The 57,671-nt window shown below is 61.4% G+C and carries 46 protein-coding genes (2 of these 46 running past the window's edge); 17 read left to right on the top strand and 29 right to left on the bottom strand.

The window, feature by feature from the left end:
• The 9 genes from J4G32_RS11155 to J4G32_RS11115 all read right to left on the bottom strand — a co-directional run.
• A protein-coding gene (locus J4G32_RS11155) for an aminotransferase (RefSeq protein ID WP_210490897.1) crosses the window boundary here: on the bottom strand, positions 1 to 154 show its 5' portion. 1,256 nt of this gene lie to the left of the window's left edge; the window shows 154 of its 1,410 coding nt (coding positions 1-154); the start codon lies at positions 152 to 154; its stop codon lies off the left edge, out of view.
• Positions 155 to 258: 104 nt separating this feature from the next.
• Positions 259 to 1,515, bottom strand: coding sequence for a TRAP transporter large permease (locus J4G32_RS11150; protein ID WP_210490896.1), 1,257 nt, complete (start codon positions 1,513 to 1,515; stop codon positions 259 to 261).
• A 23-nt stretch (positions 1,516 to 1,538) separates the two neighbouring features.
• A complete protein-coding gene (locus J4G32_RS11145; protein WP_210490895.1) occupies positions 1,539 to 2,057 on the bottom strand; it encodes a TRAP transporter small permease in 519 nt (172 codons plus the stop codon).
• 10 nt (positions 2,058 to 2,067) lie between these two features.
• Positions 2,068 to 3,042, bottom strand: a complete 975-nt coding sequence (locus J4G32_RS11140) for a TRAP transporter substrate-binding protein (RefSeq protein ID WP_210490894.1) — start codon at positions 3,040 to 3,042, stop codon at positions 2,068 to 2,070.
• A 208-nt stretch (positions 3,043 to 3,250) separates the two neighbouring features.
• Positions 3,251 to 3,709 carry a nuclear transport factor 2 family protein gene (locus J4G32_RS11135; protein ID WP_210490893.1) on the bottom strand — a complete coding sequence of 153 codons (459 nt, stop codon included), beginning with the start codon at positions 3,707 to 3,709 and terminating at the stop codon, positions 3,251 to 3,253.
• A 466-nt stretch (positions 3,710 to 4,175) separates the two neighbouring features.
• Positions 4,176 to 4,862, bottom strand: a complete 687-nt coding sequence (locus tag J4G32_RS11130; RefSeq protein WP_210490892.1) for a GntR family transcriptional regulator — start codon at positions 4,860 to 4,862, stop codon at positions 4,176 to 4,178.
• Positions 4,863 to 4,915: 53 nt separating this feature from the next.
• On the bottom strand, positions 4,916 to 5,773 hold the full coding sequence (locus tag J4G32_RS11125; protein ID WP_210490891.1) for an ABC transporter permease: 858 nt from the start codon (positions 5,771 to 5,773) through the stop codon (positions 4,916 to 4,918).
• On the bottom strand, positions 5,770 to 6,579 hold the full coding sequence (locus J4G32_RS11120; RefSeq protein ID WP_210490890.1) for an ABC transporter ATP-binding protein: 810 nt from the start codon (positions 6,577 to 6,579) through the stop codon (positions 5,770 to 5,772). The genes J4G32_RS11125 and J4G32_RS11120 overlap by 4 nt, the downstream gene beginning before the upstream one ends.
• Complete coding sequence (locus J4G32_RS11115; protein ID WP_210490889.1) at positions 6,576 to 7,499, bottom strand: ABC transporter substrate-binding protein; 924 nt, start codon at positions 7,497 to 7,499, stop codon at positions 6,576 to 6,578. The genes J4G32_RS11120 and J4G32_RS11115 overlap by 4 nt, the downstream gene beginning before the upstream one ends.
• A 266-nt stretch (positions 7,500 to 7,765) precedes the next feature.
• Between J4G32_RS11115 and J4G32_RS11110 the strand changes: the two genes are divergently transcribed.
• Entirely contained in the window at positions 7,766 to 8,476 is a 711-nt protein-coding gene (locus J4G32_RS11110) for a fumarylacetoacetate hydrolase family protein (RefSeq protein WP_210490888.1), read from the top strand.
• A 131-nt stretch (positions 8,477 to 8,607) separates the two neighbouring features.
• On the opposite strand, the gene J4G32_RS11105 is transcribed toward J4G32_RS11110, so the two are convergent.
• Positions 8,608 to 9,519 carry a LysR family transcriptional regulator gene (locus tag J4G32_RS11105; RefSeq protein ID WP_210490887.1) on the bottom strand — a complete coding sequence of 304 codons (912 nt, stop codon included), beginning with the start codon at positions 9,517 to 9,519 and terminating at the stop codon, positions 8,608 to 8,610.
• Positions 9,520 to 9,615: 96 nt separating this feature from the next.
• Here J4G32_RS11105 and ilvD point away from each other — a divergent pair, with 96 nt between their 5' ends.
• Positions 9,616 to 11,463: a dihydroxy-acid dehydratase gene (gene ilvD / locus J4G32_RS11100; RefSeq protein WP_210490886.1), complete on the top strand. Its 1,848-nt coding sequence runs from the start codon at positions 9,616 to 9,618 to the stop codon at positions 11,461 to 11,463.
• 314 nt (positions 11,464 to 11,777) lie between these two features.
• On the opposite strand, the gene J4G32_RS11095 is transcribed toward ilvD, so the two are convergent.
• Positions 11,778 to 12,551 carry an IclR family transcriptional regulator gene (locus tag J4G32_RS11095; protein ID WP_210490885.1) on the bottom strand — a complete coding sequence of 258 codons (774 nt, stop codon included), beginning with the start codon at positions 12,549 to 12,551 and terminating at the stop codon, positions 11,778 to 11,780.
• Between the two features lie 44 nt (positions 12,552 to 12,595).
• Between J4G32_RS11095 and J4G32_RS11090 the strand changes: the two genes are divergently transcribed.
• From J4G32_RS11090 to J4G32_RS11040, 11 genes are read left to right on the top strand one after another with little or no spacing between them, the layout of a single operon-like run.
• Complete coding sequence (locus J4G32_RS11090) at positions 12,596 to 14,443, top strand: hydantoinase B/oxoprolinase family protein (protein WP_210490884.1); 1,848 nt, start codon at positions 12,596 to 12,598, stop codon at positions 14,441 to 14,443.
• Between the two features lie 2 nt (positions 14,444 to 14,445).
• Positions 14,446 to 15,498, top strand: a complete 1,053-nt coding sequence (locus tag J4G32_RS11085; protein WP_210490883.1) for a dipeptidase — start codon at positions 14,446 to 14,448, stop codon at positions 15,496 to 15,498.
• Between the two features lie 2 nt (positions 15,499 to 15,500).
• On the top strand, positions 15,501 to 17,147 hold the full coding sequence (locus J4G32_RS11080) for a hydantoinase B/oxoprolinase family protein (protein WP_210490882.1): 1,647 nt from the start codon (positions 15,501 to 15,503) through the stop codon (positions 17,145 to 17,147).
• Between the two features lie 5 nt (positions 17,148 to 17,152).
• Positions 17,153 to 19,300 carry a hydantoinase/oxoprolinase family protein gene (locus J4G32_RS11075; protein ID WP_210490881.1) on the top strand — a complete coding sequence of 716 codons (2,148 nt, stop codon included), beginning with the start codon at positions 17,153 to 17,155 and terminating at the stop codon, positions 19,298 to 19,300.
• A complete protein-coding gene (locus tag J4G32_RS11070; RefSeq protein ID WP_210490880.1) occupies positions 19,278 to 20,966 on the top strand; it encodes a hydantoinase B/oxoprolinase family protein in 1,689 nt (562 codons plus the stop codon). Before J4G32_RS11075 ends, J4G32_RS11070 begins: the two co-directional genes overlap by 23 nt.
• Positions 20,967 to 20,970: 4 nt before the next feature.
• The gene (locus J4G32_RS11065; protein WP_210490879.1) at positions 20,971 to 22,620 is read left to right on the top strand and encodes an N-acyl-D-amino-acid deacylase family protein; all 1,650 of its coding nucleotides are present in this window, start codon (positions 20,971 to 20,973) and stop codon (positions 22,618 to 22,620) included.
• A gap of 11 nt (positions 22,621 to 22,631) precedes the next feature.
• The gene (locus J4G32_RS11060) at positions 22,632 to 23,642 is read left to right on the top strand and encodes a succinylglutamate desuccinylase/aspartoacylase family protein (protein ID WP_210490878.1); all 1,011 of its coding nucleotides are present in this window, start codon (positions 22,632 to 22,634) and stop codon (positions 23,640 to 23,642) included.
• Positions 23,643 to 23,679: 37 nt separating this feature from the next.
• Positions 23,680 to 25,245, top strand: a complete 1,566-nt coding sequence (locus J4G32_RS11055; RefSeq protein WP_210490877.1) for an ABC transporter substrate-binding protein — start codon at positions 23,680 to 23,682, stop codon at positions 25,243 to 25,245.
• A gap of 17 nt (positions 25,246 to 25,262) precedes the next feature.
• Positions 25,263 to 26,228: an ABC transporter permease gene (locus J4G32_RS11050; protein WP_210490876.1), complete on the top strand. Its 966-nt coding sequence runs from the start codon at positions 25,263 to 25,265 to the stop codon at positions 26,226 to 26,228.
• Position 26,229: 1 nt separating this feature from the next.
• Positions 26,230 to 28,137 (top strand): dipeptide/oligopeptide/nickel ABC transporter permease/ATP-binding protein, encoded by a 1,908-nt coding sequence (locus J4G32_RS11045; protein WP_210490875.1) that lies wholly within the window; start codon positions 26,230 to 26,232, stop codon positions 28,135 to 28,137.
• Positions 28,137 to 29,156, top strand: a complete 1,020-nt coding sequence (locus J4G32_RS11040) for an ABC transporter ATP-binding protein (protein ID WP_210490874.1) — start codon at positions 28,137 to 28,139, stop codon at positions 29,154 to 29,156. Before J4G32_RS11045 ends, J4G32_RS11040 begins: the two co-directional genes overlap by 1 nt.
• Positions 29,157 to 29,238: 82 nt before the next feature.
• Here J4G32_RS11040 and J4G32_RS11035 read toward each other — a convergent pair whose 3' ends face one another.
• From J4G32_RS11035 to J4G32_RS10985, 11 genes are all read right to left on the bottom strand, one after another.
• Complete coding sequence (locus J4G32_RS11035; protein WP_210490873.1) at positions 29,239 to 30,093, bottom strand: carbohydrate ABC transporter permease; 855 nt, start codon at positions 30,091 to 30,093, stop codon at positions 29,239 to 29,241.
• A 1-nt stretch (position 30,094) separates the two neighbouring features.
• Positions 30,095 to 30,961 (bottom strand): carbohydrate ABC transporter permease, encoded by an 867-nt coding sequence (locus tag J4G32_RS11030; protein WP_210490872.1) that lies wholly within the window; start codon positions 30,959 to 30,961, stop codon positions 30,095 to 30,097.
• Between the two features lie 102 nt (positions 30,962 to 31,063).
• Positions 31,064 to 32,329: an ABC transporter substrate-binding protein gene (locus J4G32_RS11025; RefSeq protein ID WP_210490871.1), complete on the bottom strand. Its 1,266-nt coding sequence runs from the start codon at positions 32,327 to 32,329 to the stop codon at positions 31,064 to 31,066.
• Between the two features lie 37 nt (positions 32,330 to 32,366).
• A complete protein-coding gene (locus J4G32_RS11020; protein ID WP_210490870.1) occupies positions 32,367 to 33,302 on the bottom strand; it encodes a nucleoside hydrolase in 936 nt (311 codons plus the stop codon).
• A gap of 1 nt (position 33,303) precedes the next feature.
• Positions 33,304 to 34,332 carry a nucleoside hydrolase gene (locus tag J4G32_RS11015; RefSeq protein WP_210490869.1) on the bottom strand — a complete coding sequence of 343 codons (1,029 nt, stop codon included), beginning with the start codon at positions 34,330 to 34,332 and terminating at the stop codon, positions 33,304 to 33,306.
• A gap of 157 nt (positions 34,333 to 34,489) precedes the next feature.
• On the bottom strand, positions 34,490 to 35,074 hold the full coding sequence (locus J4G32_RS11010; RefSeq protein WP_210490868.1) for an amino acid synthesis family protein: 585 nt from the start codon (positions 35,072 to 35,074) through the stop codon (positions 34,490 to 34,492).
• Positions 35,071 to 35,655: an amino acid synthesis family protein gene (locus tag J4G32_RS11005; protein ID WP_210490867.1), complete on the bottom strand. Its 585-nt coding sequence runs from the start codon at positions 35,653 to 35,655 to the stop codon at positions 35,071 to 35,073. The genes J4G32_RS11010 and J4G32_RS11005 overlap by 4 nt, the downstream gene beginning before the upstream one ends.
• Positions 35,656 to 35,676: 21 nt before the next feature.
• Entirely contained in the window at positions 35,677 to 37,437 is a 1,761-nt protein-coding gene (locus J4G32_RS11000; protein ID WP_210490866.1) for a hydantoinase B/oxoprolinase family protein, read from the bottom strand.
• Complete coding sequence (locus J4G32_RS10995) at positions 37,434 to 39,512, bottom strand: hydantoinase/oxoprolinase family protein (protein ID WP_210490865.1); 2,079 nt, start codon at positions 39,510 to 39,512, stop codon at positions 37,434 to 37,436. Before J4G32_RS10995 ends, J4G32_RS11000 begins: the two co-directional genes overlap by 4 nt.
• Before the next feature lie 93 nt (positions 39,513 to 39,605).
• Positions 39,606 to 40,448, bottom strand: coding sequence for an NAD-dependent epimerase/dehydratase family protein (locus J4G32_RS10990; RefSeq protein ID WP_210490864.1), 843 nt, complete (start codon positions 40,446 to 40,448; stop codon positions 39,606 to 39,608).
• Positions 40,445 to 41,545: an ABC transporter ATP-binding protein gene (locus J4G32_RS10985; RefSeq protein ID WP_210490863.1), complete on the bottom strand. Its 1,101-nt coding sequence runs from the start codon at positions 41,543 to 41,545 to the stop codon at positions 40,445 to 40,447. Before J4G32_RS10985 ends, J4G32_RS10990 begins: the two co-directional genes overlap by 4 nt.
• 286 nt (positions 41,546 to 41,831) lie before the next feature.
• Between J4G32_RS10985 and J4G32_RS10980 the strand changes: the two genes are divergently transcribed.
• From J4G32_RS10980 to J4G32_RS10970, 3 genes are all read left to right on the top strand, one after another.
• On the top strand, positions 41,832 to 42,362 hold the full coding sequence (locus J4G32_RS10980) for a MarR family winged helix-turn-helix transcriptional regulator (RefSeq protein WP_210490862.1): 531 nt from the start codon (positions 41,832 to 41,834) through the stop codon (positions 42,360 to 42,362).
• Positions 42,363 to 42,430: 68 nt separating this feature from the next.
• Positions 42,431 to 43,357, top strand: coding sequence for a ribokinase (locus tag J4G32_RS10975; RefSeq protein WP_210490861.1), 927 nt, complete (start codon positions 42,431 to 42,433; stop codon positions 43,355 to 43,357).
• A 216-nt stretch (positions 43,358 to 43,573) separates the two neighbouring features.
• On the top strand, positions 43,574 to 45,457 hold the full coding sequence (locus tag J4G32_RS10970; RefSeq protein WP_210490860.1) for a calcium-binding protein: 1,884 nt from the start codon (positions 43,574 to 43,576) through the stop codon (positions 45,455 to 45,457).
• Positions 45,458 to 45,738: 281 nt separating this feature from the next.
• On the opposite strand, the gene J4G32_RS10965 is transcribed toward J4G32_RS10970, so the two are convergent.
• The 5 genes from J4G32_RS10965 to J4G32_RS10945 all read right to left on the bottom strand — a co-directional run bounded on the left by J4G32_RS10965 (position 45,739) and on the right by J4G32_RS10945 (position 55,025).
• Positions 45,739 to 49,038, bottom strand: coding sequence for an autotransporter outer membrane beta-barrel domain-containing protein (locus J4G32_RS10965; RefSeq protein ID WP_210490859.1), 3,300 nt, complete (start codon positions 49,036 to 49,038; stop codon positions 45,739 to 45,741).
• Complete coding sequence (locus tag J4G32_RS10960) at positions 49,035 to 51,920, bottom strand: hypothetical protein (protein ID WP_210490858.1); 2,886 nt, start codon at positions 51,918 to 51,920, stop codon at positions 49,035 to 49,037. The genes J4G32_RS10965 and J4G32_RS10960 overlap by 4 nt, the downstream gene beginning before the upstream one ends.
• Positions 51,921 to 52,138: 218 nt before the next feature.
• Positions 52,139 to 53,236, bottom strand: a complete 1,098-nt coding sequence (locus tag J4G32_RS10955; RefSeq protein WP_210490857.1) for a DMT family transporter — start codon at positions 53,234 to 53,236, stop codon at positions 52,139 to 52,141.
• Positions 53,237 to 53,413: 177 nt separating this feature from the next.
• The gene (locus J4G32_RS10950; RefSeq protein ID WP_210490856.1) at positions 53,414 to 54,055 is read right to left on the bottom strand and encodes an SOS response-associated peptidase; all 642 of its coding nucleotides are present in this window, start codon (positions 54,053 to 54,055) and stop codon (positions 53,414 to 53,416) included.
• 118 nt (positions 54,056 to 54,173) lie between these two features.
• Positions 54,174 to 55,025: a transporter substrate-binding domain-containing protein gene (locus tag J4G32_RS10945; protein WP_246504950.1), complete on the bottom strand. Its 852-nt coding sequence runs from the start codon at positions 55,023 to 55,025 to the stop codon at positions 54,174 to 54,176.
• Between the two features lie 209 nt (positions 55,026 to 55,234).
• Between J4G32_RS10945 and J4G32_RS10940 the strand changes: the two genes are divergently transcribed.
• Positions 55,235 to 56,158: a polysaccharide deacetylase family protein gene (locus tag J4G32_RS10940; protein WP_210490855.1), complete on the top strand. Its 924-nt coding sequence runs from the start codon at positions 55,235 to 55,237 to the stop codon at positions 56,156 to 56,158.
• 271 nt (positions 56,159 to 56,429) lie between these two features.
• Here the strand turns inward: J4G32_RS10940 and mmsB are convergent, their stop codons facing one another.
• Both mmsB and mmsA read right to left on the bottom strand, forming a co-directional pair.
• Positions 56,430 to 57,575 carry a multiple monosaccharide ABC transporter permease gene (gene mmsB / locus J4G32_RS10935; protein ID WP_425515510.1) on the bottom strand — a complete coding sequence of 382 codons (1,146 nt, stop codon included), beginning with the start codon at positions 57,573 to 57,575 and terminating at the stop codon, positions 56,430 to 56,432.
• A 55-nt stretch (positions 57,576 to 57,630) separates the two neighbouring features.
• A protein-coding gene (gene mmsA, locus J4G32_RS10930) for a multiple monosaccharide ABC transporter ATP-binding protein (protein WP_210490853.1) crosses the window boundary here: on the bottom strand, positions 57,631 to 57,671 show its 3' portion. The gene runs 1,489 nt beyond the window's last position; the window shows 41 of its 1,530 coding nt (coding positions 1,490-1,530); its start codon lies beyond the right edge, outside the window — the gene reads right to left on this strand; it ends in the stop codon at positions 57,631 to 57,633.

Raw genomic sequence — 57,671 nt, 5'->3', positions numbered from 1 at the left:
GGCCATGGCTGTCGGTCAGCCTGATACCCTTTCCCTCGACAATCACTCTTGGCGGGCCACTTTTTTCGTGGTCTTTCAGAACTGTGAAGGGGTGAAAGAGATACTGGCGATCGGTTTCTTCAAGACTGGCGTCGAGCCGCGGCACGCTTGTCATGGATGCTCCTCTTAAGTTGGGCGGGTTCTGCCGAGACATAGTTCGCAGCGAACACTTTGACGATATGAGCCTCTGCTCGAGGCTCGTGTTCTTCGGACTGTTGCCTATTTCAGAAAGCCCGCAGCGCGCGGAAGGAAAAGCACAAGTTCCGGAATGTAGGTGACGAGCAGCAAGACGATCGTCATGACGCCCCAAGGGCGATAAATGTGGCGCGTGACCGCCGATATGGGTCTCTTGGCCACAATCGCTGCCACGAACAGCGTCCCGCCAAAGGGCGGCGTAATCATGCCGATCACGCTATTGAACACGAAGACGATCGCAAGGTGCACTGGTTCGAGGCCGTATGCCACACCTGCCTGAATGACGACCGGGCTGAGGAGGAGCACCATTGCGATGCTCTCCATCGGCATCCCGAAGAGCATCAGGAAGATGTTGACTATCAGCAGAAAAGTCCATGGGCTGCTGACGGTAGCCTGCAACCAACTGGCAACGAGATCCGGGAGGCCCTCAATGGCCATGAGCCAATTGAAGACGGTTGCCCCTCCCACGAGCACCATGATGCCTGCGGTGAATCCGCCAGCCTTCAGAATGATGCCAGGGATGACCTTCAGGTCGAGTTCGCGATAGACAAACTTCCCGATCAATATCGTATACACGACCGCGACGGCGGCTGCCTCTGTCGGCGTGAACGCACCACTGAAGATCCCGCCGCTGACAATCACACCGAGTCCAAGCGCGGGTAACGCATAGAAAAAGGTCGTCCAAAGCCGCTGGAGCTGAAACGGCTCTGTCACGCGGTATTGAGGCCCGCCGTTTCTGGCGTGCCACCAGGCGAGAAAGAGCAGCCCCGGGACGACGAGAAGGCCAGGAATAATGCCAGCCAGAAAGAGCGCGCTGATCGAGATGTTGTTCAGTACGCCGATCAGAACCAGCATCATGCTTGGTGGAATGATCTGTGCGAGCGTGCCCGCCGTCGCGATGAGTGCTGCCGAGAAATCGACGTCATACTTCCTGCGCTTGAGTTCGGGCTGCATGACAGCGGAGACGACCGCAGTATCGGCGCTGCCAGATCCAGACATCGCCGCGATTGCTGTCGATGCGACGACGGAAACCATGAGCAAGCTACCCGTCGCCCAGCCGACGAGAGCGGATGCAAAGTCGATGATCCGTCGCGACAATCCGCCCTGATCCATCAGCATCCCGGCAAGCAGGAAGAAGGGAATGGCCATCAGGGTGAAGTCATTGAGACCAGAATAGAACCGATGCGCAATCACCACTAGCGGAAGATCCGCCGCCCACACCGAGATAAGCGCCGATATGCCGAAGACAAACGCGATTGGTACGCCGATCAGCAGGAACACGAAGAACCCGACCCCGAGGGCGATCAAAGCAGATCCTCCTGGATGCCGGCGAAGGGAGCGTGCCAGTTCTCGATTACGTGCATGACGATTTCAATGCCCAGCAATGTCATGCCGATCGGAATGGAGATGAAAATTGTCCACATGGGGATCATCAACACTGGCGATGTCTGCCGAATGCCCTGCTCGGTCAGCAGGATTCCGCCGTAGATCATGACCCCGACGAAGATCATGTTGATTGCCGCGATCAAGATACTGAAAAATCTCGCGGGTGTCAGACTGAGGTGGCGGGTCAAGGTATCGACAGCGAAAATGGCGCCGTGGCGAAGCGCAACGCTTGCTCCAACAGCCGTTAGCCAGATCTGAGCGTAGGTCGCCGTTTCAACGGCGTTACCGATGTGGAAGTTGAGCACATAGCGGCCGGCCACCTGAACCACGACGGCGATCACCATGTAGGAGTACAGAAGGATCACCGCCACATCGACAGTGTTGCGAACCGCCGATATCGCCCTGCTGCCGAATTTTCCGCTCGCTAGCGCTGACATGGGATGGAGATCAACCTGCCAGGATGTCGGCGAGAATCTGCTTCTCCTTGTCCGTCTTCAGGAACTGATCGTAGATCGCCTTCGACTGCTCGCGGAATGGTGCCGGATCCGGATTGGTGATGTTGACACCCTTGGCTTTCAACTGATCGAGGATCTTTGCATCGCTATCGGCCCAGAGCTTGAGATGTTCGATTCCTGCCTCGCGGCCTACCGCCATCAAGGCCTTCTGACGCTCAGGTGGAAGGCGCTGGAATTTGGCTTCTGACATGATAATGCCATTGGAATAGTACAGCCATCCAATCTGCGCCCAGTTGTTGGCGACTTCATAGAATTTCTGCGTATAGTAATTTGTATTAGCAGCGTCCGCGCCATCAACGACGCCCGTCTGGAGCGCTGAATAGACTTCGTTGTAGGCGATGGCAGTGGCGTTCGCGCCGAAGGCGTTAAACGTTGCGACGTGAACCGGGTTCTGCACGGTTCGGATCTTGCGGCCTTTCAGATCAGCAATCGAATTGACCGGCTGGCGGGTCATGATGTGGCGTACGCCGGACGTCATGAAGCCGAGGAAGCGAATGTTTTTCGCAGCGGCTGCCGTTACAATTTGGTCGTAAAGCGAGCCGTTTAGAACCCGGGTGTAGTGGTCCCAGTCGCGGAACGCGAACGGCATGTTGAGCACGTTCATCTCCGGAACCCAGTTCGCCAACACCGCGCAGGATGGCGGCGCCAGGTCGATCGTGCCGAGCAGGATACCCTCTACGACATCGACCTCCCCTCCGAGCTGTGAATTCGGAATGATCGTGACGTCAAACTCCCCGCCTGTCGCATTCTTCAGTTTGTCGGCGAACGAGAGCGCGGTGACGTGGTTCGGGTCGTCTGTCACTGAAAAGTGGGCGAACCGAAGACGAGTGGCGGCCCGAGCGTTGCCCGGAATGGTGGATGCCGCAGCCAGTGCTGCTGCGCTAGCCAGAAAAGTCCTGCGTTCCATAGCTGATCCCCCACGTGCATCTTTTCGCACATTTGTCCGGTATGCGAATAAAACCTCTGGCAAAGGGGGTTGTCAAGTCGGACGCCCAGCAGCGCAAGGCAATATTTTGAGGGCAGTCGTCGGAGAACAGGCTGAGCCGAGACGGACGCTCGTGCGCTCTGTGAACAAGAATGCTAGGCGACTGAGGTCTGAGCAGGTTGCTTTGGGCCTAGGCGACGGGGATGATCTGATGAACGAAACGCGCCTCGGTTGAAATGCGGCGCCTCGTGAACATCCATTGGCCGTCGACGCGTCGATACGCGTCTTCGTAGCGGATCAGGAAATTGTGACTCAGGTCGAACGGGAACCGTCCGTTCTGGTGAAAATCCTCGTAGATATGGTAGGCCGTGCAATAGACCTCGCCCAATGCCGTGTCGCCGCTCAGGGTGATCACCTGTGTGGTCACGGAGTGTAACGTCTTCTTGTAGCGCTTCAGTTGGTCGACGGGGATCCTCATGATCTCGCTATAACCGCGAGGTTTTGAGTTTCCGCTCTCGATCACTGCATCGGCTGTGAATAACGCCGCCCAGGCCACTTGATCATTTCTGTCAAGCGCCTGCGCGTAACGGTGAGACAGTTTACAGATGGCGAACTCGTCCAGCATCGGCGCGACGGAATCTGTGCTCATGATAAATTGTCCTGAAGAGGGAGGTTCCAGCTTAGCGACGATTTCACTCGCTGCAATCCTGAACGTTTCTCACGTAAACAATCGCTCGTTGCAAAGAAATATCGCGCGCAGAGCAACATGATGATTTTCTGTTGCCATGATGCGATCCCTTGACTGAATTGCATGTCCAGACTCTCTACGCTGGATCACGTATCGACGTCGGACCCTGTCAGATTTCTGTCAAGGGGCATGATGGCAAATGACTGCGCGCATGCGTTCAGAATAAAACGCTCGGGCGACCCGCCGTCGGCGGCAAACCACCTGCCCACCCTGCTGGCCGGGCAAAATTGCTGTACTGGCGCATATCTGTGGGTCGGCGCTGAACGAGGTGGCGCGCCGGCTCGGCCGCCTTTCGCAGCACCAAGGATGCGATGACTCGTGCCTGACGGTCCCGACCGCTCGTTGGCGTGACCCTGCCTCACCGTCGCTATCCAGTGATCTGAGCTTCAATCTTGTTGAGCGTCCGGTGGTAGTGTTCCACCAGCATCTCCGTTGCCGAGAGGATCTCTCCCCCCAGAATCACGTCCATCAGAGCCCGGTGCTCTTCGAGGCCGTTGCGCCTTGGATAGGCATAAGAATCGGACACGAAGATGTATCGCTGCGCATGGTCCATCAGGACTTCGCAGAACTCCAGCATCCATGTCGATTGGCAGTTGGCAATCAGGGCGAGGTGGAAGGCACGGTGGGGAACCTCCCATTCGCTGCGCTTTGCGGGGTCCAATTCCTCTTTGGAAGCCTGGACGCGGGACAGGCGATAGAACGACAGGACGATGCCCTCCTCCCACTCCGTCGTGCGGTTCCGCATCGATTCTTCCAGCGCCTTGGTCTCCAGCCAGCAGCGCGTCTTCACGAGTTCGCGCCAGTTCTCGATGCTGATCGCAGGAACGAAGAAACCGCGTTGCTCATGACGGTCGACCAGGCGTTCAGCCGACAGGCGGTTCAACGCCTCGCGCACGGGGTTCGTCCCCGTCCCGTAACGCTCAGCAATAACATCGATCGCAAGTTTCTGGCCGGGCTCCAGGACGCCCCGGAGAATATCCTGCCTCAGCTTCCGATAGACGATGGTCGCGGCAGTGGTCTTCTCACTGATCTTGGTCACGTGCTGCGCCTTCATCTTGGTTTGGCCGAGGACCGGCGATCATTCTCACTGCCGGCGAACATATCTTATCAGTCCTGAGTGGTACTGTTCCGGTGCCAGAATACGAAACGTCGCTGAACCCAGACAACGAATCCGAACATCACCAGTCCCAATAGACTGAGGTAGATGATCAGGGAAAAGACCCGCGGCGTGTCAAGCTGGGAGGCCGCGACGCGGATCAGCTCGCCAAATCCCCGTCCCCCGCCCAGAAACTCGCCTGCGATCGCGCCCGCGACGACACTGATGGAGGCGATCTTCACACCGGTGAAGAATTGCGGAAGCCCTGTGGGAATCTTCAGCTTGATGAGGGTCTGCCAACGGCTTGCGCCGATGCTCTTGAACAGCATGCGCGCGTTGGTATCCGCAGCATGAAGACCGGCTGCCGTTCCGACGACCACGGGGAAAATCGAAATGAACGCTGCCAGTGCGACCTTGGATGAGATCCCAAATCCCATCCAGGCTACGAAAAGCGGCGCGAACGCCAGCTTCGGCATGGTGTCGATCGCCACGATATAAGGCATGACTGCACGTTCGCCGAAGGCTGTCTCCCCCACCAGGACCCCGAGTGCAACGCCGATCCCAACCGCGATGATAAAGCCAAGAACGACTTCCTGCGCGGTGACCCAGAACGCGGCCAGCATGTAATTGCCCGACAGGAGGCTTTGCCCGACGAAAACCAGCTCCTGCGCAGTGCGCCAAGGGCCCGGCAGGATGATCGGAGAGACCAAGCCAAGGCCGGTCACCAACTGCCACAAGCCCAGGAAAGCGACCAGCAATCCGATCATAGAGACCGGACGCGGCAGCGCATCGAACCAGGAGAGCTTTTCTTCCCAAACTGTATCTGCTGGCAGGATCTCTCCGGCGACGGTCGGTTGGATGCCCGTCATATGAAGGCCCCTTTGTCGAGAAGTCCGCGAATGGTCTTGGTGTAGTCACCGAAGAGCGGTGTGCTGAGCATGTCGAGAGTTCGCGGGCGAGGAAGGTCGATCTCAACCGCCCTGACAAAGCGTCCCGGACGTGGCGACATCACGTAGACGACATCGGAAAGAATGACGGCTTCGGGAATCGAATGCGTCACCAGAAATGCGGTCGCATTTCGCTCCAGACATATCCGCTGCAGTTCCATGTTCATGAAATCCCGGCTGATTTCATCAAGGGCACTGAAGGGCTCGTCCAGCAGCAGGACGTCCGGCTCGGCAATCAGCATTCGGCACATGGCCGCACGCTGTGCCATCCCGCCAGACAATTCACTGGGAAAGACCTTGTCGAAGCCATTGAGTCCGACCAGGTCGAGAAGGGCATGCGCGCGATCATGAACGGCGAGGGCGGCCTTCTTGCCATCCTGGATCTCGATCGGCAGAACGATGTTCTCAAGAGTCGTCCGCCACGGAAAAAGTGTGGCTTGCTGAAACATCATGCCGATATCCCGGCGTGGCCCAAGCACCGGCTTGCCGGACAGCATGACACTTCCCGAAGACGGCGGCGTGAGGCCTGCCATGATCTTCAGCAATGTCGACTTTCCACAGCCGCTCGCGCCGATGACCGAGGCAAACTGCCCTTCCAAAAGTGTGAGATCCACCTTGTCGAGCGCCTGCACGTTGCGGCGAGCGAAAGACTTGCTGACTCCCCGCAACTGAAAGACCGGCCGGGCGATGTGCCCGCCCGGCGCAAGCAAGTCGGGCGCCTCGATCATTGAGCGATCCCTGCATTCCAGTCCTTGACGAACTGGTTGGTATAGGCGTTCTCCAGGTCAGGCAGAGGCGCCTTCAACGCGCCACTTGCCAGGAGCGCGGCGTGCCACAGCTTCCATTGCTCGGGATGGTGATAACCCCAACCGTTCGAGAGATCGGCAGGTGTCACTCGTCCCTTCATGGCCTCGAACAGCGCGCCCGAGAACGCTTTATCCTCGCCTTCCTGCGGGTTGCCGATCTTGGCGTGCTCGAGAACCTTGGCTTTGTTGGCGGGATCGGCTGCAAATACGGATGCCTTCGCCAGCGCTCGTCCAAACCCCTTCAGGGCCTCAGGGTCCTTCTTGATGAAATCGCGGGTCGTCACGTATCCATTGCCGAAATAGGCGAGGAACTTATCAGGGGTGATCTCGCGCAACGGAACACCGCGCAGGCGCAGGATTGCGGCATCTCGCGTGCCCGACGCATAGGCATCGATGTCGCCCCGCATGAATGCTGCCGTCGCCATGCCGCCGTCACCGACCGTCAGAAATTCGTAGTCGGTGCCTTCCTTCATTTTCAGATCGTCGAGGATCGCGCGAACGAAAGCGACCTCTGCGCCGTCAGCGGTGCCCACGCCAATCTTCTTGCCCTTGAGCTGGTCAGGGATCTTGAAGGCAGAATCGTCTTTGACAACAAGGCCGAATTGGCTTTTGGCAAAGTTGTTATAGAGGAAGACCATGTCCAGGCCGGCTGCCCGCGCGGCCAGCAGAGGACCAGGACCAGGGTGGCCGATCTGTGCTTGACCTGCGGCCAGCATCTGGAGGACCTGTCCTGATCCGTTGACGCTCTCCGGCCGAACGCGCAGACCCTCCTTGTCGAAGTAGCCCTCACCAATCGCCACGTAGAACGGATAGTAGCCGACACCGCCGGGGCTGGGAAACACGACTGTGATGTCTTTGGCGGGCTGAGCCGCGGCTGGATTTGTCCAAGCAAATCCACAGGCAACGAGCGTCGCGCAGACGCCTAAAAATCCTCGACGATTTGTCATGCTTTGTCCCTCTCTCGATTGTTCTGTCTCTTGCCGAAAAGAATGCATTATTGGTTCGAGCTGTCAAAAAATATTTTTTTTGACCTTTCGCCGTGTTTATGCATTTTTCGTGGAGGGTTCTACGGGGTTGTTAAACCCTGCCAAAAATAGGGCGAGCACTTATGTCAGACAGTCTGGAATTCGTCGTGGAGGCACCCAGGACAGTGTCGCTTCCCGTAGCGGGAAGTGATCAGCGCTTCCCAGTTCGGCGCATCTACTGCATCGGCCGAAACTACGTCGCGCATGTGCGCGAGATGGGGGGAGACGAACGCCGTGATCCTCCGATCGTTTTCCAGAAGCCCACCGACAGTGTCGTGCAAAGCGGATCTATCGTTCCGTATCCGCCCATGACCGACAACTATCACTTCGAACTCGAACTGCTGGTCGCCATGAAATCTGGTGGCTACGACATTCCCGTCTCGCAAGCGCTCGACCACATCTACGGCTATGGGATCTGCCTCGACATGACCCGTCGCAGCGTCACCGAGGCGCCAGATTCTCCGCGCCTGCCTTGGGAACTCAAGAAGTCCTTCGACCAGTCTGCCCCTTGCAGCGCCATCTATCCCGTTGAGCAAGTGGGCCATGTGGCCTCTGGTGCCATTCGCCTCGACGTCGACGGTGTGCCGCACCAGAACTCCGATCTCAGTCTGATGATATGGAAGACGCCGGAGATCATCGCGACCCTCTCCCGCTACTTCTCGCTTCAGCCGGGCGACATCATCATGACCGGAACGCCAGATGGCGTTGGCCCGGTACTGCCAGGCAATGTGATGGTTGGGCATATCGAGGGGCTTGGAGATCTTACGATTACGGTGGGCGAGAGGCAAAGCTAAGCTCTCGCCCAGCGTCGTCATCCAGGTCCTTGGTGGGTCCATGCCGCGTTGGCGGTCCGATCTGACGCGTGATCCGGTTGCCATCAGGGGTCACGGGCACCGCAACCCGGTGGGTTCCGCTTGAGTGACCCTCACGCGGGCTGCGGCGTCTCTAGTGCGACCTGCAGAAATCGCTCCAGGGTCGGAGTGACGTCGCCACGTCGCCAGACGATCCCACTTTCCAGGGTCGGCCCTCCGCCGGCAAGCTCGACATAGCGAACGCCGGTGCGCGCCAGATGCCGCAGGGAATCGGGCACCATCGCAATACCCATGCCGGCCGAGACGAGGCTGATGATCGTCTGCATCTGGATCGCCTCCTGGACGATTCGGGCATTTCGCCCATGTGCGGTGAAATAGCCGGTCACCAGATCGTAAAAGGCCGGCGCCGACCGTCTGGGGAAAATGATCAGCGGCACGTCGATCAATGTCTCGGGCGCAAGCTGTCCGCCAGAGAGAGGGAGGCGCTCCTCGGCGATCCAGCTTTCGGGCACGGCAGCCACCAGAGGCTCGGACACGAGCCTGCGATAACTCAACGGCTCGGGCAGCGGCCCCCCTATTGGCGGAATGATGATGCCCACATGACCCTTCCCGGCCAGCAAGTCGGCGATTTGCAGGTCGCTCGTCGCCTCGGTCAGACAGATCTCGACCGCAGGGTACAAAGCAGCGAAGCGCCGAACAAGGACCGGCAGGATGTTGTAGTCCGCCGTGCTGACGAAAGAGAGGTCGAGACGACCGGCCTTTCCGTCGCGCAGTCGCTGGGCGGCTTCCGGCAGGGCGTCCAGCGCGGCAAGTGCCGCCTTCACATGGACGAGCCATTGCTCGCCGAAGGGTGTCAGCGCGACACTCCTCTTGCTTCTGCGGAAGAGTGCAGCTCCAAGCTCACGCTCCAGCGCCATGATCGACTGGCTGAGCGGCGGCTGGGTCATGCCGAGCTTGCTTGCCGCGCGTCCGAAATGCAGGGTTTCGGCTACGGCTGTAAAATGTCTAAGCTGTCGCGAGACCATCACTGATATCCCACAGAACCTAATAGGCTCATATTAATATACTTTGCGGCTGTCGTTCGATTTGCTATCGACGTCAATCGCAAACTGGAGCTCGACATGCCCGCCTATCGTTCCCGCACGTCTACACACGGTCGCAATATGGCAGGAGCTCGCGGTCTCTGGCGGGCGACAGGCATGAAGGATGGCGATTTCGGCAAGCCGATCATCGCAGTGGTGAATTCGTTCACCCAGTTCGTCCCTGGCCACGTCCATCTCAAGGATCTGGGTCAATTGGTGGCCCGTGAAATCGAGCGCGCCGGGGGCGTGGCCAAGGAGTTCAACACCATCGCGGTCGATGACGGGATCGCCATGGGCCACGACGGCATGCTCTACAGCCTGCCCTCCCGCGAGCTGATCGCCGATAGCGTCGAATACATGGTCAATGCCCATTGCGCCGACGCGATGGTGTGTATCTCCAATTGCGACAAGATCACGCCCGGCATGCTGATGGCCTCCCTTCGCCTGAACATCCCGACGGTGTTCGTCTCCGGCGGCCCCATGGAAGCCGGCAAGGTCGTCCTGAAGGGCAAGACGGTCGCCCTCGATCTGGTCGATGCCATGGTCGCGGCGGCGGACGACAAGATGAGCGACGAAGACGTCAAGACAATCGAACGCTCTGCCTGCCCGACCTGTGGCTCGTGCTCCGGCATGTTCACGGCCAATTCGATGAATTGCCTCACCGAGGCGCTCGGTCTGTCGCTGCCTGGCAACGGATCGACTTTGGCGACACACGTCGACCGGGAGCGCCTGTTTCTCGAAGCCGGCCACCTCATCGTCGACATCACCCGTCGGCATTACGAGCAGGACGACAACAGCGTGCTGCCCCGTTCCGTCGCCAGTTTCAAGGCGTTCGAGAACGCCATGAGCCTGGATATCGCCATGGGCGGCTCGACCAACACGATTTTGCACCTGCTGGCGGCAGCCCATGAGGGCGAGGTGCCCTTCACCATGGACGACATCGACCGCCTTTCCCGGCGGGTGCCTTGCCTGTGCAAGGTCGCCCCGGCTAAGGCCGACGTCCACATGGAAGACGTCCATCGCGCTGGCGGCGTGATGGCGATCCTGGGCCAGCTTGATCGCGCCGGGCTGATCCATGCGGATGAGCCCACGGTCCACAGTGCCACTCTGGGAGACGCCCTCAACCGTTGGGACATTTCACGCAGCAAGAGCGAGGCCGTGCACACGTTCTTCCGCGCCGCGCCCGGCGGCGTGCCAACGCAGGTGGCGTTCAGTCAGGGGCAACGCTGGGAGGACCTCGATCTCGATCGGGAAGCTGGCGTCATTCGCTCTGCAGAGTACGCCTTTTCCAAGGATGGCGGCCTTGCGGTGTTGAGCGGCAACCTGGCCCTCGATGGCTGCGTCGTGAAAACGGCCGGCGTCGATGAGGGCTCGCTTGTCTTTGCCGGCCCGGCGCGTGTGTACGAGAGCCAGGAGGCGGCGGTTAGCGGAATCCTCACGGGCAAGGTCTTGGCGGGCGATGTCGTCGTGATCCGCTACGAGGGTCCGCGCGGCGGCCCAGGCATGCAGGAAATGCTCTATCCGACCAGCTATCTGAAATCGAAGGGATTGGGAAAACTCTGCGCCCTGATAACCGATGGCCGCTTCTCCGGTGGCACCTCAGGACTCTCGATCGGACACGTCTCGCCGGAGGCCGCGGAAGGCGGCCTGATCGCACTGGTCGAGACCGGTGACAGGATCGAGATCGATATCCCCAGCCGGACCATTCACCTCAAGGTGTCGGACGCTGTACTGGCTGATCGACGCACGTCGATGTTGGCACGGGGCGCCGACGCCTGGACAGCGATGGGTCGCCCGCGAAAGATCTCGAAGGCCTTGCGCGCCTATGCGGCCTTCACCACGAGCGCGGCGCGCGGCGCCGTTCGGGACGTCGACCAACTGCGTTGAGGTCGCGTCCCGCTGGATAGCGCGGGTTCGTCTTCGCGCTTTTCCGGCCGTTGGGATTGCGCCAACAATCTTGTCTCAGCTCGCTGTCATGCGAGCATTTCCCGGCGGACGCTCACGGGTGTCCGCCGGCGCAGACGCGACACCAGGCAGCCACACCTTTGACCAAAGGTCCGGATGATCGACGCAAGCCGTCGTTCGCAGCCCGCGGCCAGCCCGTCAATCTGCCACCCGGCGAGCCCCCCTACGCGGTGCGCGGCATTGGAGACCTTGCCGGTGATGATCAGTGATGTGCGGGTGCGTAATGCGTCTCTGTTTCAGGACGAACCCACCAGGTTGGCAATGGCGCTTGCGGAATGGCGCATCTCGCGCAGAATACTGTCGCGCCTGTCGCCGCTGAGACGATCCCGCGAGCTGACAATGCTCAGGGACAGGATCGGAACGAGCTTGGGAGTGTGCACCGCGATGCCGATCCCGGCCACGCCATCCGTGAGCACGCCGTCGGCAAACGCGTAGCCATTCCGGCGTGCAATCTGCAGGCGGTGCGACAGCTTCGCTGAAATGCTGGCCCCGTAATAGGCCTCGAAGCGTTTGGCATTGGCTGCCAGGATGGAGTTCGCTTCGGCAGGCTCGAGCGCCGCCAGAAGCGCGAGTCCGCCGGCTCCAATCCCGATGGGTCGGCGCGTTCCGATCGTCATGGTCAGCACCTTGTAAGAGTGGTCGCCTTCGACACGCTCCACACAGACCATATCGAGACCGACCCGCCTTGTGAGGAAGACCGTGTCGCCGAGAGCGGTGGCCAGATCACGCAGAGGGCCGAAGCTAAACGCGCTCATGTCGTAGCTATGGGTCGCGAGCAGGCCAAGTTCGTAGACGCCACGCCCGAGGTGATAGCGGCCGCTGTTATCCTTGCGAACGAGATCCTGCTGAACAAGGCAGTCGAGAAGGCGGTGAGTGGTCGACCGGCTGAGACCTGAGCGTGCGGCAAGGTCCGTCATTCGAGCGCCCCCGATCTCAGAGGCCGCAACCTCCTTCAGGAGGGCGACGCCCCGCTCCAGGGCCTGTGTACCGGTCGGCGGCGCAACGGCCATGCCACTGACTCCTCGCCTGCAAATGATGCAGCGGCTCCCACATTATGGGAGAAAATGGTGAAATCAAGTATTGTCTCAATCGATTTTATCGACGCATCATATCACATCGCCGCAACTATCAAGTTCAAGAAAATTTCTTGCAACTATATCGCCGGCGCTCACGCGATACCACGAACCAAAGTCGACCCTCTTTAGTCTATCCGGCGATATGGGTGCCTTTTGTTATGATGAACGTTGCGACATCAAGAGAATTTGAGTCTATTACACTGTGGATTCAGTGGAGCCGCCTCATATCCATTATGGACGAGGTTGATGTTGCCCTCGTGAGGACGTCCTTCTCCACAATTGTCGGCGAGACGCGAGACTTTGCGGTTGTCATGCTCGACAAACACGCTCGTTCGATTGCCCAATCCCAAATGTCGTCGCCGGCCTTCACCTGCTCGCTGCCGAGTGCGACGCGACGCATGCTCGAGGATTTTCCGAGTTCTTCCCTGAAGCCCGGCGACGTTCTGATCACAAATGATCCCTGGATCTGCCACGGCCATCTTCCGGACTTCTACATCGTCGTGCCGATCTTTCATGAGGACGCTGTCGTTGGCTTTATTGCCACTGCAGCACACATCTCCGACATCGGCGGAAGACTTGATGAATTCGATGCGCGTGACGTCTTCGAGGAAGGTCTTCGTATCCCACCAAGCAAACTTTACGATGGGGGTGTCGCCAACGATCAGCTCTTCCGCGTGCTCGAGGCCAACATCCGCTATCCGGCGCAAGTCCTGGGCGACGTCGAGGCAATCGTCGGGGCGGGACGCCTCGGCGGGCTTCGCCTGGGCGACTTTATCAATGATTACGGACGTGACGGATTGGACCAGGCGGCAGAGGCCATCCTCGACCGGTCCGAGGCTGCTATGCGCGCCGCCATAGCCGAAATGCCATATGGTACCTATTATGGCGAGACGGCCTGCGACGGCTACAAGGTGCCCACCTACATCAAGGTCAAGATCGATGTCGGACCTGATGGCGTCGTTTGCGATTACCATGGCTCGAGCCCCGCACGGTCGGACGCGTCGGTCAATTGCGTACTGAACGTTACGCACGCGCATTCGCTCTACGCTCTGAAATGCAGCCTCGTCCCGGACATTCCAAACAACGAAGGCCTTTTTCGCCCCATCCGAACCATTGCCGAGGAAGGCTCAATCGTCCACGCGCGCTTTCCCGCGGCGGTGAAAACCCGCTCCAAGACGAGCTATCATCTCCACAACGCCATTTACGACGCACTGGGCCCTGCCCTGCCTGGCCGCGTGCAGGCAGGCAGCGGCTCGTTCTGGTCAGTCAAATGTTTCGGGACGGATTCTGACGGCACACGGTTCGCCGTTCACGTCCTCCCCAATGGCGGACGTGGTGCGATCGAAGGGCACGACGGCCAACCCACCGTCGCCTTTCCGGGGAACGGAACGATCACCCCTGTGGAGATCATCGAAAACTGGTCACCGATGGTCGTGCTGGAGCGATCGCTGAGGACGGATTCGGGAGGCGCCGGTGAGTTCCGCGGCGGGCTCGGCCAGTCCATCCGTCTCACCACGCTCGATCGGGCTGTGCGGCTGACGATCAGGCCGGACAAGATCCGCTTCCCGGCGCCCGGCCTCGGAGGCGGCCAACCGGGTGCACCCGGTGAACTGCTGCTCGACGATGCACCCATGGCGCTCGAACCGTTCGAGCTTCTGCCGGGTCAGGTCGTGAGCCTGAACCTCCCGGGTGGCGGTGGGTTCGGCAATCCCGCGGACAGGGATCGCGATCTGGTGTCCGCCGATGTTGCGGCAGGGCTGGTCAGCCCGGAAGCATCACGCACCCTCTATCGGCACGACCTGCCACTCTCAAAGACGGGAAGCTGAGCATGCCAGAAACCCTCGACGCCGTTGGCCGCCACCCCCTTGAGAAGGGCTGGCACCGCGATCTGAAACACCCTTTTGTTTTTATTGACGGGTGCGTTCAGATCTGGCCCGACGCGGATTTTTCACGACTTAAGGATTGCGGCGTCACCGCATATGTGATCACCGCGTTTCGTCCCCATGACGGGGCAGAAAACGCGTTTGACGCTATCGCCGAGTGGTGGCGCGTGGCCCGGACCTATCCGAATGACATCAGGATCGCCTTGACGGCCGCCGATATCACGGACGCGAAGGCCGCCGGGCAAGCGAGCATCGTCATCGGATCCCAAGGGGGCGATTTTCTCGGCCAGAACCTGAATCGGCTCGAGATGTTCCACCGACTTGGCCTGCGCGTCGCGATACCGGCCTATAACAGCCGCTCGACTCTCGCGGATGGTCTGATGGAGCCGGCAAATGCCGGGCTAAGCCGGATGGGCGAGCGTTTTGTGGAGGCCTGCAATCGCCTCGGTGTGCTCATCGACCTCACCCATGTGGGGGAGCGGTCGAGCCTTGAGATCCTGGCGCAGACCAAGCATCCGGTTGTCTTCTCACATTCGAATCCGCGCGCGCTTGTCGACAGTCGCCGCAATATCACCGACGAGCAGATCCGCCTGTGCGCCCAGACCGGCGGTGTGATCGGCGTCACGAACTGGGGCCCGCTGAATTTCAAGCCGGATGCAACGGATCGACCACGCCTCGACGACTACCTCGACGCGGTGTCCTACGTCGTTGACCTGGTCGGTATCGATCACGTGGGTGTCGGCACCGATATGAGTCACGGCACGTATCCGGACGGGGATCTGATCAGGAATCGCAACGCGGGCACGGCCAATCGCTACGCGCAGTTCGTCGAGGACAGCCCGCGTTCTCGCAGGCGCTACGTCGAAGGGTTTGATGATTACGGCCAGCTGATCGAGGTCACGGAAGCCATGTCCCGCAGAGGATTCTCCGGGCAGGATATCGAAAAGATTCTCGGCGGTAATCTGCTGCGCGTCTACGCCCAGGTCTGGGGAAGCTGAGGATGGCGCGCCTGGCCCAGAACCTCGATGCCATCGACCTCGAGATCCGTTGGACGCGGCTCGTGACGATCATGGACGAGGTCGACGCCGCTGTCGCCCGGACATCATTTTCCACCATCGTGGGAGAAAGCCGGGACTTTGGCGTCGTGATGTTGGACAGTCAGGGCCGCTCGCTCGCACAATCACAACTCTCGACGCCCGCCTTCACGGTCACTCTGCCGATGACCGCAAAACACCTGCTGCGCGCCTGCCCTGTCGAGACCCTTCGTCCCGGTGATGTGCTGATCACGAACGATCCGTGGCTCGGCTCCGGCCATCTCCCCGACATGACAATCATCACCCCGGTCTTCCATCGCGGGAAGGTGGCAGGCTTCATCGGCTGCGTGGCGCATATCTCCGATATCGGCGGACGCAGCGACTATCTTGACGACAAGGAGCTCTTTGAGGAAGGCCTGCGCATTCCGCCAACCTTCCTCATGCGCGACGGGGAGCCCGTCGAGGTGTTGTTCGACATTCTGGCTGCCAATGTGCGCGTTCCGCGCCTTGTCATCGGCGACATTCGCGCCCTCGTCGGTGCCGAAGCTCTGGGCGCACGTCGACTCCTCGAATTCCTCGCGGATTACGACATGGATGTTCTGGACAGCCTCGCGGACGTAATTCTGGCGCGCTCCGAAACCGCCATGGACGAGGCGATCCGCTCACTGCCGGACGGGGTCTATCATGCGGAGATGGACGCAGACGGCCATCGCCATCCGATCCACATCGCCGTGACCGCGACGATCGCGGACGGTCGGGTCACGGTCGACTTCGAGGGTTCGTCAGACGAGCAGCACGACTCGTCCATCAACTGCGTGATGAATACGACGTTTTCGGACACCTATTATCCGTTCAAGTGCAGCCTTCTGCCGGGTGTGCCGAACAATGAGGGGCTGAGCCGGTTCTTGACCGTGAAGGCGCCTAAAGGAAGCATTTTCAACGTCAACTTTCCGCGCGCAGTTCGGGCTCGCTCGAAGAGCAGCTTTCACATCCACGCCGTGCTCTACGAGGCACTCGCGCCAATCCTTGGCCAACGGGTTCAGGCCGCGAGCGGTTCGTTCTGGACTCTGGTGGCATCAGGCACCGGCACCGACGGGGAACTCTATCGCGCCCATATGCTGCCCAATGGCGGCAAGGGGGCGGTTACCGCAATGGACGGGCTGGCGACGATTGCTTTTCCCTATAACGGCATGATCACGCCGGTCGAGATTTTCGAGAACGCGGCGCCTGTCCTGATCGGTTGCCGGGAACTGATTGCCGATAGCGGCGGCGCCGGACAATACCGCGGCGGCCTCGGTCAGCGCATCACCTTCGAGCCAATCGGCCCAAATCCACTCACGGTTTTCGTCCGGCCGGACAAGTTGCGCCATCCTCCTGCCGGGCTCCTTGGCGGCCTGCCGGGCCGCGCCGGCGAAATTCTCGTCAACGGCAAACCGACACCGCCGGAGCCGACAACCCTTCAATCCGGCGACGTGTTGGAACTCCGGCTTCCAGGCGGGGGTGGGTTTGGCCAACCATCAGCCCGTGCCGGTGAGCGGCTGAAGGCAGATCTTGAAAGTGGCTATGTCTCGTCAGAGGCCAGCCGTCAGCTTTACCAATTGCAAGTGGAGTGAGAACAATGGCGTCCCGCTATCGCCTCGGTTTCGACGTCGGAGGAACGTTCACGGACTTCATGCTGGTGGACCAGGAAACCGGCACCACGTTCCTGAACAAATGTCTGACGACACCGGATGATCCGTCCCGAGGCGTCATGGACGGCTTGTTACCGCTTCTCGATCGCGCGGGTGTCGGCGGCGATGATGTGGATATCGCCATTCACGCCACGACATTGATCACAAACGCCCTGATCGAGCGAAAGGGCGCGCGCACCGCCCTCCTCACGACGCAAGGGTTCCGCGACGTTCTCGAGATGGGGACCGAGGTCCGCTACGACATCTACGACCTGTTTCTCCAGAAGCCCGAACTGCTGGTCCCGAGGAGCCGGCGATATGAGGTCACCGAGCGCCTGGACAAGGACGGCAAGGTGCTGACGGCGCTCGACGAGGACGGCGTCAGAGCAGTCGCGCAGCAACTTCGTGAGGATGGCGCCCAGGCGCTCGCAATCGTGTTCCTTCATGCTTTCCGTAACGCGGCCCACGAGCTGCGTGCGGCCGAGATCATCGCGGAGGAACTTCCGGACCTTACCGTCAGCATATCGAGTGCTGTAGCGCCCGAGATCCGCGAATACGAGCGCATGAGCACGACGACGGCCAACGCCTATGTCCAGCCCATCACCCGCGCCTATATCGACACAATCCAGCGGCGCCTGCGCGAGATGGGCTATCCGCGCAACCTCTACCTGATGATTTCGTCGGGCGGGATTGCCGGCGGGCAAACCGCCAAGGACTTTCCGATCCGGATGCTGGAATCCGGGCCGACAGCCGGCGTCCTTGCCGGCATCCACTACGGTCGCCAGATGGGGATCGGAAGTCTCGTCACATTCGACATGGGCGGGACCACCGCCAAGATCGCCCTCGTCAAGAACTATGAGGCGGCGAAATCCAACGTGTTCGAGGTCGGTCGGGTCGCTCGCTTCAAAAAGGGCAGCGGCCTTCCGGTCAAGGTCCCCATGGTCGAGTTGATCGAGATCGGCGCGGGGGGCGGAAGTATCGCGCATGTGGATCAGCTCGGCCTCCTGAAGGTTGGGCCGCTCAGCGCCGGCGCCGACCCCGGGCCAGCCTGCTACGGTCGCGGCGGCTCCCTTCCGACGGTCACGGACGCCAATCTGGTCCTCGGCTATTACGACCCCAACTTCTTCCTCGGCGGCGCCATGTCGCTGGATGTTGAGGCCGCCCGAAAGGCGTTGGAGACCCAGCTCGGTGGCGTTTTGGGCCTGTCGGCAGAGCAATGCGCACGCGGAATCTATGAGGTGGTCACGCAGAACATGCTGGCGGCCACGAAAGTCCACATTGCCGAACGCGGTGAGGATCCGCGCAAGTTCTTCCTGTTCGCGTTTGGCGGCGCCGGACCAGCCCATGCCTATGAGCTGGCGCGACTGCTGCACATGCGCGGCGTCATCGTCCCGGCAGGCGCAGGCGCAACCTCGGCTGCGGGCCTCGTGACGGCCGCTGTCTCGTTCGACTACGCACGCTCGCTTCTTGGCCGCCTCGACCGGCTTCCTTGGGAAGAGGTCAGGCGCGTCTTCGACGCCATGGCAGAGGAAGGTTTGCAGGTTCTGGAAGGTGCGGGCGTCGCACGAGATGCCCCGGGCGTCGTCGTCAAACACCAGATGGATCTCCGCCACAAGGGACAGGGCCATGAAGTGACGGTCACCGTTCCAGCCGACGTCATCGCAGATGGACAGATCGATCGCATCGCGGAAATCTTCTATGCGACCCATCGCGAGAAGTATGGGCACGCGCATGAGAACCTCCCGCTCGAACTGGTGACGTGCCGGACGACCGTGGGAGCAGCGGCCCCCGAAATCCCGATGAAACGCCTCCCTGAGGCGACAGAGACCGCCGACGTCGCCCAAAAGGGAACCCGACCTGCCTATTTCGGAGAGCTCGGACGCTTCGTGGAGACTCCTGTCTACGATCGCTATGCCCTCCGTCCTGGAATGCTTTTGCGCGGACCTGCAATCGTCGAAGAACGGGAATGCACGGTGGTGGCGGGCCCCTCCGCTGGCCTGCGCATCGACGCCTTCGGGAACCTGTTCATCGATCTCGACGAGGCCCCCATCGCAGAATCCAAGGAGGCGCGCAATGTTGAAACAGAACGGGCTTGATGCCGTCTCGCTGGAGGTTCAATGGGGCCGCCTGATCTCGATTATGGACGAAGTCGACATCGCGCTCGTGCGCACGTCGTTCTCGACAATCGTCGGCGAGAGCCGTGATTTCGCGGTGATCATGCTCGACCGGCACGGCCGCTCGATCGCGCAGTCGCAGCTCTCCTCCCCGGCTTTCACGGTCACCTTGCCGGCGACGACGAAACACCTGCTGAAGGCGTATCCGCCGGAGACACTGAAACCCGGCGACGTGCTGATCACCAACGATCCCTGGCTCGGGTCGGGACACCTTCCCGACGTGAGCATCGTGATGCCGGTGTTTTCGGACGGGACTGTCGTAGCCTTCGTGGGGGCGGTCGCCCACGTCGCCGACATCGGCGGCCGCTTGGATTTCTTCGACGCCCGCGATCTCTACGAGGAAGGATTTCGCATCCCGCCGAGCAAGATCATCATCGGCGGCGTTGAGAACGATCAGCTCATGCGTCTGATCGGCGCCAATGTCCGCGTGCCGGACATGGTGATCGGCGACATCAAGGCCATGATCGGCGCCGAGCAGCTCGGGGCGGCAAGGCTCGTCGACTTCTTCGCGGATTATGGGGGCGGACAGGGGTTTCAAAACCTCGCCGACGAGATCCTCGACAGATCGGAGGCGGCCATGCGCGCCGCGATCGCTGGGATGCCGGAAGGTGAGTTCCGCTACGGGCTGGATGCGGATGGCTACAAGACCCCTCTCCGCATTGAAGTCGCGGTCAGCAAGAAGGGCGATCAGGTACACGTGGACTATACCGGGTCGTCACCGCAATTCACCGATGCTTCTATCAACTGCACCACCAACATCACCTTCGCCGATACATACTACCCCCTCAAATGCTCGCTCGTTCCCAACATCCCCAACAATGAAGGCCTGTTTCGCCCGATCAGCATCTCGGCGCCGGTCGGGTCGGTGTTCAACACCACCATTCCGAGTTCGGTCAAGTCGCGGTCCAAGAGCAGCTTTCATATTCACGTCGCCATCTACGGCGCCCTTTCGCACGCCATTCCCGATCTCGTTCAAGCCGGTAGCGGCTCCTTTTGGGCAATGACACTTCACGGCACGAATTCCGACGACGGTTCAGTGTTCAACGTCCACATCCTGCCGAATGGCGGAAAAGGCGCGACACCGCGCACCGACGGGCTCCCCACCGTCGCATTTCCGTATAACGGAACGGTCACGCCAGTCGAAATTGTCGAGTACCAAGCGCCCATCCTCGTCCATCACAAGCGCCTCGTCGCCGATAGCGGCGGGCCTGGCACGTTTCGCGGCGGTCTTGGACAGGAGATTGCCCTCGAAGTGTTGGGACAGACCGCCATCGTCGCTTCCCTGCGCCCGGACAAAGTCAGGTTTCCCCCTCCCGGCCTGATGGGTGGGAAAGCAGGACTTGCCGGCAGTTATTCAGTCAATGATGAGGCGGTGGACGCGGTGCCGCGCACACTTCAACCGGGCGACGTTTACCGCATGCGCCTGCCGGGCGGCGGCGGCTTCGGGGACCCGCGCGCACGGCCTCTTGCCGACGTCGCGCGCGATGTCGATGACGGGTACGTGACGATCGGCGACGCCCTGACGGATTACGCGGTAAGTTTCGACGCCGCCGGTGATGCCCGCCGCAGCACGCAACCCACGGAGTGACGAGATGAAGATCGACATTGTCATCGTGAACGGAACCGTCGTCGACGGCTCGGGCGGCCCCGCCGTGAAGGCCGATATCGGGATTGCGGGTGATCGTATCGTGGCCGTCGGCGACGTTGGCAGAGTCGAAGGGGCGGCTGTCCTCGACGCGACCGGAAAGCTCGTGCTTCCGGGTTTCATCGACGCCCACGGCCATTCGGATGTGGGGCTTTACGTGAACCCTCAATGCGAAAGCAAACTGGCGCAGGGGATCACCACCGAGGTGATGGGCAATTGCGGCTACAGCCCCTTCCCACTCTTCGACAACACACGACACCGCTACCTGCTGGACCCTGCCGGCGTCGACGTGGATTGGGCGACCGCTGAAGAATATTACGACGTCGTCCGCAAGCGTGGCTTTGCCATGAATGCCGTGCCGCAGCTCGGCCACATCATGATCCGCGGCGCCGTCCTCGACAATCAGGACCGTCCGGCCACGCGCGCCGAGATCGAGCAGATGAAGGACATGGTGCGCGACGCCATGGAGGCCGGCACGCGTGGTCTCAGCACGGGACTCGACTATGCCTGTTCCACCGTCGCCGACCTTGAGGAAATCGTCGAGCTGGTCTCGGTCGTTGCCGAGTACGGCGGCTTCTACACGTCCCATCTGCGCGGCTACAGCCGCAATGTCCTCAATTCCGTCGCCGAGGCCATCGAGGTCGGGCGGCGCACCGGTGTTCGCGTACAGCTGTCCCACCTTGGTATCTTCGGACGCAAGCAGTGGGGTTACATGGACCGGATGATGGAGCTGATCGAACGCGCGCGTGCCGACGGTGTCGAAGTTGCCTGCGATATGATGCCCTATCGTACAAAAGGGTCCTGGTGGGCGCCGCGTGCGATTTTCCCAGCGGAGGTTCACGACTGGAAACGCCCGTGGACCGAGAACCTGCCGGGCATCCGCCTGCTTCTCCAGGATCCAGTGAAGCGCCAGGCACTGAAAGAAGCCGTGGAGGCAAGGCGAGCACGGCCGAAATACGGATTTCACGAAGAGTTTGTCTGGTTCAGCGACTGGCGTGACATCTACATCGAGGAGTTGCCGACCGACAGCCGTTTTCGGACGTATATCGGCGCCAGCATCGCTGAGGCGGCAGAGAAAGAAGGAATGGAGCCTTGTGATCTATATTTCGATCTGGTGCTCCACGAAGGCGAGGAATTCGGCGCCACATGCATTCAGGTCAACGAGGACGAGTTTCATCGCCTTCTTGCCGCGCCGTGGACGATGTTCGGAACCGACGCCATCGCGACGGAATTCGACCGCCTGCGTGAACCGTGGAATTCGATCCAGCCTCACCCCCGGCATTATGGCTCATTCCCCCGCGTCCTCGGAAAATTTGTGCGAGACGAAAACCGGTTTCCACTCGCCGATGCGGTTCGGCGGATGTCGGGCCTCGTCGCCGACCATTTCAGCCTGACGGACCGAGGCTATCTCAAGCCCGACCACTTTGCGGATGTGGTGATCGTCGACCCGGCGATCGTGGGAGAGACCGCGACGTGGCGCGAGCCCAACAGCTACCCGCTGGGCATTGAGCACGTCATCGTCAACGGAAAAGTTGCCTTCGAGAACGGCCATTCCACCGGGGCCATGGCCGGCCAGATGCTGACGCGTACGAACTGAAGGAAGTGGTGATGACTTTTGCTTGGGATGGAATTGCCGTCGGACCCTCAAATACCGCACATTTCGAAGTGCCGGTCTGCACGATGGCGAGCGGACATAAGCTGGCGCTCTCGGTCCACGCCGTCACCGGAAGCCGACCGGGTCCTGTTTCGCTGGTGGCCTGTGGCTCCCACGGGGAGGAATTGTGGAGTTCCGAATTCTGCCGCCGGTTGCGGGACTACCTCGTCAATGACGGCTATGACTTCGCGGGCACGATCCTGCTGGCACCCGTGCTCAATCCGCATTCCTTTGCGAGCGGAACGCGCAACACGCCGATCGACCTCCATAATCTCAACCGTGTTTTCCCTGGCTCAAAGCCTGGCAAGAACTGGTTCACCGATATGCTGGCGGGGGTGATCGCCGACAAGATCCTTCCGAAGGCCGACTTTGTTTTCGATTATCACGGAGGCGGATCGGATACCGTCATTCACTACCATTATACGGTCGATCCCAAACTCTCGTCGCGCCACGCCCTTGTGCATGACGTGGCTCTGGCGAGCGGCGCCGAAGTCCTCTGGGAGCACAACGAGCAGCGTGGCACGTTGTCGAACTGCGCCGACGACATGGGAAAGACCGCCTTCGTGGTCGAGGTCGGCGGCGGCGGCGAGATCCTTGATAGCGGCAGTTTCGATCGGGCCTACGGGGGTTTTCTCAATATGTTGCGCGTGATCGAGGTCGTTCGCGGCACGCCTAATCTCTCGCGCGCGAGGGTCGTCGTGACCAAGGGGACAACGGTCCGGCCATCCAATGGAGGAACTTTCGTTCCGGTCAGCGGACTCGAGATCCTTGGCAAAACCGTTGCCGGTGGAACGGTGCTCGGCCGTGTTATCTCGCCCTACACTTTCGAGGTTCTGGACGAGTTGATTGCGCCGTTCGACAAGACAGAAATCATGCAGGTCAGGAACCGGATCTCGAAGGTTCACCCGGGGGAATACGCCTACATCGTCGGCGACGGCGCCACCGGATACGCCATCAACACCTGACACGAGCCACCCCAGAGAAACACTCATCGGAGGTACCATGCTCTACAAGAAATCGGTTCTCGCCGCCTTTCTGCTCACTTGGCCTCTCTCGGCGCTCGCGCAGACAACGCTCATCGTTCCGCAGCTTGACGAAGCGCGCACCTTGAGCCCCGATCCGGCCGCGGACACTGGCGGGTATGCTCCCACCAGCAACATCTACAGCCATCTCGTGGTGATGGATTGGGGGGTCGTTGCGGGGACGCCCGCCTACGGGGACCTCGCCAAGACATGGGATATCTCGCCGGACGGCAAGGTTTACACCTTTCATCTGCGCCCGAACGTGAAATGGCACGACGGCAAGCCGCTGACCTCGGCTGACGTGAAGTTCACCTACGATCGCATGATCGAAAAGAAATACCCCTACGCCGCCTTCCTTCGGAACGTAGCCACGATCGAGACGCCCGACGATCAGACCGTCGTGATCACGCTGAAGTCGGTCGACATGTCGTTCGTGCCGATGATGGCCCAGGCCGCCGGCTGGACAGGCAAGATCTATCCGCAGCATCTCTGGAAGGATCAGCCGGGTTTTGACACGGGTCCGTACGTGAATGCCCCGGTAGGGAGCGGCCCCTTCAAGTTCGTGCGCTGGGACCGCGGCAGCTCCATCGAGCTTGCAGCCAACCCGGACTACTTCCTCGGCAAGCCGTCTATCGACCGGCTGATCTTCCGGCCGATCCCGGACACGAACGTGGCGCGCGCGGAGTTCGACGCGGAGCAATACCCTCATCTCCCCTATGATTACGCGCCGCCCCTTGCCGAAGTTGCTGCCCTCCAGGCCGACCCGAGCATCCAGGTGACGTTCACGCCGTCGCACTACAGCCGAGATATTCAGCTCAACACGCAGCGCGAGCCGTTCTCCAATCTCAAGGTGCGCGAGGCAATTGCCGCCGCGATCGACCGTGATGCCATGAGCCGGCTCGGTTTCGCCGGACTGTGGAAGCCCGCAATCCATGCCAATGTGGACACACAGAAACAGTGGATCAACACGGATGTCCGCTTCCCTGCCTTCGACAAGAAGCGCGCCGAGGCACTGCTGGATGAGGCGGGCTACCCGCGCGGCGCCAACGGCATGCGCTTCGCCGCCAAGGTCACAGGGCCATCCTATTCGGATTGCAAGGCGATCAACGAGGTGTTGGTGCAGCAGCTCCGCGATGTCGGCATCGATGCGAAACTCGAGCAATTCGACCAATCGACCTGGTTCCGGCGGATGCAGGAGAAGAACTTCGACATCAGCTGCTACTTCACGCGCTACGGGCCTGACCCGGACGCCTATCGCGAGCATTTCGGCACGGGTGGCCAGCGCAATTTCATGGGCTATAGCAACCCGCAATTCGACGAACTCGGCGCGCGCGCGGTCACGCTGACCAACGAGGCGGATCGGGCAAAGCTCTACAAGGAGATGCAGGTGATGCTGATCCGCGATCTCCCATACATCAACCTCTTCAATGAACAGAAGACGAGCCTCGCCCGGGCCAAATGGACAGGATTTCCGCTCCAGGAAAGCGGTTACGACAAGTCGGTCACGTGGTTTGGCTATTTCGCCGTGAAGCCACCCGGCAAGTAAGAAAAGGAGGGCGGCCGATGCGACTGCGGCGCTATTTCATCCACCGGCTTCTGCAAGTGCTGCCGGTCGCCCTCATCATCATCGTGATCAACTTCCTGCTCATCCATCTGGCGCCAGGAGACGTCTCGATCCTGCTCGCCGGCGAAGATGCCGACCCGGCCTATATGGCGGCCGTGCGCGAACGCTACGGGCTCGACAAATCGTTCTTCGATCAGCTCATCGCCTATCTCGGCCAGATCTTGCAAGGGGACCTTGGAATTTCCTATCGCACCCGCGAACCGGTCTTCGACGTTCTCATGGAGCGTGTTCCAGCAACGCTGTTGCTGGCCGGAACAAGCCTCGTGATTGCTGCGGTTCTCGGCACCTGGATCGGGACAGCCATCGCGCGTCGACCGGGCTCCCTCGCAGACACCGTGGTGGCAACCTTCTCGATCTCCCTCTTCAGCATTCCTGTTTTCTGGCTCGGCCTGATGCTGATCCTTTTCTTCGCCGTTCAGCTCCGCTGGCTCCCGTCCAGCGGAATGATCTCCATCGGCGGCCCGAGAGATGGCTTTGCGCGAATCATGGATATCGTGTGGCACATGATCCTGCCGGTTGCCGCTCTGTCGACGGTGTGGCTCGGCCAGTATATCCGGCTTGCCCGCACATCGGTCGCGGAGGTTCTGTCCGAGAGCTACGTCACCACTGCCCGGTCGATCGGATTCTCTGAACCCTATGTTCTGTTCCACCACGGCCTGCGTAATGCACTCCTTCCCATTGTCACGGTGCTGGGACTGGAACTCGGCCTCCTCTTGACCGGCGCGGTTCTCACCGAAACCGTCTTTTCGTGGCCCGGTCTCGGACGCCTGATCTATGAGGCCATTCTCGCGCGCGACACCCCAATCATCATGGGGGCGTTCATCGTCATGTCGTTCACCGTGATGCTGGCCTCGCTGGCGACCGACATTGCCTATGCGGCGCTCGATCCCCGGGTGAGCCTGTAACATGCTCGCACCCCGCCGCCTTCTCACACTGCTGTTGCAAAACCCGACGAGCGCCGCGAGCCTGTTTCTCGTCCTGTTCGCTCTTGCGATTGCCATCCTGGCGCCTTTTCTTGGCCTGCCGGATCCCGGCCAGATGGCAGCAAAACCCTATCTTCCGCCAGGAGGCGAGCATTGGCTTGGCACGGATAATTTCGGTCGGGATGTCCTCTCACGCGTGATCTGGGGAACCCGGGTTGCGCTGCTGGTCGCCGTGGGCTCGGCGGCGCTCTCCATTCTCGTCGGCGTCATCGCAGGGTCACTCGCGGGCTATTACGGAGGCTGGCTCGACAGCGTGCTCAGCCGCACCTTTGATGTCTTCCTGCTCATTCCCACCTTCTTCCTCGTTCTGCTCATCGTCGCCCTGTTCGGGTCGAGCCTCACCCTTGTCATGATCGCAATCGCGCTCACCGCGTGGCCTCGGTCGGCGAGGATCATGCGCTCGCAAGTGCTGTCGCTGAAATCGCGCGTTTATGTCCAGGCGGCGCTGGCCTCCGGGGCGTCGAGCAGCCAGACCATCGTCAAGCACATCGTTCCGAACGGCATCGGCCCCATCATCACGGACGGGACGATCCTGATGGGTCTGGCGATCCTCACCGAGGCGGGCCTCAGTTTCCTGGGACTGGGCGACCAGAATTCCGTGAGCTGGGGACGGATGATCTTCGAGGGTCAGCGCCAGCTTCGATTGGCACCCTGGATCTCGATCGCGCCGGGTGTTGCCATGCTCATCCTCGTCGCCAGCCTCAATCTGCTGGGGGATGGCATCAACCACGCCCTCAACCCGCAGATGCGTTCCCGAGGCGGAGCGCCACGGCGGCGCCCAACGGCGGCTCCGCCGGCGGATGAAAGCCCGCGTCCGGTCAGCCCGATCATCGAAGTCGACAATCTGCGTCTCACCTACTCAGTCGGCACACGGCGGATTCACGCGGTCGACGGTGTCTCGTTCACGCTCCCGCGCGGCGCGAGCCTCGGCATCGTCGGAGAGAGCGGGTGCGGCAAGAGCAGCCTTGGCAGCGCGCTGCTCCAGACGATCCCAAACAATGCCGACTTCACGGGAGGCACGGTTCGCTTCGATGGACAGAGCATCCTGCGCGACGGCAAACCGGTCTCCGAGCGTGGGCGTCTGCGCATCCAGGCCCTGCGTTGGAGCCGCATTTCGACGATCTTCCAGAGCTCGATGAACGCGCTCAATCCTGTTACGACCATCCGCAAGCAAATGGTGGCGGCCTACCGGCTGCATCGGCCGAAGGCAGGCGACGCCGAAGCAACGGCGCGGGTGGCGGAGGTGTTCGATCTCATCGGCATTCCGCGGCATCGCATGAACGCCTATCCGCATCAGCTCTCCGGCGGCATGCGACAGCGAACCATGATCGCCCTGAGTCTCATCCTGGAGCCGGACCTCGTCATCGCGGATGAACCGACGACAGCTTTGGACATGCTGATCCAGGACCAGATCCTTGCCGAAATCGACAAACTGCGCAGGCGTCTCAACCTCACCCTCATTCTGGTGTCGCACGACATGGGCGCCGTTGCCGAGACCTGCGAAATGGTCGCGGTGATGTACGCAGGCCGGATTGTCGAGATGGCGCCGACCGCGGTGATTTTCGGCAATCCCAGCCACCCCTACACCAGGGCTCTGATCGATGCGCTGCCGAGCCTGCGCGGACCGATGAAGACCTTGGCAACCCTGCCGGGCGAAGCCTTCCAGCCGACCGAGACCATCGTCGGCTGCCGGTTCGCGCCGCGCTGCCGCCATGCGACGGACCTTTGTCGGACGGAAGCGCCGCCCTCCGTCGCATTGTCTTCAGGGCATACGGCCGAGTGCCACTACGCTCGCGCGTTCGCGGCCGAACCGTTAAGGGAGCACGCCTGATGACGAAGCCCCTGATCGAACTTTCCGGTTTGCGCATGGTCTACGAGAGCAGCCACTCTTTCATGTCCATGTTCACAGGCCGCAGCGGACCCGGCGTAACCGCGGTAGACGGGATTAGCCTCACCGTCCGGTCCGGCGAGACGACGGCTATCGTCGGCGAGTCGGGATCGGGCAAGACCACCACCGGCCGCATTGCGACGCTGCAGGAACGGCCCACCGCAGGGACAGTCCGCTTTGACGGCGAAGATGTGACCGATCTGTCAGGCGCTGCGCTGAAGCGCTTCCGCCGCCAGGTCCAGATGATCTTCCAGAACCCGTATGAGGCCCTCGATCCCCGCCTCACCATTGGCCAGTCGGTCGGCGAGCCTCTGCGGCTCCACCATCTCGGCTCGCCCGGGGAGCGCCGCGCGAAGGTTCTGAAAATCCTGGCCGAAGTCGAGTTGCGGCCGGCTGAAGCCTACGCGGACCGCTATCCGGCGGACCTGTCGGGCGGGCAATTGCAGCGGGCCGCCATTGCCAGAGCGCTGATCCTGGAACCCAAGGCGGTGATCGCCGACGAGCCCGTCAGCATGCTCGACGTCTCGGTTCGTTCAGGCGTGATGAACCTCATGCGCGCCCTCCAGAGCCGGATGGGGATGTCCTACCTCTACATTACCCACGACCTGGCCGTCGCGCGCTACATGGCGAACCGGATCGCCGTCATGTATCTGGGCGCCATCGTCGAGGAAGGTCCGACCGAGCAGCTGATCGCGGCGTCCGGCCATCCCTACACGCGCCTCCTTATATCGGCCGTTCCTGAGCATCATCAGGGAGCGCGCAGGCGTCGTGTCACGCTCAGTGGCGACGCGCTGTCGGAGACCGGCATCCCGGCAGGCTGCCGTTTCCACACCCGATGCCCCATGGCCCAGCCCGTGTGCAGAAGTGTGGAGCCTTCCCGCGTCAGCCTCGGGGCCGGACATGAGGCCGCCTGCCACTTCGCGACCGATGTCGCTCGGAACGGGCTGACGGTTGCTGCCTGAGGCCACCGGGGAGCAGCCGAAACGGCAAAGGCCTACTGCAGGACGCGATGGGTCGCCGCTTCGAGACGGAAACTGAGAATTTCTACTTGATCCCGGTCATCACATTGCTGCGGATATAGTATTTCTGAAAAATCAGGAATGGAACGAGGGCCACCAAGCTCGCGATCGTCATCGACGAGAAGAGATGTCCCCACGCCGTCCCTTCCATGCTCATCGTCTGCGCGATGGCAACCTGCACGACAGTTCTCTCGGCCGAGGGAGCCGCCACGAGCGGCCAGAAGAATGCCTCAAACTGATGGAGGAAGATCATGACGCTGCCGGTCAGCACGACGGGGAACGACAAGGGCATGGCGACCCGCCAGAAGATCGTGCCCCAGGATGCACCATCGACCCGGGCTGCCTCGTACAATTCCCGCGGAAGGGCTGCGAAGAATTGGCGGAACATGAAGATCACGAAGCCATTGGCGAGGTCAGGCACGATCAGCGCCGGATAGGTGTCAATCATTCCCATGGCGTCGACAAGGAGATAGAGCGGAATGACGATGCCCTCGAAGGGCATCATGGCCGCGGCCAGGACGAAGGCAAAAAGCCAGTTGCGGCCTGGAAACTCGAAGACCGCAAAGGCGAATCCGGCAGCGGCGTTGAGGATGACGCCGCAGAACATGGCCGTGACAGCGACGAACAGGGAGTTGAAGAGAGCCCGCCCGTAATTCGTCGTCTTGAAGAGCGAGGTGTAGTTCTCAAACGTCAACTGCTCGGGAACGACAAGCCCCCATGCGAATCGTCCGGCGTGAAAGAACATTTCGCTCGGAGCGCGGAAGGACGACAGCACCAGCCACAACAACGGCAGGAGCACGGCAATCGAGAGACCCCAGAGCGCAATACGACGGGCAACGAGTGTCAGGCCAGACGGGGGCGCCAGTGTGGAACTGCTCATATCAGTCTTCCCCTTCCCGAGACCCGAGCAGACGAAGCTGGATCGCTGCGAACACGCAGATGATGAGAAGCAGGACCGTCGACAAGGCGAGCGCTCTGCCCCAGTTGATGAACACGAAGGCGCTTTCGTAGGTTCTGAACATCAGCATGTCGGTGGCGCCGTTCGGTCCGCCTTTGGTGATGATGTAGATCGGCGCGAAAAACAGAAAATTGACGGATGTGGTCGCCACGAGCACGAAGGCCAGCGGCCGTCTCATCTGAGGAATCGTGATGTACCGCAGCCGCTGTAGCCAATTCGCACCGTCGATCTCGGCCGCTTCGTAGATGTCGGCGGGAATGCGATAGAGGCCGGCGAGCAGGAAGATCATCCAGTATCCCGCGCTCTTCCACACGACGATCGCCATCATGGTCGGAAGCGCCTGAGTCTCGCTGAGGAAGAACGGCTGGCGTCCGATCCCGATGGCCGCGAGGATGGGGTTTGCGGGACCCAGATTGGGATCGAGGATCAGGCTCCAGAGCACCGCCGCAAGGCTGGTGGAAAACGTCATCGGGATAAAGAGCGCGGAACGGAACAGACCGATCCCGCGCGTTGGCGAGAACGTCAGCAGCGCCAAGCCGAACGCAATGCAGACGAGGATCGGGTTCAAGATGAGGTTGAACTTGAGTGTGGTGAGAACCGAGTGCCAAAAGCTCTCATCCGCGAAGATCGTCTCGTAATTGCCGAGACCATAGAACGACCGTTCGCCCATCAGGTTCTGACGGAAGAAGCTGCCGACAATCGAGATGACAACAGGAACCGCCCGGAAGATCACCAGGAGGGCAATGGCCGGAACGAGAAAGATGGCGATGACACCCCACGTGGGTGCCATCGGATTGAAATCGCGCGCCAGACGTCTCCCACGCCGCTTCGTCCGAAGGGTGGGAGAGACGCCGGTCGTGCTTGCGGGGTGCGAAATCGTCAAAGCCTCGCCTTATGCCTTGTACTTCGCCAGTTCGCGGTCGAGATCCTGAGCAGCCTTCTTCAGCCGCGCTGGAATGTCGGCTCCACCCTGGATCTCGCGGAAGGCGACCTTCATCACCGAATCGTATTCGAGCCAGCCAGGAGTCAGAGGACGGGGAGTCGCCGTGTTGTTCATCTCGTATTTGACGATCTGCCAATATGGCGCGCTCAGATCGGCTCCCAGGATGTTCCACGACTCATTCAAGACGGGCGGGTTGGGTCGCAGCTTGAAGAACTTTGCGACGAATTCCGGCTCGGCTGCAGCTTTGATAAAGGTAGTGACCGCCTCTTTGTGGAGGGAGCGGGGGTTGAATCCGAGGTGCCAACTGCCCGTAGGCGTCACAGCCTTGCCGCCCGCGAAGTACGGCATCGGAGCGGTGGCCCATTTCAGGTTCGGACGGGCCTGGAACGTGGAAATCACCTGAGTTGAGGAGAGGAACATGGCGGCACGGCCGCCTGCGAACATCTCGGTGGCCAGATTGTTGTCGAAGACACCCGGCGGCGAGACCTTATGCTTGACGTACAGGTCCTGGTAGAACTGCATGGACTCGATGAATTTCGGGGAGTCCACGAAGCCCGTTGCCTTCAGACCGTCGTCGCTGATGACCTGCGCGCCCTTCGATTGCGGGAACGTGATTGCCTGATAGCATTGATCGGCGACTTCGAAGGTCAGCCCCCAGATGCCAGCGTCAGCGTTGGTCAGCTTCCGGGCCGCTTCGAGGGTCTCTTCCCAGGTCCAGCGCTTGGCCGGATCGGCGGATGGCGGCGTGACGCCAGCCTTGGCGAACAGCTCCTCGTTAATGAAGAGCACATTGCTCGATGAGAACAATGGGAGCGACATGAGCTTGCCACCATAGGTCCCCTGACCGAGGCTTGCCTTCGTGTAGCGGCTGAGGTCGTTGCCGAAGATCTGATCGAGCGGCGTCAGATGCCCACGCACGGCATAGGACGGTGTCAGCGGTCCATCGACAAAGAAGACGTCCGGCAGGGCATTTCGGGCCTGCAGGCGAACTTCCAGGGTCGAGATCATTTGCGCCGCGGGAAGACGCTCGAGCTTGAGCTTCACCCCCGGGTGCTTTTCCTGAAAGTAATCCCACATGGGGATTTGCTGCGCTTCGGGCCATGACGTGCACATAAGATCGATCGTCGTGGGCGTCTGAGCCCGCAGGATCGAGGGCATGGCCACCATGCCGCCGAGCGCGACACCGGATTTGAGGAGATTTCGCCTTGTTACCATCGCCGTTCCCTTTTTTGTTGACGAGTTCGTAGCGTTGTCAGCCTCGCAAAAGACTGAACATCAGGTCGAAGAAGCGCTCGACGTCCACGTCGACGGCAATCTCCGCATTCGGCTTCTCGCCGCGCGTTCCCCAGAAATCGGCGACCGTCGCACCAAACGTGTAGGCGCCGCCCACATCGACCGCGATATGAGCTGGCCTGGTCGTGATCAAGGTCGGGTCGATCACAGCGGCAAGCGCGAGGGGATCGTGCATGGCGCCGCCGATGTTCATGGTTCTGCGATGCAGCTTGTCGTAGTAGCGCAGCCAATCCACCACCAGGCGGCCAAGCGGCGTATCGATCTTCGCGAGTTCCTCGAACTGCGGCTCCTCGATCAGGACCCGGCGTGTGACGTCAAGTCCAACCATCGTGATCGGAACGCCGCTCTCGAGCACGATCTTCAATGCTTCGGGATCGCAGAAGGCGTTGAACTCCGTAGGCGAGATGATCTCGCTCTTCCGGTAGAAGACGCCCCCCATCCAGGTGAGGTGTTTGATCTTCGCCAGCACCTGGGGATATTTCATCACGAGAAGAGCGACGTTCGTCAGCGGACCTGTGGCGACGAAATCGATCGGTTCGGGGGCCTTTGAAAGCATACGTGCCAGAAAATCCACCGCATGAACCGGCTCGATCGTCATCGTCGGATCGGGCAGATACTTTGAGCCTTCCAGCCCGCTTGGCCCATCGGCCGTTCCAAGCACGAGAGGACGCGTCAGCGGGCGCACGCAGCCTGCTGCAACGGGCACGTTTCCCGCTCCGATAAATTCCAGAATGCGAAGGGCATTCCGTGTCGTCTTGTCGATACCCGCGTTCCCGCAGGTCGTCGTGACGCCCAGGAGTTCGATTGCGGGAGAGCGGTGCGCCATGACGAGCGCGACCGCATCGTCGTGGCCGGGGTCGCAATCAATCAGTATCGGTTTAGCTTGAATGCTCATATCACGCCGCACGCTCGTAGAGCGCCATCGTATCCTTGAAGAGTGTCATGAAACGGCGTCCCTTGATGCTCGTGCAGATGCGGGTCGTCTTCGATCCGTCGCTGGTGAGGATCTGGTGGCCGCGATAGGCGACCGTCTGGCCGCGTGCGATGCCCTCCTGCAGGACAACGTCGACAAAGAGCGGATCTGTCATCTCGCAAAGGTCCGGGTGGATCGCCATGGCCACCGTGATGATGTCATCCATCGGGAATGATACGAGCCCGAAGAACTCGCGCCAGATATCGATGTAGATCGGATACTTGTCGGCGATCATGTCGACGACGGAATTTTGCGTCGCCCGTTCCTGCATGTCCGCAATGTCGTCCCGGCTCATCATGGCATCGCCAAAGCGATTGTCTTCGCAGACGTCGAGCGGAACGAGGATCTTGGGAACGTCGGTAGCCAGGACCACCCTCGCCGCTTCGGGGTCGCTCCAGATGTTCGATTCCGACACCGGTGTCATGTTGCCGGGGATCCCGAAGGTTCCGCCAAGGACCACTAGGTTCTTCAGAGCGGGCGCGACCTTCGGCTCCTGGAGAAAGGCGAGCGCCGCATTCGTGAGCGGGCCGGTTGTCACGAGCGTGATCTCGCCGGGATAGCGCAGGACTTTCTCGATGATGAAGTCGACTGCGTGCTGGGCTTGCGGTGCACGGTTCGGCGTGGGCTCGGGCGGATTTTTCTTCTTGAGACGGTCTCCAAACCGGTCTTTCATCCGGTTCTGATAAACCAGAGGCGCCTCCATGTCGGCTTTCGAATTGCCGACGAAATGACGCCAGGCGCCCGCGTGAACAGGGATGTGCTCCTTGTCGGCCAACGTGAGCAGATTGAGCACGATATTCGTGGCCTGCTCCACGCTCCCTGCGGCACCCGTGAGTGTGGTGATGCCCTCGAGCTTGATCTGGGGAGAGGCCGCGGCGAAGAGTACGGCGAGGATGTCATCGCCTGCGGAATCCACGTCAAGAATGATCCGCTGGACCGGTTCTCGGCTCATCGCGCCAAACCTCTTCTGGTCGCCCCGGCACGAGCGGGACGCGCTGCGATATCGTTTGTAGTCATACAATCGAGCCTCAAATGAATTGCGCTGTCAATAGACGCTGCGCGACTTTCCGTGACGGGCATCGCCAGCCCTCTGTGACGGCTCCATTCGCTCACCGCAGACCGTCCATTCGTGCGACCTCATCTTTGCGGAGGCCGCCGACGCGCGGGAGGGGCCTGCCCCCGTTGGTGATCGCGATGGCAACGACAATCTCGTCTGCGTGCGGCGCACCAGGGATGCGAACTTCGATTCCGTCGAAGTGACTGCGAACGTAGACTGCATCCTTGTAGCCGAGCGGAATGTCGAACGGCGCTCCCGGACCGACGCGCTTTTTTGAAGAGGGAATGATCGACAATCCTGCTTCCATGGCTGCGCGGATTGGCGCGCCGAGATTGGGATGCAACAAAGCCGCGCCGTGCTCGAGTTCGCCATCGGCGCCAATGGCGGCAGCTTTTCCAAAGCTATCGATGTCGGCGACGGAAACCCCGAGCGCAGCGATGGCACGGGTGATGAGGAGGTTTCCGAGTTCGCTCGCGCCGTCCGCAAGCTCTGTCAGGTCCTCGACATATTGGCCCGCATAGGGATTGACGACGACAGCAGCCGCCACCGCCCGACGCACCGCCGGATCGACGGGGCGTCCCTGCTCAATTCTCGTTTCTTCGACGAAGGTAACGATCCTGCGGATGTCGAGTTTCATCGCAATCCGTCCTCGCCTTTGACGTCTTCGACTGCGAGGCCGCCAAGGCGGGCGTGGACCCGCGGGCCCGTGGTCATCGCCAGCGCAAAGACCAGCTCGTTCCTCCGCGGGGCATCCGGTATGCCGATTTCGATGGCGTCGAAATGACTGCGGACGTAGGACGCATTGATGTGGGTGACCGGAATATCAAGGCGTGTACCCAATCCCCCCACCTTCTTGGCGGACGGCACGATGGCTTTCGCGTTGCCGAGGACCTCGCGCATGGAGTAGCCGCCTGGAACATGCCAGAGAGCGCCATGTTCAAGCTCGCCGGCCTCGCCAACGATCGAACCTTTGCCGTAGCCCTCGATGGCGGAGACATCCCCACCCAGCGCTTCAAGCAGCTTTTCGGCCATCTCGAGACCGAGCGGCTTCAATGTCTCCATGTAGCTGGAAATGTCCTCCACATAGCGCCCGGCAAAGGGATTTTCGATCACCGCGAGAATGACGCCCCGACGAGGCGGGTTGGCAGCAACAGGGCCACCCTCGTGAAAGATTTCCTCGATCTGGAGCACGAGTTTTCTGACGTTGACTGGATGCATATCAATTCCTCGATCTGGCCGTCAGGCCGCCTGTTTCAGGCGCGCCCGCAACTCGGCCGTCCTGTCCTCATGAACAAGTCCACTGCGGGGGTCGATCTCGACGCCGAAGAGCGAAGCGGCCTGGGCTGTACTGTAGTAGCCGAGCAGGACGTCGGTCAGAACCGCCTGCGGGTTGCGTTCGAAGGGAGGCCCGTAGCCGCCGCCGCCGGGCGTTTCCACATGAACGCGGTCTCCCGCCTTCAACCCGACATCCTGTTTCTTCGTGATGTGCGGGGGGCGGTAATCGACGCCATCCCGCCGGACGATGATCAAGCCGGGCGCGCCGTCGCTTCCACCAAGCGCCCCCTGAGGACCAACCCGCCCGTGATCCATCACGAATGACGCCCGTGCCGACCCCCGAAGGAGTTCGAGTTCGTAGGTCAGGCCGAAGCCACCGCGGGTCTTGCCAGCGCCTCCCGATCCCTCTCGAAGAGCGTACTTCGTGAACAAAACCGGGAAGACCTGCTCGGTAATTTCCACCGGCGGAGATTTGGAAATCCCGATCGTCGAACAGCCGTTCGTGATCCCGTCGGTCTCGATGTTGCCGCCGTATCCGCCACCGGAAATCTGATACATCACATATTCGCGGCCGGTGCCCGGATCATGCCCACCCAGCGCGAAATTGCCGCTCGAACCTGCCGGTGCCGCTGTCACGCGATCGGGAATAGCGTGGACCATCGCGGAGAAGACCGCCTCCGCAATCCGCTGCGACACCTCGGCAGCGCAGCCGGATACGGGGCGAGGATATTGCGCGTCAAGAAAAGTGCCCGCCGGGCTCTTGATGATGAGTGGCTCGAAAGCGCCTGCGCTGAGCGGAATATCCGGAAAAATGTGCCGGATCGCCAAGTAGACCGAAGAATGTGTGGTCGCAAGCACGCAATTCATCGGCCCAAGGCACGGTGGACTGGACCCGGCAAAGTCGAAGACCAAGTTGTCGTCGTCGGTCTTTGTGACCGAAAGCGCAATCGTCAACGGCTCGTTCACAACGCCGTCGGAATCGATATACGCCGCGCCGCGATAGACCCCTGGGGCAATACCGCGGATCGACGCCCGCATCTGGTCAGCGGAGCGCTTTCGCAACTCTGCGATGGAAGCCGCGACGGTCTCGTCACCGTACCTGTCGAGAAGTTCTGTCAGTCTTTCGGATCCAACCCGAAGAGCAGCCGCCTGTGCACGGATGTCTCCAATCCGTTGTTCGGCAACGCGGATGTTCGAGTAGATGATGGAATAAATCTCAGAATCCATCTTGCCTTTCTTGAAGAGCTTGACGGGCGGCAGACGCAGCCCCTCCTGCTCGACCGAGGTCGCCGAGGCGGAGAACCCGCCCGGCACCGCGCCCCCGATATCAGGCCAGTGGCCGATATTCGACAGCCAGCAATAGATCTCGCCATGGCGATAGAACGGCATGGCGAAGCGCACATCCATCAGGTGCGTGCCGCCCAGATACGGATCGTTCACCACGTAGATATCGCCGTCGTCCGGAGGCAGGCAGCGTCCGTCGCGGATGAATTCGATGATCGTGCGAGTCGAGGCCTGCATGGTGCCGACGAAAACCGGCAGACCGCCGATGCCCTGCGCAATGAGCGAACCGTCCTCAGCCGAATAGATTCCGTCCGACCGGTCATCTGCCTCGGAGATGATCGGCGAGAAGGCAGCTCGGGAAAAGGTGTGATCCATCTCGTCGCAGACTTGCTGGAGGCCGGCCTGGATGACCGTCAGCGTAATCGCATCGATGGGCTTCATGTGGATGACCCTACCTTGATGATGATGTTGCCCTGCGGATCGCCCTCGGCCACGTCACCCGGATTGATCACGGTCGTTGCATCGAGCTGCTCGAGGATCGCCGGGCCAGCAATGCGCACGTCCGCCGGCAGCCACTCACGCTGATAGACCGGCGTATCGTGCCAACCTCCGTCGAACCGAACCGGTCGTGTCTCGACGAGGGCCTCCTGCAAAGACGAGCGTCGTCCGGCTGCTGGGATCAGGTTCTCGAGACTGACTTCCTTGCGGACGCCGACAACGGATGTGTTGACGCTTGCCAGATTGGCTCTGACCTCCGGGAGCCGGACGCGGAAGCGCTGAAAATAAGCGTCTTCGAAGAGCGACTGAAGCGTCTCGAGATCGACCTCGCTTGACGGAAGACCGACGCGGATCAGGTGGGTCTGCCCGGCAAAATGCATGTCCGCGCTATGCTCGATCATAACATCCACTGGTCGGACCGCCTCCTTGGCGATCGCATCCAAGCCCTGGCGGCGCTGGCTGGCGAGAAGGTCGCGAACCTGTTCAAGATCCGTCTCGCGCAGCAGCGTGTTGACGGTCGAGACGAAATCATGCCGAAGATCTGCGACCGCGCAGCCGATGGCATTGGTAATTCCAGGCCGGGCCGGCACTAGCACCTTCGGGATCCCAAGCTCGCGGGCGATCGCAGCCGCATGCAGCGGGCCGGCACCGCCAAAGGCGAAGAGGATGAAGTCACGCGGATCGTTGCCCCGGGCAACGGATACCATCCGGATGGCCCCGGCCATCTTCAGATTAGCCACCCGTAGCACGGCTTCGGCGGCGTCATAGGCGTCCAGCTGAAGGCGCTCAGTGAAGGTGCGGGTGAAAGCAGCCTCGATATCGGGAACAGACACTGCCGTCTCGACAGCCAGAAGCTTTTTGGCGTTCAGGCGCCCGAGGAGCAGATTGGCGTCCGAGATCGTGGGCTCTGTGCCACCCCTTCCGTAACAGATCGGTCCAGGGCGAGAACCGGCGGATCGCGGGCCGACCTGCAGCAGGCCCGCATCATTCACCGATGCAATTGACCCCCCTCCTGCGCCGACCGTGTGGACATCCACCATCGGCACGTGGATCGGCATCGCATATTCGATTTCGATCTCGTTCGACACGAGTGGCTTGTTGTTGCGAATGAGAGCGACATCGGTTGACGTCCCGCCCATGTCGTAGGTGATCAGACGCTCCTCGCCGACCTTGGCAGCCGTATAGGCCGCAGCAATGACACCCGACGCGGGGCCGGACATTACTGTTTTGGCCGCTTCACGCGAGACAAAGCGCGACGAGATCGTCCCGCCATTGCCGTTCATGATCAAGAAATCCCGGTCGTACCCGCCCCTCTCCAGTTCCCGGCGCAGGTTCTCCACGTAGCGGTCGAGAATGGGCTGCACTGAGGCATTGACCGAGGCGGTCACGCCACGCTCGTACTCACGGGCTTCGGACAGCAGCGAGTGACCCGTGGTGATATAGGCGTTCGGCCAGATCTCGGCGGCAATCTCGGCAGCCCTGCTCTCGTGGGAGGGATTCTTGTACGCATGGAGAAAGTGGATCACCAGGGACTCACAGCCGGCTGCCAGAAGCGCCTCGACGGCGTCCCGCACCTGAGACTCATCGAGTGGCGTCCTCACACGCCCGGTCGCCTCCATCCGCTCGTCGACTTCAAGCCGCAATTGACGGGGAACGATGGGAGTGAAGGTACCGAAGAGTCCATATGGGGTCGGTCGCGTTCGTCGACCAAGTTCGATCACATCGCGAAAACCGCGTGTCGTGATCATTCCCACTTTCGAAATCCGCCGCTCGAGGAGGGCGTTAGTGGTGACTGTCGTCCCGTGGACAATGAGGTCGATGGCGGAAACCGGGTAGCCGGAATCCCGAAAGGCATTGAGCACACCCTTCGACTGATCCTCGACAGTGGAAGGCGTTTTTCCGATAACGACCGTGCCGGCCTTGTCGTCGATGATGATCAGGTCGGTGAACGTGCCTCCCACGTCGATCCCGGCCACAACCTGGCCTGCCGCAATATCGTGTGGGAATCGTGTGTCCATGCCGAATTGTGTCCGCAGATGCTCGTCGCACGGGATGCGAGGAAGAAAGGATCGTCGAGAAGACGCAGAGCGATTTGCGCCAGCGTCACGGTGTCAGTAATCGCGCCAGGAGTGACGCGGCTCGAAGCCAATGGCCTCCCTCGCCTCGGCGAGGTCGAAGATCGTGTCGCATCCAGAAATCGCACGGGTCAGACGCGTCCCCGGATAGGCGGCCTCGACCAATGTGAGAGTGTCCTCGGGCATGAAGGTGTCGATGGCGCTGATGAAGAGCCGCTTGTGGCCCTCGATCGGCTTTTCGACGGATGCCACGAACGCTGCAGCGGCGTCGCGCGCATCGATGTAACCCCAGAGGTCGCGCGGTGCGGCTCTCGCCCGCGCCCTGCGGGCCTCGACATTGGCGAGGAATCCGTCAGGCGGCTGAATCCACGGCATTCGCAGACTGACGCCGGAAAGACCGGGCCGTCGGCGGATCGCCGCATCAAGCATTTCCTCGCCCAGCCATTTGGAGACTCCGTAGGCGTCCTGCGCTTCGATCGGATGCCTGGAATCGAGCGGCAGGTAGGACGGCCGAATGGGTTGTTCATAGAACGGGTACCCCAACACGCTCATGGACGACGCGTAGACAAACCGTGTTGCACCGTTGAGAACCGCAGCTTCCATGACGCTGTAGTTGATCGCCATGTTGGTCGAGAACACTGTCGCGGGTGCCGAGCCGACAGGGCGCGGAATGCCCGCCACATGGGCGACGGCATCGACATCGCGAATGAGCTGAAGGGTCGTGCCGAGATCGCGCAGATCGGTGGTGATATGGGTCCATGCCGAGGGGGAACGGGGTGGAACGGTATCGAGGCCGCGAACCGAATGGCCGGCCTCGCAAAGCGCAGTGGCGACGTGACTTCCGAGGAGTCCGCTTGAGCCGGTGACAATGACTTTCATGACAAAGCTTCCAAAACGTGAGCCGTGAAATCGCCGGGCACGGGAATGCGCTTGCCGCTGGCGGCGTCGAACAAGTGGACCTTGGACGCGTCGATCCTGATGCCGAGCGATCCGCCCGGCGTAGCCGGAATGCGTTCTCGGAACAACAAGGTCACCGGATGCGGCCCGAGGCGCGCGACGACGAGGGTCTCTGACCCCGTCGGCTCGGACACGGTGATCTGAACGACGAGGGAGTCACCATTGCGGTCTACATGTTCGGGCCTGAAACCGTAGACGGCTGCGCGCCCCACATTTTCGGGGCTGACAGGTGGAAGCGGGAGGGTGATCCCGGCGTCAGACCGAAAGCTGCCTTGCGTCTCAATGACGCCTTCGATGAAATTCATCGACGGCGAACCGATAAATCCCGCGACAAACCGGGTCTGCGGGTAGTCGTAGAGATCGAGCGGAGCACCCATCTGCTCCACGACGCCACCATTCATGACCACGATTTTGTCGGCCATGGTCAAGGCTTCGATCTGATCGTGCGTGACGTAGATCGTCGTCGTTCCCAGACGCTGGTGGAGTTCCTTGATTTCGGCGCGCATCTGTACGCGCAGTTTCGCATCGAGGTTCGACAGCGGTTCATCGAACAGAAAGACCTTGGGATTGCGCACGATCGCCCGGCCCATCGCCACCCGCTGCCGCTGACCGCCGGACAATTGCCGCGGATACCGATCGAGCAGCGATGCAAGTCCAAGGATCTCCGCCGCGGTGCCGACGCTGGCCGCGATCTCGGCTTTGCTCTTGCGGCTGAGCTTGAGAGAAAAGCCCATATTCTCGGCAACCGTCATGTGCGGATAGAGCGCATAATTCTGGAACACCATCGCGATGTCGCGCTCTTTCGGCGGTGCGGTGTTGACGAGCTTGCCGTCGATCAGGACTTCGCCCGAGCTGATCCCCTCAAGGCCGGCGATGATCCGCAGTAGCGTCGATTTCCCACATCCGGAAGGCCCGACCAGCGCGACAAATTCGCCATGCGCGATGCCGAAGCTGACACCGGACAGAATATCCGTATCACCAAACGCCTTGCGGATTGATCTGAGATCTACGCCTGCCATTGTCCGTGCTTCACCTGCGACTGTGTCGATACCCTACGGAGAAGCGGGTCCGTTGAGACGATCCAAATATCGTCCGTACTCATACAATCAATCTCGCCTTGATGGCCTTGTCAATACGCCGTCGGAGAGATTTGTTGTGGTTTGATGGGGGACCCGAACTGGCGCGGCGACAGCGGGAAAGTTTGTACGACGTCCAACGGATTGACTCGGGCTTTACGCTGGTTCATCACGATGACGCGCGGCCCGTGTCGCAGAAGCACGAGGCGGCCGCTCAGGGAGCTCTTGAATGTCGTCTCAGGCGGGCAAGGCGAAAGCGCAGCCCCATTCCGATCCTGCCGATCGGCCGGTCGCCATGTCGGACGCCGCAGCGTTCTACATGCAATCTGGCTACGACCTACCCGATCACGCGGCTCACCTCATCCGGCGCGCGCACCAACGCGCCACCACCTGTTTCCAGACCGTCATGTCGGACTACAATCTGACCCCGACCCAGCATGCGGCGCTGGCAACGCTGCTGAAGCATGGGGAGCTTTCGCAGAATCAGCTTGGGCGCCTCACGGCCATGGATCCGTCCACGATCAGTATGGTTGTTCGAAAGCTGATGAAGGACGGACTGGTTCAGGGCGCTCCGTCGAGCACCGATCAGCGGCTCTCGATTCTGAGCCTGACCAAGAAAGGCATTCGGTTTACGATGCCGCTTCTGGAACTCAGTCTTCAGGCCGCAGACCTGTTTCTCTCGCCGCTGACGGCGCGAGAGCGCGTGACATTCGCCCGTCTGGTCAAGAAGCTTGCCGGTTCCGAGCCCTCCGCCGACTGAGCATCGACTGCTGCTGCCAAGGCCTCCGATCCGGCGCCCTCGAGAAGATGCTCACAAGGGAGACTTCATTGCCTTTACCCGACGCTTCCGTCCTGGTGCTCGCCAGCTACATGCATGACACCAGCGTTTCGGTGAAAGACTTCCCAAAGCCTGGTGAGACAATCATGTCGCTCGGGTATGTCGAGGGGCCCGGTGGCAAGGGCAGCAACCAGGCGGTCCAGTGCGCGTTGTGCGGCGTCGCCACCGCTCTCATCGGCACCATCGGTAGTGACGACGCGGGCGCGCAGGCACTCGCCTTCTGGGCTCAGAACGGGATCGACGCCTCGGCAATAGTCCGGACGCGCGCCGCCGGAACCGGTCGCGCTGCCATTACGGTCGACGGGCGCGGGCAGAACACCATCGTCGTCAGCCCCGGCGCGAACGCTCTGACAAGCGTGGAGGACGTGGAGCGGCAGGTCCACTTGATTGAGCGATGCGCGGTCCTGGTGGCCCAACTGGAAATTCCCCGCGACACCGTCCATCGCGCCTTTGGGCTCGCACGCGTTCATGGACGGATCACCGTTCTCAACGCGGCACCAGCAGACGGTCCCCTGAGCCGCGATCTGCTCGCGCTGACAGATTATCTGATCGTCAATGAAGGCGAAGCGTGTGTGTTGGCCGAGGTGGCGGATGATCCTCTCGTGTCAGCGATGGCCCTGTCGCGTCTCGTCGCCCGCGGCGTGGTTCTCACGCGAGGAGACAACGGCGCGGTTCTCTATCGCCGCGACGAAGACCCGGTCGCGAAAGGCGCCCTGCCCGTTGTCGCGGTCGATACGACAGGCGCGGGAGACTCGCTGGTCGGCGCATTTGCGGCCCGGCTGGCTGTGACCGGAGAGGCCGTCGAAGCACTCGCCTGGGGCGTGGCGGCGGGATCGCTCGCCTGCCTGAAGAGAGGAGCCGCGAGCAGCTATGCCGCCGGACAGGATATCGTCCGCCAGGTGGTCCGGCCGGGATAGTCGACCCAATCAACCGATCCGAGTGGCACGTTCCCCAACGGCATATGCGAGCAATCTCCGCCTCTTGTCTCATGGGCGCGGCCGTTGCCTCGTGGACAGCGCCCCAGCGATAGGCCCGGCGTGCGGGCAGCTGGTGCGAAGGTTGCGGTGTTTTCGCGCGCAACCTCGTCTATAGGAGAGAATATCAATCTGCCAGCACGGCGTGAAGGTGTGACAATGCGCTATCGTGACCTCGTATCCTTCATGAAGGCCAACGCCTCAAAACCGCTGTGGCTGGCAAAAGTGATCAACGCCTGGGAGTGGGGGTCGCTCCTCCCCGGCGGATTTGGGCCGAAGCCCAGCGATGCTGAAAATGTGGTGGACGTTCTCAACGCAAGCTGCGGTTGGCGCTACATCCTCACGAAAGCTCTGTTCGACGAGATCGGAATCGAGAGTCGTGCGGTCAACTTCTACAACGTGCCGTTCCAGAGCAACCACACCACAATTGAGCTTCGGATTGAAGGACGGTGGATGCTCTTCGATCCGACGTTCGGGACCTATTTCGAGCCCGCTGGAGGCGGCAATCCCCTCTCTGCCGCGGAGGCGAGAGCCCACTGGCCCGATATCGTGGTGAAGAAATCGACCTTGACCGGTTGGCAGGGCGAGCTTCTGGACCTCAGGACCGTCAATCCAACGACCACGTATAAGACGTATAAGGATTCATTTTTCTACCAATCAGAGAAATTTGCGGGCGTCGCAGACGTCATCAGCGGCGAGGTCAACAGTCTCTATTTTGGCCCAGAATCCGCGTACAGATACGGCGAACGCCGCGTCGCCATTCCGGCTGGTGACAGGACCTGGAAGACGCACATCGATAGCTCTGATTCCTACGCCTGGAAGCGCTACGTCGACAGCTTCGACGCAAACAGAAAGCTCGACTCGCAATGGGGCGTGTTCGATCCGACGGACAGTCGCTATGGATGGTTCATCGACTGGGATCAGAATCATGAACACGACTGGGCAGTGAAGAAGTTTTATATTGGAAATGCCGGCAATGCCGTTTTCAACTATTCCGTGACGATCTACGACGACAAGAGCAAGGTTATCGTCGACTACGATACGGACCCGCAGCAGGCGGATTGGAAAGTCAAGACGACATACTTCTCCGCTTCAGGAGCGCCGGACAGAGAAGAAGGGATCTTCGACAACGGTCGCCAATGGATCATCGACTGGGACCAGGTCGGCACGGCCTCGTGGAGTTCTTATCGGGATGACATGAATCCAGCCGGTGAGGTTGAGACGACCGTCTTCATCAACGACGACGGCAGTACGACGATTGTCGACTGGGCGAAGATCAACAAGATCGTAGGAGCAGCGGGAAACGACGTTCTCAACGGAGGCGACGGACGCGATTGGCTGACAGCGCTTGCCGGCAACGATATCCTGAGCGGTGGCGCTGGCCCCGACCGGATGGAAGGCGGCATGGGAAATGACATCTACTACACGGACTCTCCCGATGACATCGTGTTCGAGAGACCGAACGGCGGAACCGACACCGTGCGAGCGTCAGACACCTACGTGCTGCCAGCGAATGTTGAGAACCTTGTTCTTCTTGCCGGCGTTTACGGCACGGGCAACCGCAGCGACAACTTCATCTTCGGCAATGCCGGCCGCAACATCATCAGCGGCGGCGCCGGGAACGATCATCTGAGTGGCGGCGGCGGCAAGGACAAGCTTGTTGGCGGCCTCGGCGACGATGTCATCGAAGGGGGGTACGGCGCCGATGTCCTGATCGGGAACGCGGGGCGCGACACTTTTGTCTGGCGCGCCGCAGGCGAGACCGGATTGGCCGCGCCGACGGCCGACGTGGTCCTGGACTTCTCGGCGCGCGATGGCGACAAGCTTCATGTGAAGTTTATGGACGCGAATAGCGCGAAATCAGGCCATCAGGCGTTTGCCTTTATCGGCAAGGGATCTTTCACCGAACCGGGGCAGATCCGTTATGTTCATGCCGCAGGCGAAACCCGCATTCTGCTGAACACGGACAGCGATCACGCTTACGAGGCGATGATCCGCCTGAAGGGCGTCGTCAAGCCGGACGCTTCGTGGTTTGTCCTCTAGAACACTTCTTCAGGAGTGCAGTCCGAACAGAGACGTCCCGCGCGATGTCAAGCAACTGCCGCGGCTTGATCTGATCTGGGGAAGGCCTGCCTCAACGGTCCGCAACGTTTGCTGTTCTAGCCTCTTGGATCCCCGCCATGACGATGGCGGTGGTGCGGCTTCGGTTCGTGCCGGTGCAGTATGCCGTGAAAGCACGCATTCCGCGGCGTGACGGCCCAATCCCTCGTCTGTTGATGACAATGGGATACTCGACGCCGATCGAGCCGTGTCCACTCGGCCATTCAGAAGGGGATCGCAAGCCGAGCGCTGACCTCTTGCGATAGATAATCCCGTCCGAAATCTGCCCGGTACTCGGCCTTGATTTCATAGCCCTTTGTGTTGAACAACTGGGCGCCGACCGTCAGGTTTCCGAGAATATCGGGGATCGCCACGTCCGCCACGAAGGGCGAAACGGCAGCGTTCGTGTCGGAGAAACGCAGCTTTACGGGTAGGCTGTCCTTTGCGAGGACCGTCATGCCTACGGAGGCGTAGGGCCGCAGCCACATGTCAGGTGCAACGTCCAGCCGCGCGCCGAATTCGATGTTCGGGCTGACAGCGACATTCCATTGTTGCGCGGAGGAAAAGGCCAGGCTCGCCCCCAGTCCCGATTCAGTGTGACCGGGAAGCGAGGTGTGGATCACGTCAAGATCCGCATACGGCTTCACGTACCAGGTTGGGAATGTGAACTCGTAGCTGGCGCGGAAGCGTCCGGCGGCCGTCATCACGGAAGAGGTTCCCTGCGACGTCCCGGTGCTGGAACCCAGGCCGAGGATCCGTTGTGTCTCGTAGCGGCCGTATCCGACGTGGCCGGAGGCGGCAAGGAGCCATGGCCCGACCTGGCGCTTGAGAGAGATGGCGAGGTCGCCCGCATTTCCCTCGGTGTTGGAGAACCCATCCGAATCCGCCAGCGAGGATTGCGTGAACCCGGCCGTCGCGCCCAGGAACCAGTCTGGAGCGATCTCTCGCTGGAGGCCTGCCCGGAGGGTGACGGAATCCCGGCGATATCCGGCCCCGTCTTCCGAACTGTTTTGATGCGTCCAGTTTCCGATCATGCGGGCCCACGCACAGCTCGTCTCTTCCATGAGGGTGCCAGTGCCGGCGAAGACAGGGCAACTCAACGCGAAATGCATCGAGTCACGCGCGGCGAGCGCCTGCATGGTCGTTGTGCTGGCCGATTCTTCCGGCGAGTATTTGTCCACGGCACTCAGGTAGTCCTGGACAGACGCGACGCGCGCGAAGTCTCCGAAGCGGCGTGCATCTGCATCCGTCATCGCCCCGGAGGTCCAGATCCGCTGCAGGTATTCCATGGCGTTGCGTTCGCTCGAGGTCGTCGACGCACCGGCCGGGACGCCGAAGCTGGCACTGGGCGTCACCGTCACCGTTTTTCCACGAACCCCCGCCTCCCACGTGAAAGGCGCGGCCGGGTTGCCCGCGCCGGTCGCGGTGCTCGAAAAATCGCTCTTGGCGGATAGGACCGTGAACGTCTCCGGCCTCAGATCCCCCACCACATGGGCCATGACGCGTCCCCCAAGGCGCGTGGCTCCCGTGATCGTGAGAAGATCGCTGCGCTCCCTGCCGGCAGGCGGCGAGGACGTAACGTCGACGACGAGCGTTCCTGTCGCCCTCTGGTCGAAATGTCCGGTCAAGGTTGAGGCGGCGATAAGTCCGGTTCCGCCGACATCGAAGGCGCCGTCGTTCAGGAAGAAGCCCATCGTCCCGACATTGACACTGCCTTTCGGGCCCGTCTGGTAGGTCCCTAGAGCGCGGTTGAAGAAGCGGTTCTCTTCGATCGCCGCAGGATTGCCGTGAACGAGATCGAGATCGCCCACGATCGTTCCGTCATTCAGGACAGTCTCCCGGCCGAACGATCCGAGGATCGCCGTTCCCGAGATCGCGCTCACACGGGAGTTTGCTTTCACGACAACCTCATTTTCGTTGTTGCCACCATCGATCCGTATCGCGGCGCCGGTTCCCGCCCCGCCGACCAGCTTGCCGTCATGGTGAAACGAGATGGCGTTCCCCTTCCGGCTCGGGTCAAGTGTCCCGTCCGTCAGTTGGACGCCGCTCTGGCCGTAGAACCCGTAAGACCCGGCCCCGCTGGCCTCGATGCTGCCGCGCGTCGACACAAAGATGCCTCCGCCCTCGCCCATTGCGCGACGACGAGACTGGCCGGAAGCTGGCGTCGTGAAGGCCTTGCCGTTGACGTCAAAGACAATACCGCCCCCGCCACCGATGCTTTGCGCCTGGATGCCATGGGCGCGGCTACCATTCGTCGTAATAGCAATAGTGCTTGACGGATCGTCCTTGTCCATCTCAAGCCGGATCCACCTGCCCGCATTGCCGCTCGTGGCCTCGTCCCGAACGAGAGGCATGTTGAAGGGCATCTTGAAAGCGCCGGTGCCGCCATACCCACCGCCTCCACCGATCGATTGCAGAAAGATCGCCGTTGCGCCCTCGCCGCTCGTCGTGATCGAGGACTTGCGCTCGAGGTTGACCTGAATGTTTCCGCCTTTGCCTCCGACTCCATTGCCGCCGCCGAGTGAAAGGCCGGCCTCCACGTAGCCGATCTTGCTCGCATCGACTCCGAATCCGCCACCGCCGCCGACTGACTGGGCAAAGATCCCGAACGCTCCTGGCCCGCGGGTGATGATCTCGCCCGAATGGGTGACGGTGACATCGCCACCATCGCCCCCACCGCCACCGCTACCGCCAAAGCCGATCGTGAGGCTCGGCATCGCCATGATGCTGGTGGATTTGTCGAGGATGCTACCGCCTTCGATCATCCCGATATTCTTCAGGAAGCCGAAAGCGGCCTCCAGAGCCTCCTTCTCGTTGGTCGACTTGGCCAGAACGGTGGGATCCGCCGGATCGACCCTGGTGACGAATGACACGCCGCCGCCGCCGCCAACGCTCTGTGCGACGAGCGCATGGGCATCGCGTCCCTGAGTGGTAATCGTGCCGCTGTTATCCACCGCGGCCCGCCCGCCGGAGGACGGTTTTCCGCCGCTTCCGCCGACCTTGATGTTGCCCGAGAGCGAGACGGTGTTTGCGCTAGTGGCGACGCCACCGATGCCACCTCCTCCGCCGACGCTTTGTGCCAGAACGCCGAACGCACCCGCTCCAGAAGTTGCAATTGTCCCGCGTTGCGCAATCTCGACTGAGCCGCCGTCACCGCCGTCGCCCCCGCTCCCGCCGATCGACAGATTGAGGTTCACCTTGTTGTTGCCGGTTGAGAGACCAGCGCCGGCGGCGCCTCCGCCCCCGCCGACGGACTGGGCAAACAGCGCCCAGCTGTTATCCGCGTGGGTAATGACCGAGCCCTCATTCCAGACGGTGACGTCGCGGCCCTTGCCGCCCTTGCCGCCTGCCCCGCCCACCGCAACGGTAAACTCGACCTCCGGAACCTTCTCGATCTTCTTGCCGGCATACTCCTTCTTCACAAGGTCCTTGAACTTCGTCAGAACGACGCCGCCGGCCAGAGTTCCCACAGATTGCCCGATGCGGCTGGCCCAGCTCTTGTCCTTGTCGGTCAGAACTTTCAAGGCCGAAAGGATATCCTTGGCCAGCGCCAGCTTCTTCTGTACAGGCGCGTTCTTGTCCAGGAACTTGTACTGCTCAACCTTCTCCTTCTTGTCCTTGTCGCCAAAAAAAAGACAAGGACCTGATCGGACTTCAGGAGCTCTTCCGTCAGCTGATGGATGAATTTTGGCGGATTGTCGTCCCACTCGACCGCGCTCTTCTTCTTGCCGCCGAAAGCGCCGCCAGATCCACCGCCGCCGCCGATGCTCTGGGCGACGATCCCGGCCGATCCGCTCCCGTGGGTTTCGATCACGGCTCCGGCGGAATTGTTGACGCTCACCGATCCGCCGGATCCGCCCCCGCCCCCTTTGCCGCCCACGTCCAGTTTACCGCTGGCAGTGCCCTGCTTGATGGCGGCAGGCGCATCGGCCTTCCCGCTGGCCTGATAGCCTCCCCCGTCGCCGCCACCGCCGCCAAGGCTTTGCGCAAAGATGCCCCGGGCATTATCACCATGCGTGAGGATGAGCCCCTCGTTGGCGGCGCTCACCGAACGGCCATCGCCGCCCTTGCCGCCTTTCCCCCCGATCTCATATTTCCCCGTCACAGAACTCGCGAGCGGAAGGGCTGATTTCGTGATCTCGCCGATCGTCTCGTTCCATGACAGACCGGAAGCGGCCGAAGCAGAGGCCGCACCGCCATCACCGCCGCCACCGCCAATGCTCTGAGCCATGATGCCGGTGGCAAAACCGCCGTGGGTTTCGATAACTCCGGAGGTGAAGGCCCCGTCCTTGTCCTTTGCGCCCTCGTTGACGACCGTCACGGCACCGCCATTGCCCCCGCCGCCGCTCGATCCACCGATTGAAACAGCGAGTCCGAAATTGAGATAGAAGCCCATGAGGTCTACTGTGGAGGCCGCCGCTCCGCTGTTGCCACCGCCCCCGCCGATGCTCATGGCCTGGATCCCATAGCCCTTTTCGCCTTTGGTCGTGACCGTGGAGAGATTGGTGACGCTGACAGACTTGCCCGAACCGCCCTCGCCGCCCGATCCCCCGACGGAGAAGCTGACCCCGAGACCCGGAGTCTCTGGCGGCGCGATCGCGAGCGCATAGGCTTTCGTATTGCCGGCCGCGCCGCCTCCGCCGCCGATGCTCTTGGCCTGGATGCCGAAGGCCTCTATGCCGGCCGTCGAAACGTCTGAGGTGTTCACCACGCTCACGTGGCCGCCATCACCGCCCTTCCCGCCGGACCCTCCCACCGCAACCGAGATCGAGGCGACGATGCCTGTGGATTGGGCGGACGCCGTGCCGCCCGCACCTCCGCCGCCACCGATGCTCTGCGCCACGATGGCAGACGAGAGCTTTCCCTCCGTCGACACGAGCGGCCGAGGGCTGCTTCCTGCGGAAAAACTGCTTCCGGGAAGAGGCGCGGGCGTGACGAAGACGTCGCCGCCGTTCCCGCCCCCACCGCCAGCGCCGCCGATCGCAACGCCGGCGAAAACATTGAAGGAATCCGAGCTTCCACCGCGCCCGCCGCCGCCGCCGATACTTTGAGCGAGGATGCCGTAGGCGCTCTCGCCGCTCGTGGTGATGGTGCCACCCTGGGCGACCGTGACCTTCGCACCGTCACCGCCCGTTCCTCCATTGCCTCCCTTGCCGATGAAGAGGCTGCTGCCGCCTGACCCACCACCGGCGCCGGATAGCGGGCCCGGCCTGATGGCGGTCACGGCAAAGGCGTTGATGGCGTTTCCGCCGCCGACACTCTGCGCAACGATGCCGTGGGCGCCGAGGCCGCGCGTGGAGATCTCGCCCTGATTGGTGACAGTGACCTCGTCGGCGCCTCCTGCCTTGCCACCGTCTCCGCCGCCAAAGAAGCCGGGTCCACCACGGCCGCCGCTGCCGCCAACCGACTGGGCAACGATGCCGAAGCTGTAGTCGCCCACCGTGGCAATCCTGCCGTCGTTCGTGCCGGTGACCTTGCCGGAGCCTCCACCCATGCCACCGGGCTGGCCGCCATCCGATAGTTGATGCTGCTCACCGCCCTGGCCGCCGATGCTCTGGAGCAGCACCGCCGGCGAGGACGGCCCTGCGACGGTAATGGTACCCCTGTTCAGAAAGGTCACGGCGCCGCCTTCGCCTCCATTGGTGACATACGGGGCGGCCCAGGTTGTGCTGTAGGAGCGCTTCGAGCCTGCGCCGCCGAGCGATTTCGCGATGATGGCCGGTGCGTTGCTTCCCTTTGTTGCAATGATTGCGTCAGAGCCCACCGTCACGGCGACGTCACCGCCCGAGCCGCCGGGAGACCGGTTTCGCAGTTCCTCGGTGATGCTGCCTTCTCGCGTGCCCGAACGTCCGCCGAGTGACTGCGCCCACACCCCCGCGTAGTTCGTCCCAACCGCGCGCGCATTCTTGTTCACCACCAGCGACACCTCGCCGCCGTCGCCGCCGCGCGGGACGGCGGTCAGGTGATTTCCGCTGGCGCCACCGCGGGAATAGACGAAGAGGAGGGAAGTCGGCGCAGCCTGATCGCCCTTGCCGTCCAGTGCGCCTTCCTGGGTGACGATGACGCGGCCACCGGAAGCGCCTGGCATTGCCGCCTCACCCCCTGTCAAGAACACCTCGCGGAAGCCCGACCCGCCTCGCCCGCCGATCGACCCGATCTCGACCGCCGTCCCATTGGCGCCACCGGCGGTGAAGGTGTTGACGATGCTCAGATTGCCCCCCGGTTTCGCCTTTGTGGCTGCCTTGCTTCTGAACCATGTCAGTTGTTCCGCATCCTTGCCGTTCTCTCCCACGCTCACCGAACGGCTGACGCTTTCAGCACGAGCGGGTGCGCCGCCGATCATGGGCAGGATGAATGGCGAAACGCAGACCCCGCACAGCAGGTTCTGCATGGTTCGCCGCGTCACGGGGCGCGACCGCGCGACTACGCAAGAGAAAATAAGCATCACGACCCCGGAGACGAGCACGAATTTGCAATAGGTTTTTAAACCAACTTTCCGCTTAGGAAAGTGCACATGTGCAACACATCTTTCCCTACGTCATACGGCGGGCTGTAAAGATCGACGACGGGATCAGAGCGGAGAAGCGAGGGAGCTCGTGCTGCCAGCCATCGGCTCTCTCAAGGCTAAGACGCGTCACCTCGCGCGGCCTCAGAGGTGTCACCATGGCTGTGGCGATGATGAAGATCCGGGTAGTGCGGATGCTTGTGCCGCAAGGGTTCATGCCTGTGCATGTGAGAATGCGGCTCGGTTACCCGACCAGCTTGATGATGCTGATGATGATCGTCGTGAACATGGCTGTGATCGTGTTCGAGATCCTGATGGACATGCTCATGATCGTGACTCTCTGTCAGATGCAGCCAAAGCCCCAAGGCCATTAGGAGGCCGGCCAGTCCAAATTGCAGGGTCAATTCCTCACGGAACATGGCAAGCGCCAGCCCCGAACCAATGAATGGAGCCAGGGAGAAATACGCGCCCGTCCGTGCCGTGCCCAAGTGGCGCAACCCGAGCATGAACATGACGAGGCTGACCCCAATGCCGAGGAAGCCGACCAAAGCCCCCATGCCAATCAGACTGGCGCCGGGCAGGACAGCACCGAGGCCGAGAGCGAGGGCGCAGTTCGTCACTCCGGCAACAACACCTTTCACCATAGCGATCTGGACGGGGTCGGCTGACGCGAGCTTGCGCGTCAGATTGTTGTCGATACCCCAGCATAAGCACGCCGCAGCAATGAGAACCCCGCCCGTATCAAGGCTGAACGCCTGACCGTTCCACGACAGCAGCACGGCACCGCTTAGTATAGCGGCTGCTCCCAGCAGCAGCCGCCGGTCGACATTTTCGCGGAATACAATCCACGCGATTGCCATCGTGGCAAGCCCCTCAAGATTGAGCAGCAGAGATCCCGAGGCCGCGGACGTCTGCGATAGGCCCAGCATCAGGAGCAACGGCCCGAGCACGCCGCCAAAGAGAATGACAGCGGCGAGCCAAAGAAGGTCACGCCTCTGGAGAGGGGCCTCGATACTGGCCAGACCGAGCCTCGGACGTCCCCAATGGACGACGGCGAGACCCGCACCCGCCCCGAGGTAAAGAATGCCCGCCAGCAACCATGGGTCAATGGGCCCAATCAGCAGTTTCGAAAAGGGCGCAGAAGCGCCAAATAGGACGGCCGAGCCAAGCGCGAGCGGGACGCCGGGCCAGAGATGGGAATGGTTGCTGTTGGTCATGCGAAAGCCCTCGTGCAAAGCCCCATATCGCGAGTCAATGCCGACGCTGAAGAGTGACGAGGCCGTCGCGCGATATCTCCGCCATGCTGGGGAACACCGCCATCGGCCGGCCGGGAAATGCTAGACGGCAGAGCGCCGGCCAGCATAGGGCAGGCCCCACAGCCGAATGAGTGGGGACTACGGGTCCTCACGACTTCCGCGCGCGACGACCGCCAGTGCGCCATCATGAAGGGGGCGCTGAAGCCTCAGAGCGTCCTCGACAGGACCGGTCAGCCATGTCTCGAACGCATCCTGCGTGGTCAGAACTGCCGGCATGGCCTTCGGGTGAATGGCCCCGACTTCGGCATTCGGCTCCGTCGTGAGAAAGCTGAAAAGACGATGCTCGCCCTCAACGGGTGCGGCCTTCGTCCCGCGGGTCCCTGTCCAGGGACGCCAGATCCCCGCAAAGGCCGCGAGCGGTCTATCGTCCGAAAGGGCGAACCATGTAGGCGTCTTCCTCGGCTTGGTGTCCTCGTATTCGCAGAAGGATGTGAACGGGACGAGGCAACGGAACTCGGCCTTCAGCCATCCTCGCCAGTACGGGCTCTGTGTATTGCGCACATTGGTGACGGGCACCTTTGAAAGGTTCGGCGGCCCTGGGAAACCCCAGCGCATCATCTCGAGCTGCCGTTCCCCATCGCGCGCATTGCTGATCACCGGCGCCATCTGATCGGGGAAGATGGCGGGCAGCGAGGGCAGATTTCCGCCGAGATCGCGCGTTACCCGAAACAGTTCGCGGATCGCCTGCTGGCCCTTGGTCAAAGAATAGAGATTGCACATGGGGCGTGCCGATCGTGACGGGGCCTCTGATGATCGTGCTCAACACGCGTACCGCTGAGATTCGGCAACGCTGGCCGCGGCGGGATCCCCGAAGAGTCCGCCGCGGCTGGTGGCAATGTTACGATTTGGGGCTCACGTCGAATTTGAACCACTTCTCCGAGAGCGTCTTCATCGTGCCGTCGGCAATCATCGATGTGAGGGCCGGATCGAGCTTTGCCTTGAGATCCTCCTCGCCCTTGCGAATGCCGAGGCAGGTATCGGTCGCCATGATACCGCCGACGAGGAGAGGACCGGCCATCACGACCTCTTCGTTGCCCGGACGGGTCACCGCGTCCCGCAGATAGACAATGTTGTCGAAGACGGCATCGACCCGGCCGGCCAGCAGATCGAGCGTATGCTGTTCAGACGACTTGTAGGTCTTCACGGTGACATCGCCCTTGAAGGTCTCCTCGACGAATTGCTGCTGGCTCGTCGATAGCGGCACGCCGATCGTCTTTCCCTTGAGCGCCGTTTGAATCTGCTCGAGCACAGGCTGCCATGCAGCCTTGTCGTTGGTGGACATGGCCTCGCCGGTCTTGGGGAGTTTTGCGAGCGGCGAGGACTTGAGAACACCGAACGTGTTGGATGTCCGCGCGTAGGGAACTGTGAAGTCCATGACCTCGCGGCGCTTTGGATTGGGGCCCATCGTCAGGACAGCGTCAAACTTCTTCGCCAACAGAGCCGGCACCTGGCTGTCCCAATCCTGAGCAACAATGTCGCATTTGAGATTCGCGCGTTTGCACATCTCATTGGCGACGTCGATGTCGTAGCCGACAACCTTCCCGTCGGACGACGTAGCGTTGTAGGGCGGGAACGCGCCCTCCACGCCGATGGTGATCTGGGTCCATTCCTTCGCCTGGAGCGGCTGCGCAAAGGCAGCGGCAACCGCGAAAACCGAAGCGGCGCAAAGCACGAATTTCTGCATCTTCATTACGTTTCTCTCACTGATCTCATGTTCTGTTCGACTTGGCGAGGGCGACCCTGTTCTTGTCGAACGAGCCGGCTCTGGCGACGCTCAAACTAGCGGCCCGGTTGCGCGGTGCAAGTCAAAAGCCTACCTGCGCAGGTGCAAGCATCAGCCCATGCTGGCATGCTCGACGAAGACCATAAGGCGTGACTGCGCCGCAGGAGGAAACAACGATGAGCACTGATACCGACATCGAAGGCGAGCCGTATGAGTGGCCGGAATCCAAATGGCGTGAGATCGTCGGACGCGCGCGCGCCGGACGCGATCTGACACCTGCGGCGTGGCCGGACGGCGCGCGTTGCGCAGTCGCACTCTCGTTCGATGCCGACCACGATACGATCCCGCTCCGAGACGGGCTGAAAAGCCCGATGCTGATCAGCCAGGGACATTACGGTTCTCGACGGGGCGTTCCGAGGATCCGAGCCATTCTCGAGAGAGAACAGATTGCAGCGACGTTTTTCTATCCGGCGGTCTCCGCCATGCTCTATCCCGACGAGGTTCGTGGCGTCGTCCATGATGGACATGAGATCGGGATCCATTCCTGGATTCACGAACGCAACAATCTCCTCCCATATAAGGTCGAGCGAGAGTTGAGTTATCGTGCGGCCGAAAAGCTGGCGGAAATTTCGGGGCGTGACCCGGTGGGAATGCGGACGGCCAGCTGGGACTTCTCGCCGAATACACTCGAGATCATTCGCGAGATGGGCCTGCTCTACGATTCCAGCCTCATGGCCGACGACGAGCCATACGAGTTGCTTTTAAACGACCAGCCGACCGGTATCGTCGAACTTCCCCCCGAGTGGATCAGGGACGACGCCGCCTATCTGGTTATGGATCGTTTCTCGGCCCTGCGCCCCTATACTGCGCCCTCAGCAGTGGAGGAGATCTTCACAGCTGAATTCGACGAGGCGTGGGAAGAAGGCGGGTTGTTCCTGCTGACCATGCACCCCGATGTCATCGGCCATCGCAGCCGCATCGGCATCCTGCGACGTCTCATTGCCCACATGAAGGCGCGCGGCGGGTGCTGGTTCGCCACGCATGCCCACGTGGCGCAGTGGTGCAAGGACAAGGGCGGGATTCTGTCGCCGGCACCGTGAAGAAGCCTATCGCGAGCGGGTGCGACCGCCCTCGGGTCAGGCGCTTCGCCTGACCCGAGTTTAGGGCTGTTCATCTCCCCGGGAGGTGAAGGTGTGAAAGCTCCGTCTGCGGACTGGCCACTCAATCCTCATCAGTCGAACCCGGCCGGACTTGCGGAATGTTCGAATAGACGACATTCCCAATTGAACAGGTACGGCCTTTCGTGTTTCGGACACTCATGTGGCAGTCGCGGCGCGGCATTGGGCGGACGCTCACGTGCTTGAGCGTCGATCACTTCTTTCGGTTATAGACGTCGAGGGAGACGGCGGCGAGCAGCACGAGGCCCTTGATGACCTGCTGGTAATCGATGCCAATTCCCAAAATTGACATCCCGTTATTCATCACGCCCATCACGAAGGCGCCGATTACGGCACCCGTCACCTTGCCGACGCCGCCAGTGGCGGAGGCGCCGCCGATGAAGACCGCGGCAATCACGTCGAGCTCGAAGCCGAGACCGGCCTTTGGCGTCGCGGTGTTGAGGCGTGCAGCAAAGATCAGGCCGGCAAGGCCCGCGAGCACGCCCATATTGACGAAAGTGAGGAAGGTCAGTCGCTCGGTCTTGATGCCCGAGAGCTTGGCTGCCTTCTCGTTGCCGCCCAGGGCATAGATGCGCCGGCCGATGGTGGTGCGATTGGTGACAAAAGCATAGAGGGCGATCAGCACCGCCATGATGACGAGGACGTTCGGCAGGCCGCGATAGGTCGCAAGCAGATAGCAGAACCCGATGACAAGAAAAGCGAGCAGGACGTTCTTGAACGCAAACAGGCCGAATGGCACTGTCTCGACCGCGTGCTTGATCTGATTGGCGCGGCTGCGCAAGCTGAAATAGATCATGACCGCGATGCTTGCGACGCCCAGAAACAAAGCGGTGACGTTGAAGCCCTGGCCGCCGAACACGTCCGGAAGAAAGCCGGAGCTGAGGCGTTGGAATCCGACCGGGAAGGGACCGACCGACATGCCGCCCAGGAGGGCCAGCGTCAGGCCCTTGAAGACGAGCATGCCCGCGAGAGTGACGATGAAGGACGGAACCTTGAAGTAGGCCACCCAATAGCCCTGCGCCGCGCCGATCAGGCCGCCGGCGATCAGGCAGGCGATGGTTGTCGTGACCGGATCGAAGCCCCATCGCACCATCATCATGGCGGCCAAGCCGCCGAGGAAGCCGACGATGGAGCCGACAGAAAGGTCGATATGCCCGGCCACGATCACGAGCAGCATGCCGAGCGCCATGATGACGATGTAACTGTTCTGCAGCACGAGGTTCGTGAGATTGAGCGGCCGCAGCAGCGTGCCATCCGTCACAACCTGGAAGAACAGCATGATAAAGAGCAACGACAGCAGCATGCCGTAATCGCGGAAATGGGTCTTTACGAATTCCATCCGCGACGTCTTGTGCCGGGGCGCCTCAATCTCGTCGGCGGTTCTGGTGTCCATCTCAGCGTCTCCCCGACTTTACGATGGCGTGCATGATTTTTT

The sequence above is a fragment of the Microvirga antarctica genome, from assembly GCF_017921815.1.
Classification (GTDB): domain Bacteria; phylum Pseudomonadota; class Alphaproteobacteria; order Rhizobiales; family Beijerinckiaceae; genus Microvirga; species Microvirga antarctica.
This window is presented reverse-complemented; position numbering and strand designations above follow the sequence as displayed.

Excerpts from the sequence above, each read along its gene's own strand:
- J4G32_RS10945 (WP_246504950.1), bottom strand. The coding sequence starts at position 55,025 with ATGAAGATGCAGAAATTCGTGCTTTGCGCCGCTTCGGTTTTCGCGGTT.
- J4G32_RS10955 (WP_210490857.1), bottom strand. The coding sequence starts at position 53,236 with ATGACCAACAGCAACCATTCCCATCTCTGGCCCGGCGTCCCGCTCGCG.
- J4G32_RS10940 (WP_210490855.1), top strand. The coding sequence starts at position 55,235 with ATGAGCACTGATACCGACATCGAAGGCGAGCCGTATGAGTGGCCGGAA.
- J4G32_RS11125 (WP_210490891.1), bottom strand. The coding sequence starts at position 5,773 with ATGACGGGCATCCAACCGACCGTCGCCGGAGAGATCCTGCCAGCAGAT.
- J4G32_RS11090 (WP_210490884.1), top strand. The coding sequence starts at position 12,596 with ATGGGAGAAAATGGTGAAATCAAGTATTGTCTCAATCGATTTTATCGA.
- J4G32_RS11025 (WP_210490871.1), bottom strand. The coding sequence starts at position 32,329 with ATGGTAACAAGGCGAAATCTCCTCAAATCCGGTGTCGCGCTCGGCGGC.
- J4G32_RS10950 (WP_210490856.1), bottom strand. The coding sequence starts at position 54,055 with ATGTGCAATCTCTATTCTTTGACCAAGGGCCAGCAGGCGATCCGCGAA.
- J4G32_RS11105 (WP_210490887.1), bottom strand. The coding sequence starts at position 9,519 with ATGGTCTCGCGACAGCTTAGACATTTTACAGCCGTAGCCGAAACCCTG.
- J4G32_RS11035 (WP_210490873.1), bottom strand. The coding sequence starts at position 30,093 with ATGAGCAGTTCCACACTGGCGCCCCCGTCTGGCCTGACACTCGTTGCC.
- J4G32_RS11120 (WP_210490890.1), bottom strand. The coding sequence starts at position 6,579 with ATGATCGAGGCGCCCGACTTGCTTGCGCCGGGCGGGCACATCGCCCGG.
- J4G32_RS11135 (WP_210490893.1), bottom strand. The coding sequence starts at position 3,709 with ATGAGCACAGATTCCGTCGCGCCGATGCTGGACGAGTTCGCCATCTGT.
- J4G32_RS11130 (WP_210490892.1), bottom strand. The coding sequence starts at position 4,862 with ATGAAGGCGCAGCACGTGACCAAGATCAGTGAGAAGACCACTGCCGCG.
- J4G32_RS11080 (WP_210490882.1), top strand. The coding sequence starts at position 15,501 with ATGGCGCGCCTGGCCCAGAACCTCGATGCCATCGACCTCGAGATCCGT.
- ilvD (WP_210490886.1), top strand. The coding sequence starts at position 9,616 with ATGCCCGCCTATCGTTCCCGCACGTCTACACACGGTCGCAATATGGCA.
- J4G32_RS11000 (WP_210490866.1), bottom strand. The coding sequence starts at position 37,437 with ATGAAGCCCATCGATGCGATTACGCTGACGGTCATCCAGGCCGGCCTC.
- J4G32_RS11015 (WP_210490869.1), bottom strand. The coding sequence starts at position 34,332 with ATGAGCCGAGAACCGGTCCAGCGGATCATTCTTGACGTGGATTCCGCA.
- J4G32_RS11040 (WP_210490874.1), top strand. The coding sequence starts at position 28,137 with ATGACGAAGCCCCTGATCGAACTTTCCGGTTTGCGCATGGTCTACGAG.
- J4G32_RS11010 (WP_210490868.1), bottom strand. The coding sequence starts at position 35,074 with ATGAAACTCGACATCCGCAGGATCGTTACCTTCGTCGAAGAAACGAGA.
- J4G32_RS11070 (WP_210490880.1), top strand. The coding sequence starts at position 19,278 with ATGTTGAAACAGAACGGGCTTGATGCCGTCTCGCTGGAGGTTCAATGG.
- J4G32_RS11140 (WP_210490894.1), bottom strand. The coding sequence starts at position 3,042 with ATGGAACGCAGGACTTTTCTGGCTAGCGCAGCAGCACTGGCTGCGGCA.
- J4G32_RS10970 (WP_210490860.1), top strand. The coding sequence starts at position 43,574 with ATGCGCTATCGTGACCTCGTATCCTTCATGAAGGCCAACGCCTCAAAA.
- J4G32_RS10995 (WP_210490865.1), bottom strand. The coding sequence starts at position 39,512 with ATGGACACACGATTCCCACACGATATTGCGGCAGGCCAGGTTGTGGCC.
- J4G32_RS11075 (WP_210490881.1), top strand. The coding sequence starts at position 17,153 with ATGGCGTCCCGCTATCGCCTCGGTTTCGACGTCGGAGGAACGTTCACG.
- J4G32_RS11005 (WP_210490867.1), bottom strand. The coding sequence starts at position 35,655 with ATGCATCCAGTCAACGTCAGAAAACTCGTGCTCCAGATCGAGGAAATC.
- J4G32_RS11030 (WP_210490872.1), bottom strand. The coding sequence starts at position 30,961 with ATGGCACCCACGTGGGGTGTCATCGCCATCTTTCTCGTTCCGGCCATT.
- mmsB (WP_425515510.1), bottom strand. The coding sequence starts at position 57,575 with ATGGAATTCGTAAAGACCCATTTCCGCGATTACGGCATGCTGCTGTCG.
- J4G32_RS11085 (WP_210490883.1), top strand. The coding sequence starts at position 14,446 with ATGCCAGAAACCCTCGACGCCGTTGGCCGCCACCCCCTTGAGAAGGGC.
- J4G32_RS11055 (WP_210490877.1), top strand. The coding sequence starts at position 23,680 with ATGCTCTACAAGAAATCGGTTCTCGCCGCCTTTCTGCTCACTTGGCCT.
- J4G32_RS11045 (WP_210490875.1), top strand. The coding sequence starts at position 26,230 with ATGCTCGCACCCCGCCGCCTTCTCACACTGCTGTTGCAAAACCCGACG.
- J4G32_RS10980 (WP_210490862.1), top strand. The coding sequence starts at position 41,832 with ATGTCGTCTCAGGCGGGCAAGGCGAAAGCGCAGCCCCATTCCGATCCT.
- J4G32_RS10990 (WP_210490864.1), bottom strand. The coding sequence starts at position 40,448 with ATGAAAGTCATTGTCACCGGCTCAAGCGGACTCCTCGGAAGTCACGTC.
- J4G32_RS11020 (WP_210490870.1), bottom strand. The coding sequence starts at position 33,302 with ATGAGCATTCAAGCTAAACCGATACTGATTGATTGCGACCCCGGCCAC.
- J4G32_RS11060 (WP_210490878.1), top strand. The coding sequence starts at position 22,632 with ATGACTTTTGCTTGGGATGGAATTGCCGTCGGACCCTCAAATACCGCA.
- J4G32_RS11095 (WP_210490885.1), bottom strand. The coding sequence starts at position 12,551 with ATGGCCGTTGCGCCGCCGACCGGTACACAGGCCCTGGAGCGGGGCGTC.
- J4G32_RS10985 (WP_210490863.1), bottom strand. The coding sequence starts at position 41,545 with ATGGCAGGCGTAGATCTCAGATCAATCCGCAAGGCGTTTGGTGATACG.
- J4G32_RS11110 (WP_210490888.1), top strand. The coding sequence starts at position 7,766 with ATGTCAGACAGTCTGGAATTCGTCGTGGAGGCACCCAGGACAGTGTCG.
- J4G32_RS11065 (WP_210490879.1), top strand. The coding sequence starts at position 20,971 with ATGAAGATCGACATTGTCATCGTGAACGGAACCGTCGTCGACGGCTCG.
- J4G32_RS11050 (WP_210490876.1), top strand. The coding sequence starts at position 25,263 with ATGCGACTGCGGCGCTATTTCATCCACCGGCTTCTGCAAGTGCTGCCG.
- J4G32_RS11145 (WP_210490895.1), bottom strand. The coding sequence starts at position 2,057 with ATGTCAGCGCTAGCGAGCGGAAAATTCGGCAGCAGGGCGATATCGGCG.